The organism is Kribbella qitaiheensis, assembly GCF_042657745.1.
Classification (GTDB): domain Bacteria; phylum Actinomycetota; class Actinomycetes; order Propionibacteriales; family Kribbellaceae; genus Kribbella; species Kribbella qitaiheensis.
In genome coordinates this window covers 163571-219379 of sequence record NZ_JBHSKE010000007.1, presented here as the reverse complement: position 1 = coordinate 219379, position 55809 = coordinate 163571, and the positions used below count along the sequence as shown (strand labels likewise).

At 69.6% G+C, this 55809-nt stretch carries 50 protein-coding genes and 1 pseudogene (2 of these 51 only partly in view); 31 read left to right on the top strand and 20 right to left on the bottom strand.

The annotated features are described in order from the left end of the window. Nucleotides 1-905, bottom strand: the 5' portion of a protein-coding gene (locus ACFPJ1_RS08825; protein WP_380102796.1) for an AIR synthase related protein. 70 nt of this gene lie to the left of the window's left edge; the window shows 905 of its 975 coding nt (coding positions 1-905); it begins with the start codon at nucleotides 903-905; its stop codon lies beyond the left edge, outside the window. Between the two features lie 78 nt (nucleotides 906-983). Here ACFPJ1_RS08825 and ACFPJ1_RS08820 point away from each other — a divergent pair, with 78 nt between their 5' ends. Both ACFPJ1_RS08820 and ACFPJ1_RS08815 read left to right on the top strand, forming a co-directional pair. Then, nucleotides 984-2399 (top strand): YlbE family protein, encoded by a 1416-nt coding sequence (locus ACFPJ1_RS08820; RefSeq protein WP_380102794.1) that lies wholly within the window; start codon nucleotides 984-986, stop codon nucleotides 2397-2399. Between the two features lie 4 nt (nucleotides 2400-2403). Continuing rightward, on the top strand, nucleotides 2404-3210 hold the full coding sequence (locus ACFPJ1_RS08815) for an oxamate carbamoyltransferase subunit AllH family protein (protein WP_380102791.1): 807 nt from the start codon (nucleotides 2404-2406) through the stop codon (nucleotides 3208-3210). Here ACFPJ1_RS08815 and ACFPJ1_RS08810 read toward each other — a convergent pair. After that, nucleotides 3161-6376: an ATP-binding protein gene (locus ACFPJ1_RS08810; protein ID WP_380102789.1), complete on the bottom strand. Its 3216-nt coding sequence runs from the start codon at nucleotides 6374-6376 to the stop codon at nucleotides 3161-3163. The two genes, ACFPJ1_RS08815 and ACFPJ1_RS08810, sit on opposite strands and share 50 nt — an antisense overlap. A gap of 79 nt (nucleotides 6377-6455) precedes the next feature. Between ACFPJ1_RS08810 and ACFPJ1_RS08805 the strand changes: the two genes are divergently transcribed. The 7 genes from ACFPJ1_RS08805 to ACFPJ1_RS08775 all read left to right on the top strand — a co-directional run bounded on the left by ACFPJ1_RS08805 (nucleotide 6456) and on the right by ACFPJ1_RS08775 (nucleotide 13541). Next, nucleotides 6456-7250, top strand: coding sequence for a phosphosulfolactate synthase (locus ACFPJ1_RS08805; protein WP_380102787.1), 795 nt, complete (start codon nucleotides 6456-6458; stop codon nucleotides 7248-7250). Continuing rightward, complete coding sequence (locus ACFPJ1_RS08800; RefSeq protein WP_380102785.1) at nucleotides 7240-8169, top strand: XcbA family protein; 930 nt, start codon at nucleotides 7240-7242, stop codon at nucleotides 8167-8169. Before ACFPJ1_RS08805 ends, ACFPJ1_RS08800 begins: the two co-directional genes overlap by 11 nt. After that, a complete protein-coding gene (locus ACFPJ1_RS08795; protein WP_380102782.1) occupies nucleotides 8154-9503 on the top strand; it encodes a class-II fumarase/aspartase family protein in 1350 nt (449 codons plus the stop codon). The genes ACFPJ1_RS08800 and ACFPJ1_RS08795 overlap by 16 nt, the downstream gene beginning before the upstream one ends. After that, nucleotides 9494-10492, top strand: coding sequence for a 1-aminocyclopropane-1-carboxylate deaminase/D-cysteine desulfhydrase (locus tag ACFPJ1_RS08790; RefSeq protein ID WP_380102780.1), 999 nt, complete (start codon nucleotides 9494-9496; stop codon nucleotides 10490-10492). The genes ACFPJ1_RS08795 and ACFPJ1_RS08790 overlap by 10 nt, the downstream gene beginning before the upstream one ends. Further along, nucleotides 10489-12003, top strand: a complete 1515-nt coding sequence (locus tag ACFPJ1_RS08785; protein ID WP_380102778.1) for a lyase family protein — start codon at nucleotides 10489-10491, stop codon at nucleotides 12001-12003. Before ACFPJ1_RS08790 ends, ACFPJ1_RS08785 begins: the two co-directional genes overlap by 4 nt. Nucleotides 12004-12080: 77 nt before the next feature. Next, nucleotides 12081-12440 (top strand): hypothetical protein, encoded by a 360-nt coding sequence (locus ACFPJ1_RS08780; RefSeq protein WP_380102776.1) that lies wholly within the window; start codon nucleotides 12081-12083, stop codon nucleotides 12438-12440. 15 nt (nucleotides 12441-12455) lie between these two features. After that, on the top strand, nucleotides 12456-13541 hold the full coding sequence (locus ACFPJ1_RS08775; RefSeq protein WP_380102774.1) for a type I glyceraldehyde-3-phosphate dehydrogenase: 1086 nt from the start codon (nucleotides 12456-12458) through the stop codon (nucleotides 13539-13541). Here the strand turns inward: ACFPJ1_RS08775 and ACFPJ1_RS08770 are convergent. Further along, a complete protein-coding gene (locus ACFPJ1_RS08770) occupies nucleotides 13518-14174 on the bottom strand; it encodes a helix-turn-helix domain-containing protein (RefSeq protein ID WP_380102772.1) in 657 nt (218 codons plus the stop codon). The genes ACFPJ1_RS08775 and ACFPJ1_RS08770 overlap by 24 nt on opposite strands. A gap of 139 nt (nucleotides 14175-14313) precedes the next feature. Between ACFPJ1_RS08770 and nthB the strand changes: the two genes are divergently transcribed. From nthB to ACFPJ1_RS08735, 7 genes are all read left to right on the top strand, one after another. Beyond that, nucleotides 14314-14976, top strand: a complete 663-nt coding sequence (gene nthB, locus ACFPJ1_RS08765; protein WP_380102769.1) for a nitrile hydratase subunit beta — start codon at nucleotides 14314-14316, stop codon at nucleotides 14974-14976. Further along, a complete protein-coding gene (nthA, locus tag ACFPJ1_RS08760) occupies nucleotides 14973-15575 on the top strand; it encodes a nitrile hydratase subunit alpha (protein ID WP_380102767.1) in 603 nt (200 codons plus the stop codon). Before nthB ends, nthA begins: the two co-directional genes overlap by 4 nt. After that, a complete protein-coding gene (locus ACFPJ1_RS08755; protein WP_380102765.1) occupies nucleotides 15572-15931 on the top strand; it encodes a nitrile hydratase accessory protein in 360 nt (119 codons plus the stop codon). The genes nthA and ACFPJ1_RS08755 overlap by 4 nt, the downstream gene beginning before the upstream one ends. Next, a complete protein-coding gene (locus ACFPJ1_RS08750; protein WP_380102764.1) occupies nucleotides 15921-16343 on the top strand; it encodes an OsmC family protein in 423 nt (140 codons plus the stop codon). Before ACFPJ1_RS08755 ends, ACFPJ1_RS08750 begins: the two co-directional genes overlap by 11 nt. 75 nt (nucleotides 16344-16418) lie before the next feature. Further along, complete coding sequence (locus ACFPJ1_RS08745; protein ID WP_380102762.1) at nucleotides 16419-17741, top strand: FAD-dependent oxidoreductase; 1323 nt, start codon at nucleotides 16419-16421, stop codon at nucleotides 17739-17741. Nucleotides 17742-17751: 10 nt separating this feature from the next. Then, nucleotides 17752-18009 (top strand): hypothetical protein, encoded by a 258-nt coding sequence (locus ACFPJ1_RS08740; protein ID WP_380102760.1) that lies wholly within the window; start codon nucleotides 17752-17754, stop codon nucleotides 18007-18009. Nucleotides 18010-18082: 73 nt separating this feature from the next. Next, nucleotides 18083-18571 (top strand): MSMEG_0572/Sll0783 family nitrogen starvation response protein, encoded by a 489-nt coding sequence (locus tag ACFPJ1_RS08735; RefSeq protein ID WP_132187467.1) that lies wholly within the window; start codon nucleotides 18083-18085, stop codon nucleotides 18569-18571. A gap of 76 nt (nucleotides 18572-18647) precedes the next feature. Here the strand turns inward: ACFPJ1_RS08735 and ACFPJ1_RS08730 are convergent, their stop codons facing one another. The 3 genes from ACFPJ1_RS08730 to rpe are packed head-to-tail and all read right to left on the bottom strand — an operon-like array spanning nucleotide 18648 to nucleotide 21966. Then, nucleotides 18648-19340 carry an HAD-IA family hydrolase gene (locus ACFPJ1_RS08730; protein ID WP_380102758.1) on the bottom strand — a complete coding sequence of 231 codons (693 nt, stop codon included), beginning with the start codon at nucleotides 19338-19340 and terminating at the stop codon, nucleotides 18648-18650. Continuing rightward, entirely contained in the window at nucleotides 19337-21262 is a 1926-nt protein-coding gene (gene tkt / locus ACFPJ1_RS08725; RefSeq protein WP_380102756.1) for a transketolase, read from the bottom strand. Before tkt ends, ACFPJ1_RS08730 begins: the two co-directional genes overlap by 4 nt. Further along, nucleotides 21262-21966, bottom strand: a complete 705-nt coding sequence (gene rpe / locus ACFPJ1_RS08720; protein ID WP_380102754.1) for a ribulose-phosphate 3-epimerase — start codon at nucleotides 21964-21966, stop codon at nucleotides 21262-21264. The genes tkt and rpe overlap by 1 nt, the downstream gene beginning before the upstream one ends. 137 nt (nucleotides 21967-22103) lie before the next feature. Here rpe and ACFPJ1_RS08715 point away from each other — a divergent pair, with 137 nt between their 5' ends. Both ACFPJ1_RS08715 and ACFPJ1_RS08710 read left to right on the top strand, forming a co-directional pair. Continuing rightward, nucleotides 22104-22772 (top strand): response regulator, encoded by a 669-nt coding sequence (locus ACFPJ1_RS08715; RefSeq protein ID WP_380102752.1) that lies wholly within the window; start codon nucleotides 22104-22106, stop codon nucleotides 22770-22772. Beyond that, nucleotides 22769-23941: a GAF domain-containing sensor histidine kinase gene (locus ACFPJ1_RS08710; RefSeq protein ID WP_380102750.1), complete on the top strand. Its 1173-nt coding sequence runs from the start codon at nucleotides 22769-22771 to the stop codon at nucleotides 23939-23941. The genes ACFPJ1_RS08715 and ACFPJ1_RS08710 overlap by 4 nt, the downstream gene beginning before the upstream one ends. Nucleotides 23942-23947: 6 nt before the next feature. Here the strand turns inward: ACFPJ1_RS08710 and ACFPJ1_RS08705 are convergent, their stop codons facing one another. Together ACFPJ1_RS08705 and ACFPJ1_RS08700 are read right to left on the bottom strand one after the other, a co-directional pair. Continuing rightward, nucleotides 23948-24943, bottom strand: coding sequence for a class I fructose-bisphosphate aldolase (locus tag ACFPJ1_RS08705; protein WP_380102748.1), 996 nt, complete (start codon nucleotides 24941-24943; stop codon nucleotides 23948-23950). Between the two features lie 36 nt (nucleotides 24944-24979). Then, complete coding sequence (locus ACFPJ1_RS08700; protein ID WP_380102746.1) at nucleotides 24980-25897, bottom strand: LysR family transcriptional regulator; 918 nt, start codon at nucleotides 25895-25897, stop codon at nucleotides 24980-24982. Nucleotides 25898-26006: 109 nt separating this feature from the next. Here ACFPJ1_RS08700 and ACFPJ1_RS08695 point away from each other — a divergent pair, with 109 nt between their 5' ends. The 4 genes from ACFPJ1_RS08695 (at nucleotide 26007) to ACFPJ1_RS08680 (ending at nucleotide 30040) form a co-directional block, all read left to right on the top strand. Next, a complete protein-coding gene (locus ACFPJ1_RS08695; protein WP_380102744.1) occupies nucleotides 26007-27467 on the top strand; it encodes a form I ribulose bisphosphate carboxylase large subunit in 1461 nt (486 codons plus the stop codon). 25 nt (nucleotides 27468-27492) lie between these two features. Continuing rightward, nucleotides 27493-27918 (top strand): ribulose bisphosphate carboxylase small subunit, encoded by a 426-nt coding sequence (locus ACFPJ1_RS08690; protein WP_380102743.1) that lies wholly within the window; start codon nucleotides 27493-27495, stop codon nucleotides 27916-27918. After that, nucleotides 27915-28907, top strand: a complete 993-nt coding sequence (locus ACFPJ1_RS08685) for an AAA family ATPase (RefSeq protein ID WP_380102741.1) — start codon at nucleotides 27915-27917, stop codon at nucleotides 28905-28907. Before ACFPJ1_RS08690 ends, ACFPJ1_RS08685 begins: the two co-directional genes overlap by 4 nt. Before the next feature lie 689 nt (nucleotides 28908-29596). Next, nucleotides 29597-30040, top strand: coding sequence for a BlaI/MecI/CopY family transcriptional regulator (locus ACFPJ1_RS08680; protein ID WP_380102739.1), 444 nt, complete (start codon nucleotides 29597-29599; stop codon nucleotides 30038-30040). Nucleotide 30041: 1 nt separating this feature from the next. Here the strand turns inward: ACFPJ1_RS08680 and ACFPJ1_RS08675 are convergent, their stop codons facing one another. Continuing rightward, a complete protein-coding gene (locus tag ACFPJ1_RS08675; RefSeq protein ID WP_380102737.1) occupies nucleotides 30042-30884 on the bottom strand; it encodes a sulfurtransferase in 843 nt (280 codons plus the stop codon). A 129-nt stretch (nucleotides 30885-31013) separates the two neighbouring features. Between ACFPJ1_RS08675 and ACFPJ1_RS08670 the strand changes: the two genes are divergently transcribed. Continuing rightward, entirely contained in the window at nucleotides 31014-31505 is a 492-nt protein-coding gene (locus ACFPJ1_RS08670; protein WP_380102735.1) for a MarR family winged helix-turn-helix transcriptional regulator, read from the top strand. An 8-nt stretch (nucleotides 31506-31513) separates the two neighbouring features. Here ACFPJ1_RS08670 and ACFPJ1_RS08665 read toward each other — a convergent pair whose 3' ends face one another. Then, nucleotides 31514-33190 (bottom strand): nitrite/sulfite reductase, encoded by a 1677-nt coding sequence (locus ACFPJ1_RS08665; RefSeq protein WP_380102733.1) that lies wholly within the window; start codon nucleotides 33188-33190, stop codon nucleotides 31514-31516. Between the two features lie 107 nt (nucleotides 33191-33297). Here ACFPJ1_RS08665 and ACFPJ1_RS08660 point away from each other — a divergent pair, with 107 nt between their 5' ends. From ACFPJ1_RS08660 to ACFPJ1_RS08650, 3 genes are all read left to right on the top strand, one after another. Beyond that, the gene (locus ACFPJ1_RS08660) at nucleotides 33298-33699 is read left to right on the top strand and encodes a globin (RefSeq protein WP_380102934.1); all 402 of its coding nucleotides are present in this window, start codon (nucleotides 33298-33300) and stop codon (nucleotides 33697-33699) included. Nucleotides 33700-33785: 86 nt separating this feature from the next. Further along, entirely contained in the window at nucleotides 33786-36563 is a 2778-nt protein-coding gene (locus ACFPJ1_RS08655) for an ATP-binding protein (RefSeq protein WP_380102731.1), read from the top strand. 192 nt (nucleotides 36564-36755) lie between these two features. After that, the gene (locus ACFPJ1_RS08650) at nucleotides 36756-39515 is read left to right on the top strand and encodes an ATP-binding protein (RefSeq protein WP_380102729.1); all 2760 of its coding nucleotides are present in this window, start codon (nucleotides 36756-36758) and stop codon (nucleotides 39513-39515) included. Here the strand turns inward: ACFPJ1_RS08650 and ACFPJ1_RS08645 are convergent, their stop codons facing one another. Beyond that, entirely contained in the window at nucleotides 39516-40538 is a 1023-nt protein-coding gene (locus ACFPJ1_RS08645; RefSeq protein ID WP_380102725.1) for a DUF4331 family protein, read from the bottom strand. Nucleotides 40539-40804: 266 nt separating this feature from the next. On the opposite strand from ACFPJ1_RS08645, the gene ACFPJ1_RS08640 reads away from it, so the two are divergent. The 3 genes from ACFPJ1_RS08640 (at nucleotide 40805) to ACFPJ1_RS08630 (ending at nucleotide 42928) form a co-directional block, all read left to right on the top strand. Further along, the gene (locus ACFPJ1_RS08640; protein ID WP_380102723.1) at nucleotides 40805-41218 is read left to right on the top strand and encodes a cupin domain-containing protein; all 414 of its coding nucleotides are present in this window, start codon (nucleotides 40805-40807) and stop codon (nucleotides 41216-41218) included. Nucleotides 41219-41334: 116 nt separating this feature from the next. Next, the gene (gene nicT / locus ACFPJ1_RS08635) at nucleotides 41335-42501 is read left to right on the top strand and encodes a Nickel transporter NicT (protein ID WP_380102721.1); all 1167 of its coding nucleotides are present in this window, start codon (nucleotides 41335-41337) and stop codon (nucleotides 42499-42501) included. Between the two features lie 76 nt (nucleotides 42502-42577). Continuing rightward, complete coding sequence (locus ACFPJ1_RS08630) at nucleotides 42578-42928, top strand: cation:proton antiporter domain-containing protein (RefSeq protein ID WP_380102932.1); 351 nt, start codon at nucleotides 42578-42580, stop codon at nucleotides 42926-42928. 681 nt (nucleotides 42929-43609) lie between these two features. Here ACFPJ1_RS08630 and ACFPJ1_RS08625 read toward each other — a convergent pair. From ACFPJ1_RS08625 to ACFPJ1_RS08610, 4 genes and pseudogenes are all read right to left on the bottom strand, one after another. Continuing rightward, on the bottom strand, nucleotides 43610-43771 hold the full coding sequence (locus ACFPJ1_RS08625; protein ID WP_380102719.1) for a hypothetical protein: 162 nt from the start codon (nucleotides 43769-43771) through the stop codon (nucleotides 43610-43612). Between the two features lie 198 nt (nucleotides 43772-43969). Further along, entirely contained in the window at nucleotides 43970-44260 is a 291-nt protein-coding gene (locus tag ACFPJ1_RS08620; protein WP_380102930.1) for a helix-turn-helix domain-containing protein, read from the bottom strand. Nucleotides 44261-46282: 2022 nt separating this feature from the next. Beyond that, nucleotides 46283-46744 (bottom strand): annotated as a pseudogene (locus ACFPJ1_RS08615) (AAA family ATPase); the annotation flags it as partial. Nucleotides 46745-46856: 112 nt separating this feature from the next. Further along, nucleotides 46857-47960, bottom strand: a complete 1104-nt coding sequence (locus tag ACFPJ1_RS08610; RefSeq protein ID WP_380102717.1) for an alpha/beta fold hydrolase — start codon at nucleotides 47958-47960, stop codon at nucleotides 46857-46859. 381 nt (nucleotides 47961-48341) lie between these two features. On the opposite strand from ACFPJ1_RS08610, the gene ACFPJ1_RS08605 reads away from it, so the two are divergent. Continuing rightward, entirely contained in the window at nucleotides 48342-51110 is a 2769-nt protein-coding gene (locus ACFPJ1_RS08605) for a helix-turn-helix transcriptional regulator (protein WP_380102715.1), read from the top strand. 18 nt (nucleotides 51111-51128) lie between these two features. Here the strand turns inward: ACFPJ1_RS08605 and ACFPJ1_RS08600 are convergent, their stop codons facing one another. Both ACFPJ1_RS08600 and ACFPJ1_RS08595 read right to left on the bottom strand, forming a co-directional pair. Next, a complete protein-coding gene (locus ACFPJ1_RS08600; RefSeq protein WP_380102713.1) occupies nucleotides 51129-51365 on the bottom strand; it encodes a hypothetical protein in 237 nt (78 codons plus the stop codon). Nucleotides 51366-51475: 110 nt separating this feature from the next. Further along, the gene (locus ACFPJ1_RS08595; RefSeq protein WP_380102711.1) at nucleotides 51476-51988 is read right to left on the bottom strand and encodes a VOC family protein; all 513 of its coding nucleotides are present in this window, start codon (nucleotides 51986-51988) and stop codon (nucleotides 51476-51478) included. Nucleotides 51989-52253: 265 nt separating this feature from the next. Here ACFPJ1_RS08595 and ACFPJ1_RS08590 point away from each other — a divergent pair, with 265 nt between their 5' ends. Then, a complete protein-coding gene (locus tag ACFPJ1_RS08590; protein ID WP_380102709.1) occupies nucleotides 52254-53183 on the top strand; it encodes an NAD-dependent epimerase/dehydratase family protein in 930 nt (309 codons plus the stop codon). 22 nt (nucleotides 53184-53205) lie between these two features. Here ACFPJ1_RS08590 and ACFPJ1_RS08585 read toward each other — a convergent pair whose 3' ends face one another. The 3 genes in view from ACFPJ1_RS08585 to ACFPJ1_RS08575 are tightly spaced (each overlapping or abutting the next) and all read right to left on the bottom strand, a layout consistent with a single transcriptional unit that may run on beyond the window. Further along, nucleotides 53206-54054, bottom strand: a complete 849-nt coding sequence (locus ACFPJ1_RS08585; protein WP_380102707.1) for an ABC transporter permease — start codon at nucleotides 54052-54054, stop codon at nucleotides 53206-53208. Further along, nucleotides 54051-55076: an ABC transporter ATP-binding protein gene (locus ACFPJ1_RS08580; RefSeq protein ID WP_380102705.1), complete on the bottom strand. Its 1026-nt coding sequence runs from the start codon at nucleotides 55074-55076 to the stop codon at nucleotides 54051-54053. The genes ACFPJ1_RS08585 and ACFPJ1_RS08580 overlap by 4 nt, the downstream gene beginning before the upstream one ends. Next, nucleotides 55073-55809, bottom strand: the 3' portion of a protein-coding gene (locus tag ACFPJ1_RS08575) for a hypothetical protein (protein WP_380102703.1). Its footprint extends 265 nt past the window's final position; the window shows 737 of its 1002 coding nt (coding positions 266-1002); its start codon lies off the right edge, out of view — the gene reads right to left on this strand; it ends in the stop codon at nucleotides 55073-55075. Before ACFPJ1_RS08575 ends, ACFPJ1_RS08580 begins: the two co-directional genes overlap by 4 nt.

Here is a 55809-nt window from a genome sequence, read left to right as displayed (position 1 = left end):
AAGGTCAGTTGGCCGGTCTCGGTCACCTGACCCACCGGCTCGCAGGTCAGGCCGTGCCGATGGAATACCCCCTGGCAATCAGCGACCCGGTCCGCCGTCGTGGTGAGCCAGAATCCGTAGGTAGGAAAGGCGAGCAGCCACCGGAGCGGATCCGTCTCGGCGGGATACGGCATCAGGTCGAGGTCTACCCGCGCGCCATGCCGGGTGAACTCGAGCAGCATGGCCAGCGAGCCGAGAGCCCCGGCCATGGAGACGTCCTTGGCGGCCACCGCGGCCCCGGTCTCGGCGACCTCGGCGAGCAGGCGTACGTCACGGGCGAGGGTCGCGGACTGCTGGTCGATCGAGGTGAAGAACGGGAAGTCCGCGCGCATGGTGCCGTCCAGGCAGGCGGCGAACAGTACGGTCTGACCCGGTCGGACATTTGCCATCGACAACGGGCGCCGTACCTGACCGAGCGCGAAGGCGGACAGCGACGCGTCGGAGTCTGCCTGGGTCAGGTGCCCCCCGACGATGGGCACGTCATACATCGAGGCCGCGTCGCGCATGCCGCGCAGTACCTCCGACACGTCCGCATCGCGACCGACGACGGTGTTGACGATGGCCTTCGGGATGCCACCCATCGCGGCCACGTCGTTGACGTTCGCCAGTACTGCGGCGATGCCCGCGCCGTACGGGTCCTTGCGTACGAACGCGGGGGCGATCGCTTCGCCGCAGACGACCGCGCTGGCTCCGTCGAGCTCCACCACCGCGCCGTCGTCGCCCGGACCGTGTACAGGGTCGCTGGTGTCGACGAAGGTCCGGACTCGGGCGATCGCGGACTTGCCCGAGACGCCGGCGTGCGAACGCACCGCCGCCACCAGGTCGGCCAGCGGAGGTTCGGTGCGAAGCAGGGGTGGACTGGTCATGTCGCGTATCTTATAGTAAATGCCCATATCGGTCGAGAGATGTCAGCCCGGCCGGACCAACCGTCGAAAGGCTTCCTGATGAGTGTGCCCCCTGTCGTCGAACTGCCGAACGTCGTGGACGTGGTCAACATCGGGCTGCCGTTGTTCGAGACAGCGCTGCGCGCCCAGGAACAAGCGGTCATCGGGGTGGACTGGCGGATCCCGGCCGGTGGCGACTCCGAGGCTGTGGCCGCGCTGGCCCGGCTCCTCGGCCCCCGCGCCGACCGGATCGAGCGCGCGAACGCGGAGGTGATCCGCCGGCTCAACGAAGGCGTGCCGATGCTGGTCGGCGTCGATCGCGCCGGCGACGTCATCCCGGGCTTCGGCGCGCGTGACATCCTGCACTGCGGTCCGGCCATCGCCTGGCAGGACATGCCCGACCCGCTGCAGCGTTCGGTGCGTGCCGCCGTGGTCGCGGAGGGCTGGGCCGAGGACGTCGTCGCCGCCGGGGCTCTCGTCGAGTCCGGCAAGGTACGGCTGCAGCCGGCCAACGAGCACAGCACCGTCGTGCCGATGGCCACCTCGATTGGCCCGTCCGCACCGGTGTACGTCGTGCAGAACGAGGCCGGGGGCACCACGGCGTACTCGAGCATCAACCAGGGTTCAGGTGCCGTGCAGTGGTTCGGCGTCGACAACGATCAGGCCATCGAGCGGCTGCGGTTCGTCCGGGACGCGGTCGGACCGGTGCTGGCCGAGGCGCTGGCGTCGCGCGGTCCGGTCGACGTGTTCGCCCTTGCAGCGCAGGGTGTCCCGATGGGCGACGACGTCCACATGCGGGTCCAGGCGACCACCAACCTCTTCCTGCGTGACCTGCTTCCGTACCTGGTCCGCAGTACCCACCTGGCGGCGCCGGAGGTGGCGACCTTCCTCAGCGGCAACCACCTGATGTTCCTCAACGTGGCCATGGCGGCTGCCAAGTCCCTGGTGGAGTGGGCCAAGGATGTGCCGGAGTCCAGCATCGTCACCACGATGTCGCGCAACGGTTCGACGTACGGCGTCCGCCTCGCCGGCGGCGGCGACTGGTTCCTCGCGCCGTCACCGCCGATCCAGGATGCGCTGTACTACCCGGGATACGGGCCGGACACGAGCGCGCCGGACATCGGTGACAGCGCTGTGCTCGAGCTGGTGGGACTCGGTGGTCCCGCCGCGGCCAACTCGCCTGCTGTCGCGGGCTTCCTCGGTGGCCGGATGTCCGACGCGATCGCCGCGACGCGAAGCATGCAGCGGATCTGCGCGGGTGAGAGTCCTCGCTTCCGGCTGCCCATCCTGGACAACATCGGCACGCCCGTCGGCGTGGACGTGCGCAAGGTGGTCGAGCTGGGCATCACCCCTGCGGTCAACACCGGTGTCATCCATGCGTCGGACGGCAGCGGCCAGGTGGGTGCCGGGGTGGCCTGGGCTCCCATCGCGTGCTTCATCGACGCCCTGCTCGACCTCGACCGTCGCCTCGCCTGACACGATGCCCGCGCACCTGCGGCCTCTCGTCGTGGGCTCGGGGGTCGATGCCGCCCACATCGACGGTGCCCGCGGAACGGTGGTCGGTACCTTCCGGCACGGTTGCTACGTCCAGGTCGGCGGCGAGGTCTACGCCATCGCGGGACCAGCCGTCGCGCCCGGGCCGATCCATCTGATCGTGGCCGAGCCGCCAGCTCGCGTCACCGAGGGGTTGGCCGTATGGCGCGACGGCGCCCGGCTGCGCTCGTCGCAATGGCAGGTCGAGCTCGGCGGAGCAACGTTCTTCGCGCCGTGGCGGCCGGGTCGCGGGGACCTGCACGACGCGGCGTCGGCGCTCGGATCGATGCTGGAGTCGCTGGCTGTCCCCGCCGACCTGGAGCCACGATGGCACTCGGTACGAAGCGCCGTGGCCGCCGGCGATCTCGTTGCGTCGCGCGAGCTGCTCCAAGGCCGCGGGGGAGGTCTGACGCCCACCGGCGACGACGTACTCGCCGGCCTCCTGCTCGTGCACGCGTGGCGCGGCGAAGACGAGGACACTCTGCTGCGCGTCGCACGGGATGCCGCCACCACGACCCTCAGCCGATCCTTCCTGGCCTGGGCTGCCCGAGGTCAGAGCGTGGCGCCGGTGCACGACCTGGTCGCCTGTGCGGCCCGTCACGACCGCCCGGCGTTCGACCACGCGGTCGCGACGGTCTCGGCCATCGGCGGCTCGTCGGGCACCGCGCTCCTGTGGGGGATCGGCCTCGCAACCGCCGCGAGCGTCAACCCCGTCCGGCCGGAAGGCGTCCCGCCTGCGAGAAGTTCGGCCTGAGCTGGCGAGGCAACCTCGCCTCGAGGCGGCGGAGGGCATCTCGCGCCTCGTCAGGTGCGCCCACCTCGCCCAGGAGCAGCAGTGAGCCGGTCTGCCGGGCCAGGACGGCGGCGTCCTCGCCGCGGCCCTGCAGGTGGAGAGCCAGAGCCTGGTACTTGACCGAGCCGGCCGCCCGCGCAGCCTCGAGTAGCGCCTCGGGATCCTCGAGCCGCAACCTTGCGCGCACCTCGCGGATCCGCAGGTCGGCGCGCCACTTGAACGGCAGCCAGTGCTCGATCAGCTCGGACGCAACCTCGAGCCGCTCCGCCGCCCGATCGAGCTGGCCGTCGAGACGCTCGGAGTCGGCCAATGAGCAGAGTGCGTGGAGCTCCTGCTCGATCTGCAGACTGCCCGCGTCCACCTCGCGCGACTGCTCGAGCGCCAGTTCGGACAGGTCGTGGGCCCGGGTCGGCTCGCCGAGCTCGCGCCAGACCCACGCGAGCGAGGTGTTCGTCCGCGCTCGGTAGAACGAGACGTCGTAGCGCTCGAGGATCGCGGCCTTCGTCTGGAGTGCCGTCAACGCTCCGGAGAGGTCTCCGGCGTTGGCGCGCGCCAGGCCGGCGAAGAACAGACCACGCAGCAGCGGGTGGAACGCGCCGATCCGGTGCGCCGCCCCGACCGCCTCGTCCAGGACGTCGATCGCCTCGCCGTAGCGGTCGGCGTGGGCGAGCAAGGCGCCGAGGCAGCTGAGTACCGAGACCCGTACCGCTTCCTCCTCGTCGCCGAGCCCGTCGAGGGCTCGTTCGTAGGCCCGGTACGCCGCGTCGAAGTCGCCGGCCCAGTGCTTGGTCCGGCCGAGCAGGTTCCAGGCGCTCGGCCCCGCGCCGGGCATCCGCGATGCCTCCTCGGCGCGGGCGACGGCCTCCTCGACGTCCCGGCGGTAGTACGCCGTCCAGCCGAGGCGCTCGACCGCGGTCGCCCGGAGCGAATGCTGCCCCGTCGCGACGGCCAGGGACTCCGCCTCCTGATGGTCGTCGGTGGCCAGGTCGAACTGGCCGAGCTCCTCGTGAGCCGCACCCCGGCCGATCAGGGCCAGGCCTTCCAGCTCTTGGTCGGCCGCCTTCCGGGCGCAGTCGAGAGCGGAGGAGAACAGCCGAACGGCGTCGGCGTTCGCGAACGAGCGGCGGGCCAGCACAGCCGCCTCGTACCACGACCTGGCCGCGGCCGGCGTCAGCCCGGAGCGTTCCTGGTGGAGTGCCCGCAGCTCCGGCCTCGCCGAGAAGATCTCCGCCAGCTGCCGGTGGCGCAGTACCCGGATCGGTCCGGGCAGGTTGTCATAGAGGGTCCGACCCAGGATCGGCGGCGAAAAGACGAACAGGTCGTTGCGGGACGCCAGCAAGCCGGCCGCCATCGCCTGCTGCACGGCCGGCATGAAGTCGACCGCCGGACGTCCGACCAGGCGCTCCAGCGTCTCGAGCTCGAAGGCGGTGCCGATGACCGAGGCGGACTGGAGCAGGTCCTCGACCTCGCGGCCGCTGCGGCGTACCCGGTTGAGGACCATCGATCTCAGCGTCCCGGGAATGTCCGAGCGGTCCTCCCCCCGGCACAGCGCCGCGAGCACCTCGACCACGAACATGAGCCGGCCCTGGGTCAGCTCCCAGACGAAGGCCGCCTCGTCGGGGACCCGGGCCTGAGCCGCCAGTTGGGCGACCTCCGACTCCGTCAGCGGACCGAGCTCGACCAGCAGGCTGCTGTCGGCCAGGGAGCCCAGTTCCGCGTCCAGGCGGTCGGACGGCACCGTGGCGACCACCAGGAGTGGCACCTCGCCGAAGGAGTGGAGGAGCCACTGGAGCGCCTCGACGGTGGCGGTGCCGGCCAGATGCAGGTCGTCGAAGAAGAGCAGTAGCGGCTGCTCCTCCGCTGCTGTTGCGAAGACGTGGCGCATGGTGTTGAGCACGCGGCGGTGCTCGATCTCCGGGCTAGCCCGCTGGTAGTCGGGCGCACCGACGACATCACGCAGGTCGGGCACCAGCTCGACCGCGGTGTCCGTCCAGGACCCGAGCAGAGCCGTCAGGTCCTCCGGCGCGGTCGACAGCAGGATCCGGCTCAACGCAGTGACGAGGGGCTGGAGCGGGGAGGAGCGCTCGCCCTCGAAGCAGTCGACCCGGATCGCCCGGGCGCCACTGCCATCGGCGTTGTCGGCAAGGGCCTGGGCGAGCGACGAGCGCCCGGAGCCGGGCGTTCCGGTGATCACCACCGAGCCCGCGTGACCAGCGGCGGCGTCGTGCCAGCGGCCGACGATCGAGGTGAACTCCTCGGCCCGGCCGATCAGCTCGGAGGTCCCGGTCGCCGCCGGACCGAGAACTGACACCGGTCCTGGTTCGGCCCCGCTCACGATCGCGCTGAACAGCGCGTCGCTCTGCGGGCTCGGCTCGACGTCGAGCTCGTTGCCGAGCTGCAGCCGGAGCTCTTCGTAAACGCGCAGGGCGGCCACCCGGTCGCCGAGATGCCAGTACGCGTCCATCAGCGCGCAGCCCGCCAGCTCGTCGTGCGGGATGTGCCGGAGAACCGCCTCGGCCTGGCTCGCGATGTCGCTCCACATCCCGAGGCGCGCCTCGGCATCCCACCGCGCGCGGTTCAGGCGACGGGTGAGTGCGTCGACATGACGTTGCTGTTCCTCGGCCCAGCTGTGCTGGGCGAACGCGGGCGGCAGTTGCGGGTTGCCGCCGGCCAGCAGCGCGAAGGCGCGCCGCGCCGCGGTCACCGTCACGGCCGGGCTCAGCGCGGCTCGCGCCTGCGCCGACTTGGTGAGTTCCTCCAGCTGGGCGAGGTCGCTCGTCCAGGCCCGGCCCGCGTTGAAGCGGTAGCCGGTGGACACCGAACCGGCGATGACGTCGGATCCGATGGCTCGTCTCACCCGGCTGACCAGCGAGGCGATCACGCGATCCGCCGTCGCCGGGGCGTCGTCGTCCCACAACGCATCCATCAAGGCGTCCGTCTCCACGAGGGCGCCGCCGCCGGCGACGAGCCTGCGCAGCAGGATGCCCGCCCTGCCCGCGGGAACCGGGCCGAGCGGATGACCCTCCGGGTCGGTGACGCGCAGACCGCCGAGGACGAACACCGTCGAGGGCGGAGGACTGGTGGACATCGTGAGATACCGCTCCTCTCCGGGAAGTACTTCGGCCATCTCCTATAGTGTAGAATCGTCACCTATCGTAGAGGGACTTCGGTCCCGCAGTCGAGCCGAGCGGAAAGGAACGGGTGCGATGGACGCGGCACCTCCCAGCTTCCTCACGGTGCCGGAACGGCCCGCCAAGCCACGATCCGCCGGCATCACCCACGTGTTGGACAAAGGGTATTCCCTCGACCCGGTGCGGTCGGTGCTGAAGGCCTATTCCGGCTGGATCGACGTCTGGAAGCTGGGCTGGGGTACGGCGTACATCGAGCCCGCGCTCGCGCAGAAGATCCGCCTGCTCCGGGACCATCAGGTCAAGCCGTGCACCGGCGGTACGCTGCTCGAGATCGCCTGGCTCCAGGATCGGGTGGCGGAGTTCTTCGACTTCGCGACCTGGGCCGGCTTCGAGTGCGTCGAAGTGTCCAACGGCGCCACGGAGCTGCCGCTGACCGACAAGCGCGAGCTCATCCAGCTGGCGAGGTCGCTCGGGTTCGAGGTCTTCGCGGAGGTCGGCAGCAAGGATCCCCACGAGCTCGTCTCGGCGGTGGACTGGATCGCCGAGCTGCAGGGCGACCTGGACGCCGGCGCGACCTGGATCGTGGCGGAGGGACGAGAGAGCGGCACCGTCGGCCTGTATGACGCGGACGGCTCGGTCCGGGAGTCCCTGCTCGCCGGCCTGGCGTCTTCGGCCGCGGCCGGTCGGATCATCTACGAGGCTCCGCAGCGGTCGCAGCAGGCGCACCTCCTGCGCCGGCTCGGACCCGGGGTGAACCTCGGGAACGTCGCTCTCGAGGACGTGATGGGGCTGGAGACGCTCCGCCTCGGACTGCGCTCCGACACCATCGGGCTGGGGATCGAGATCGGGGAGCCGGCCCGTGCTCGCTGAGCCGGCACGTGCCGCCGACCGGGCTACGGATCCGCTGGCGCCGAACGTGGTGCCCTCGCGCTACCGCCAGGTAGCCGTGGCCTCGGTCCCGAGCCTCGACCCGGACTGGCTGACCGAGCACTTCACCGGCCGCGAGGTGTACTTCCGGACCCGGTTCGTCGTCGCTCGTCAGGGGGGCAGGGCGGCGCTGGTCGAGGTGGACCGGCTGCCGACGTCCGACCTGTTCACCAAAACTCGGTCCGCGCGAGTGCTCGCCGGGCCGGAGGACTGTGCCCTCGTCGTGGACGAGTCCCTCGATACCGCGGTGCCATCGCAGCTCGCCGCCGCGGCCGAGCGCACCGGCGCCCGGTGCGTCATCGTCGAAGGCCTGTACTCCCACGTGAGCTTCATCCTCAACCCCGCCCCGCTGCGGATCCGGCTGGTCGACGTCTATCCACCCGGCCCACCCAAACTGCTCGACCAGGTCCAGCGGGTGCTGAGCGCGGCGGAGGACCTGCCGCCTGTGGTCGTCGTCCCCGACATCGTCGACAGCCGTGACCTGCTCGCCGACCGGTACGACGAACAGCCGGCCGAACTGCTGATCCCGTGTCGGGGCTCCGGGATGGACTTCCCCGGCAGCAAGGTCTCCTTTCTGGACGAACGCCCGCCCGAGCGCGAGTGGACGCTGCTCGGGTGCGAACGGTCCAACCAGATCCATCGCTGGTTCTACGGCAGCACGCCCGACCGGGTCGACATCTGCCCCCGGCAGTGGCTGGCCGCGGAAGGCAATCCCACGCTCACCCGCTGCTGCCTGATCCAGGAGGGCATCGAGGCCGACGGGCCGGCCCGGTTGGTGCCGTGGGGCGCCTCCCTGGCCGAGGTACGGGCCGCGATCGAGCTCCTGGTCGAAACGTCGGAGGTGACGTGGACGCACATCTGATCGACTCCGAGATCTTCGGCCACCAATGGAGCACGCCGGAGAGCCACGCGATCTTCGCCGAGCCGTCCCGGGTCAGGCGCTGGCTCGAGGTGGTCATCGCGCTGGCGGAGGCCCAGGCCGAGGTCGGGATCATTCCGGCCGGCTCCGCCGCCGCCATCGCGGGACTGCGCGACCGTGAGCTGGACGTCGCCGCGATCGGCGAGAGCACGCGCGCCACGTCGCACTCGACCCTGGGGATGATCCAGGTACTGCGCGCCATGCTGCCGGCTGACGCCGCCGAACACGTCTACTACGGCACGACCGTCCAGGACATCTCCGACACCGCTCAGGTGCTGGAGGTCGGCGCTGTGGCGGACCTGCTCTGGCGGGACCTGTGGGCGATCGAGGCGGAGCTGCTCGTCCTGGCCAAGACGCATCGCGAGACGGCGATGGTGGGGCGTACGCACGGTCAGCCGGGCGCGCCGATCACCTTCGGATTCAAGGCGGCGACCTGGGCGGACGAGACCGGACGCAACCTCGAACGCCTCCGCGCGGGCCGCGACCGCTGGCTGGTCGGGCAGCTCGGCGGCGCCGTCGGCGTACTGGGTTTCTTCGGCTCGAGCGCCGTGCCCCTGCGTACGGCGTACTGCCGGCGGCTGGGGCTCGCCGAACCGGCCATCTCCTGGTTGACCACGCGGGACCGGCTGGCCGAGTTCGCGCAGGTGATGGCGAGCCTGACGACGTCGGCGGCGCGCATCGCGAACGAGGTCTACGTGCTGGCGCGGGCAGAGCTCGGCGAGCTCCGCGAGCCAACTTCGGCGGCCACGGTCGGCAGCATCTCCATGCCCCACAAGCGCAATCCCGAGGTGAGTGAGCAGGTCGTCACCCTGGCGCGGCTGGTCCGGTCCCTGTCCGGCGTCCTCAACGACACCATGCTCGGCGAGCATGAGCGCGACGGCCGATCGTGGAAGACGGAATGGGCCGTGCTGCCGGAGCTGTGCCATTACGCCCTGGCCGCGACCGGGATGACGCGTTCGCTGATCAGTTCTCTCGAGGTCGACCCGACGAGGATGCGCGCCAACCTCGAGGCGACCGGATCGGCCACGTCGGAGCGCCTGTTGAGCGCGATGTCCGAACGGCTCGGCAAGCACCATGCGCAGGCGACCCTGCACCAGGCCTACCGCGAGGCAAGCGAGTCCGGCCGAACCCTGAAGGCGGTGCTCGAGGGCCAGGTCGAGGCCGACGAGCTCGCTGAGCTGGACCGTGTGCACACCGGGGCGGCCGCCGCGATGGCTGACGAAGTGATCGCCCGTGCCCGCCGTCGGCGCGAGAAAGAAGGCCCATCATGGCGCTAGACCACCTCCCACGGGTACAGCTCGGGCTGTTCCCCACTCCGATGCAGCACGTCGCCGACCTCGCTCCAGGCCTGCACCACCTGCTCCTCAAACGAGACGACCTCACCGGTTTCGCGTGGGGCGGTAACAAGGTCCGGACCGTTGAGTTCGTGCTCGCGGACGCCCTGGAGCGCGGAGCGGACACGCTCGTAGTCGCCGGTGGACCGGGCTCCAACTTCGCCGCCCTGCTGGCCGTTGCTGCCGCGGCAACGGGACTGGCGGTCAGGCAGGTCTCGTACGGCTCACCGCGTGGCGCCGCGGCACTCGCGGTGTCGAGAAGGGCCGGCGCGGAGGTGTTCTTCACCGGCTCCGACGACCGCCAGAGCATGGAGGTCGGCGCCCGCGAGGTCGCCGAACGTCTGGGCGCCGAGGGAGCTCGCCCGTACTTCGTACCCCGTGGCGGAGCCTCGCCGGTAGGCGCCTGCGGCTTCGCCGCGGCGGCGGCCGAGCTGGTCTCACAACTCGCCGAGCGCGACCTCCCCCGGGCCACGGTCGTCCTCCCCGTCGGGTCAGGCGGCAGCATCGCCGGGCTGCTCGCGGGCCTCGGCGTCAACGGTCACGCCGACCAGGTCGACATCGTCGGAGTCTCGGTCTCCCGTTCGCCGAGTGAGGTCGAGCCCTGCATCGCCGCCTGCGCCGTCGAGACCGCACGGCTGCTCGGCGGCAGCGGACCGTCGACCCGCTGGCGGCTGGTCGACGGCAGGGCCGGCGGTACCGGCCCGGTGGCCGATCGGCTCGTCCGGGAGGCACTCCGGCACAGCGGCCTCGTCGCAGACCCGGTCTACAACGCGAAGGCACTCGTGTGGCTGGCCGACCATCGCGCCGAGTTGCGCGAGCCGACCGTCTACTGGAGCACCGGTGGCGCACTCGCAGCCGCCGACACACTCATCACGACGTTCGCCGAGGCTGGGATTGGATCCGGGGCCGTCGGCGCGGAGGCAAACACATGACAGCGGTCAACACCGGGCGCCGGGTCGAGGGCCCGTCCAAGGATCGCCCGGCCCAGCAGCTCATCGACGCTGGATTCGCCTGGGAGATCGCGGACGCCCCGCTGCTCCACCACGGCCTCAACCTCGCCGACATCGCTCACGTGCTCGATCTGCGCCACCGCCGGATCATCCCGGAGCGTGCGGCTGCCGCTTTGCTCGGCGTACTCCTGGAGGCGTATCGGACCAGGCCCGAGGACTTCCCGTACGACGCGGCGCACGGCGAGCCCTACAACTCGCGCGAGCGGCACTTCGTCGCCACGATCGGTGACGACGCCGGCTGGTTGCACGCCGGCCGGCCGCGGCGCGAGGCGGCGCGGGTCGCGCTGCGCATCCTGCTCCGCGGGCTAACCGCCGAGCTCGCCGCGGGCGCCGCCGAGTTCGCGGCCACCTCTTCTCGGACGGCAGCGCGGTACCGCGAGGTCTTCATGCCGGACCAGACCTATCTCCAGCAGGCGCAGCCGTCGACGTTCGGCCACTACCTGCTCGGTTTCGTGCCCCCGGCGATCCGGGACTGTGAGCGGTTGGTGTCAGCACTCGCACAGCTGAACAGCAGCCCCGGCGGCGCGGGATGCGTCAACGGCAGCCGGTTGCTCGACGACCGCCGGGTGATCGCGGACCTGCTGGGCTTCGACGATGTCATCACCCACACCCGCGACGCGATGTGGCAGACCGACACCTTCATCGATGTGCTGGCCACCGGTGTCAGTCTGCTGTCCAACCAGTCGAAGCTCGCGGAGGATCTCGAGATCTGGTCCAGCCAGGAGTTCGACTACGTCGACCTGGCCGGACCGTACACGCGCGCCTCGGTCCTGATGCCGCAGAAGCGCAACCCCTACGCGCTGTCGATCGTCCGCGGCGCCGGAGGAGTTCTGATCGGACGGCTCACCGGCTTCCTGGCCGTGGTGAAGAGCCCCTCCGCCCGCAGCGACAACCTGATCTTCGCGTACGGCGAGATTCCCCGGGCGGTCGAGTTCGCCACCCGGATCACCGCCCTGATGGAGGGGGTGGTCGACACGCTGACGGTCAACGAGACTCGCATGTGGGAACGGCTGGAAGAGGGCTACACGCAGGCCACGGACCTGGCGGAGTTCGTCATGCTCCGCTGCGGGGTCGACTACCGGGCGGCGTACCTGATCGTCGGGGAGGTGGTGGGCGCCGCGAGCAGGCGGGGGATCCGGGGCGTGGACATCAGCCCGGAGGATCTCGACGTCGCAGCCCAGCGCGTGATCGGGCGATCGCTGGAACTGGAAGCCGAGGAGGTCAAGGCCGTCCTCGACCCCCGCGCCATCGTCGCGACGCGGAGCGCCCTCGGTGGGGCCGCACCCGAGGCGGTCGATGCCATGACCGAGGAGTACCTCGCGAAGGCCGTAGACCTGGGCTACCGGGCGAAGCGCGAGCTCGAGAAGTACGCGGCGGCGGAGGCGCGGCTGATCGCCGAGGCCGAGCAGGTCGCGGGGGACCAGCATCGCTGACAGGTGCCGGACGGCTGTTGTGCGGCCGGCAAACGGCCGTGCAACGGCTGTGCAACGGCGGCGGCCACCATCCGTTCATGGAGACGTTCAGCGTTGAATCCGACCGTTGCGGCTGCCGCTTCGAGCAGCACGCGCCCGCCCACCACCGCCGCCTGGTCTCGCTCGAGCGAGAGCCGATGACCGCCCTGGTCGAGCTGATCGAGATGGCCGCGACCTGGGACGAGATCGAGTACGGCGAGACTGAGCCGGTGATCCCTCCCAACGAGTGGATCGCCTTCGCCGAGGACCACGCTTGGATGGACGGCGATCGTGTCTTCGACGCCCTGGTGGCGTTGGCATCCGTGGCGTTCCCTGCGCGTTCCCGGCGGCTGGCGGCGGTGACTCCGCTGCAGAAGACCGCAGCGGAGGCCGCACCGCGTGCCCTGGCGACGGTCTGACGGGCGGGTGACCCGATGACCGACGCGCCCCGCATCGCGATCAACGGCCTCGGCCGGATCGGACGAGCCTTCCTCCGCGCCATCCTCGCCCGCGATTCGGCGGTCGACGTCGTCGCGGTCCACGACCTGACGCCCGCTTCGACGCTGGCCTACCTGCTGGAGTACGACTCGGTGCACGGCAGGCTGGGCGTGCCCATCGAGGTGGCCGGCGACGAGCTGCGGGTGGGGGAGCGGCGGATCAAGGTACTGCGGTCGAACCATCCGGCGAACCTGCCGTGGTCCGCCCTCGAAGTCGACGTCGTCGCCGAGTGCAGCGGCCAGTACACCACCCGGGAACGCGCCGCGGGTCATCTGCTGGCCGGCGCCAAGCGGGTGATCATCTCGACGCCGACCGACTCGGCCGAGGTCACGATCTGCGTCGGGGTCAACGAGGCGGATCTCGACCCGGCCGTCCACCGGATCATCTCCAACGCCTCCTGCACGACCAACTGCGTGGCGCCGATGTTCGCCATCCTCGACGAGGCCTTCGGGGTCGACGGTGGCTGGGTCGACACCGTGCACGCGTTCACCAACGACCAGCAGCTCCTCGACTTGCCGCACCACGACCTCCGGCGCTCGCGGGCCGCGGGCCAGAACATCGTGCCGACGGGCACCGGCGCGGACCGCGCTCTGGCGCTGGTGCTCCCGCAGCTGAAGGACCGGGTTCACAGCGTCGCCGTGCGCGTTCCGGTTCCCGACGGGTCCCTGAGCAACGTGGTGGCCATGCTCCGTGAGCACGCCACCGCCGAGCAGGTGCGCGAGGCCTTCATCGAGGCCGCCCGCTCGGATCGCTGGTCCGGCATCGTCGGCGTCACCGACGTACCGCTGGTGTCGTCGGACATCCTCGGCGACCCGCGTTCCTGCGTGATCTCACTTCAGGACATCGAATCGCACGGTACCGCCGTGCGCCTGTTCGGCTGGTACGACAACGAGTGGGGTTACGCGAACCGGCTCCTCGACCTGGTCGAGATGGTGTCCGCCCGCAGCAACGTCAGGCCACCGGCGAGCGAGTTGGTTCCGCAGCCGGCTTTGATCGGCTCAGGCGCGGCGTTCGGGAAGTGACACCCAGACCACCTTGGCGGTGCGGCCGGACGGGTTGCGCCACGAGTGGCTCTCCTCCGAGCGGAAGTGGAGCGAGTCACCGGCGGTCAGCCGGAAGACCTGGCGGCCGACGGTGAGCTCCAACGTCCCCGACTGGACGTGCACCAGGGATTCGCCGGCCGGGTGCCGGTTGTCCTCGGCGGACCGGGCGCCGGCACCGATCTCGGTGACGCTCGCCGCGAGGTCGAAGGGGCCTGACTCCGCGGAGATGGATCCCACGACGACGTCGCCGTCGCCCTCCGTGCGGGTTCGGCGTTGCTTGGCCGGGGTGTAGACGACCGGCGAGTCGGGCGCCTCGACCTCGCCGATGAAGTGGGCCACCGGGACCTGGAAGGTGGCCGCGAGTTTCAGCAGCGTGGTGATGGTGGGCACCATCGTGCCCTGCTCCACCTTGTGGATCGCGGCCGGCGAGACGTCCGAGCGGTCCGAGAGCTGCTGCAGCGACAGGCCGTGTCGCGTGCGCAGCGATCGCAGCCGTGGGCCGATGCCGGACACCACCGCTGAGACCTCGGTCTCCGGCAGCGGCGCCGTGGCGAGCCGGTCGGCCGCCGCGTCGTCGCGGACGCCACCGGAGCTGGTGGCTGAGGGGGACATGCTCTCTCCTTCGTCGGGAACGCGCCGTTGAGTAGCCGACAGCCTATCTCTCTGATAGTTGACGCCCCGCTCTGTCTCACATAGTGTTTTGTCGTATCGGATAGGAGATGTTGCGCAGCGCAACCGGAGGAGGCGGCGGATGGACGGGATCCACGACATGGGTGGCACCCACGGCTGGGGCACGGTCGCCATCCAGCCGGACGAGCCGGTGTTCGAGGAGCAGTGGCACGCCCGGACCTTCGCCCTCGGGCTGGCATCGATGGGAGCCTCGGGGACCAACCTCGACGCGTTCCGGCACGCGCTCGAGCGGCTCCATCCGGTGGAGTACCTCGCCGACGGCTACTACGGAAGGTGGCTCGCGGCTGCTGAGCTGTTGCTGGTCGACAGCGGTGTGCTTGCGCCCGGCGCCGTCGAGGCCCGAGCCCGCCGCCTGGGTGGCGAGGATGTCGTCGAGCCCGTCGATGTCGAGGTGCGCAAGCCGTCGTACGAGCGGGGCGGGCCTGGTTCGCTGCGCCAGATCGACGACGAGCCCGGCTTCGAGGTGGGGCAGCAAGTGCGTGCCCGCGATCTCCGAAAGTCCGGCCACACGAGGATGCCGGCCTACGTCCGCGGACGGATCGGTGTGGTCGACGCCCGGCGGCCGGCGGCCGTCCTGCCTGACAGCACGGCTCACTTCACCGGGGAGGACGCGCAGCACGTCTACACCGTCCGCTTCGAGTCGACCGACCTCTGGGGCTCCGACGCCGAGGTCTCGACCGTCTACATCGACCTGTTCGAGAGCTACCTGGAGAAGACACTGTGACCGCCGATTCCCGCACTGCCGACCGGCCTCCCGCCGCGCTGCGCGCCGAGGCACTCGAGGCGCTGCTGACCGAGCGAGGCCTGGTCAAGACCGATGTCCTGGACGGGTTCATCAACCGTTACGTGAACGATGTCGGCCCGCTCAACGGAGCCAAGGTCGTCGCCAAGGCCTGGGTGGACCCGGACTACCGCGCCCGCCTGCTCGCCGACGGCACCGGCGCCATCAAGGAACTCGGTTTCGGCGGACCGCAGGGTGAGCACATCGTCGTGGTCGAGAACACCGACGAGGTTCACAACGTGGTGGTCTGCACGCTGTGTTCCTGCTACCCGTGGCCGGTGCTCGGACTGCCTCCGAACTGGTACAAGGATCCGGCCTACCGAGCCAGGGTCGTTCGGGAGCCGAGGGCGCTGCTCGCGGAGATGGGCCTGGTCGTCGAAGACGACGTCGAGATCAAGGTGTGGGACTCGAGTGCGGAGAACCGGTACTTCGTGCTGCCCCGTCGACCGGCCGGCACCGAGAACCTGTCCGAAGAGGAGCTGACCGCCCTGGTCAGCCGGGACGCCATGGTCGGCGTAGCCGACGTGAAGGTCGCCTCATGACAGGCGCCGAGGCTCTCGACGCCGTCGGCGCCACGGCGCTGCCGCGCGCGAACGGCGAACTGGTCTTCGACGAACCCTGGGAGAGCCGGGCGTTCGGCCTGGCGGCCGCACTCGCCGACCAGGGGCTGTTCTCGTGGCGGGACTTCCAGACCGGGTTGATCGCCGAGGTTGCCGCTGACGAGTCCGGGCCCGGCGAGTATCGCTACTACGACCGCTGGGTCGGCGCCCTCGAGTCACTGCTCTTCCAGCGGGGTGTCGTCTCGCCGGAAGACGTCGACGACCGTGCGGACGTCCTCTGCCATCGGCCGGCGGGCCATGACCACCGTGATGACGAGCATGGCGTCCATGACCACTGACGGTCGCGTCGCGGCCGGGCGGACCGTCACGGGCAAGTGGAGGTCCGGGTACCACTGCTCGGTGCGAGCAGGGTCGTTCACGATCGAGGTCGACGAGCCGGTGGGGGTCGGCGGGACCGATCTGGGGCCGCAACCGACCGATCTGTTCCTGGCGTCGGTCGCCTCCTGCTTCCTGATGGCACTCAGCCATGCGGCTCGCAAGCGGGAGATCGAGCTGTCCGACCTGTCGGTCGACGTGACCGGCGGCTACGACGGTCAGCGGTTCAGCGCGATCCACGTGCGGGCTCGCGTCGGTGTGCCCGAGGCCGAGCTGGACCAGCTGGTCCGCGCCGCCGAGCGCGTCTGCTACGTGACCAACACCTTGCGCGGCGGCGTCGAACTGACCACCGAGGCGATCGCCGTCGAGCATTGACCGGCGCGCCGGCTCTGTTTACTATCGGAAATAATCATTGAACTTACGACGTACTGCGGAGAGTGGGCGCTTCTCGTGAAGATTGTTGTGATTGGCGGCGGGGCCGCCGGACTCGGCGCCGCGGGCGCCGCGAAGGGGCAGGACCCGTCGGCGCAGGTGGTGGTGTACACCGAGTACGAGGACGTCGCCTACAGCCCGTGCGGCATCCCGTTCGTCCACGGCCGGGAGATCGAGTCCTTCGAGAAGCTGTTCCTCGCCACCAAGGAGCAGTACGTTGCCCAGGGCATCGACGTGCACTACGAGACCACCGTCGAGAGCATCGACACCAGGTCGAGGACGATCAAGGTCCGCGGTGAGGGCGAGGTCGGCTACGACAAGCTGGTGCTCGCCACCGGGTGGAACTACGACACCCCCGACATCCCGGGCACCGAGCTCGGCGGCATCTACCACGTCAAGAACATCCGGGCGGCGATGGAGTGGGACCGCCGGCTCGACGACGTTCGCTCGGCGGTCGTCGTCGAGTCCGGTCCGATCGCGATGGAGATGGTCTCCGCGCTGCGGCACCGCGACATCGAGGTGACCCTGGTCGACCCGGGTCCGTGGCCGATGGCCGATGTGATCGACCCCGACATCGTCGAGCCGGTCCGGAAGGACTGGGAGGAGGCCGGCGTGAGCCTGAAGTTCGGCGAACGTGTCACCGCCTTCCACGGCAGGGACACTCTCACGCACGTGAGCACGAGCTTCGGTGACGTGCCGGCGGAGATCGCCGTGATCGGCAGCCACAAGGTGCCGAACAGCGAGCTGGCGCAGTCGGCGGGGATCAAGCTCGGCAGCACGGGTGGCGTCGTCGTCGGCCCGGACCTTCGCAGCTCCGACCCGGACGTCTACGCCGCGGGCGACTGCGCCGAGATCCCGCACGGCGTGTCGAACGTCCCCCTCCAGGGCCTCTCTGGCAGCCACGCCTACGCACAGGGCAAGACCGCGGGCATCAACGCCGCCGGCGGGTCGCGCACGCACAATCCCGTCTACGTCCCGTGGGGGATGCTGGCCGGCTCCTGGATGATCGGTGGCGTCTCCTTCGGCGAGACCCTGGCGACGGCTCTCGGGCTGCCCTTCGTGACCGGCGTGGCCAACGGCATCACCCGGGCGCGCTACTACCCGGGCGTGAAGCCGATCACCGTCAAGCTGCTCGCCGATCCCACCACCCGGCGCCTGATCGGGGCGCAGATGGTCGGTGGCGAAGGGATCAAGGAGCGGGCGGACTTCCTCGGCATCGTGGCCAGGACGGGCATCACCGTCGACACGCTGGCCACGATGGAGAACGTCTACTCGCCGGCCATCGGGGCGTTGAACGAACCCATCGCCATGGCGGCGCAAGCGCTCGTGGCGAAGCTCTGAGGTGGCTGCCGTGACCTTCTCCCGATGGCTGCGGTCGAACTCCGAGCACGCGTTGCTGCGGGACGCGCAGCGCCGCATGGCCGCGAAGTACGACGCGAACCCGCCGGCCCGTCCGCATGACGTCAAGGATCGCTGGTGGCGCCAGGTCTTCGCGCCGGTCTACCGGCTGCTCCCCTGGGGCCTGCGGCGGGTGCTGATGCAACGGATCCCGGGCAGCCACCGCCAGGGGTGGCCGAAGCCGGAGTACATCTCGCCGAAGGACCAGTGAACCACCTGCCTCGCCCGGCCGGGCGAGGCAGGACAGCACCGCCGCATCATCCACACCACCAAGGAGTCAGCACATGCCGAAGACGGTCACCATCGAGCCGCCCAAGGAAGGCGACATCCTCTTCGACGTCGAAGAGAAGATCTTCCCCGACTACAAGGCAAACGAAGGCGACAAGGCGTACGTCTTCATGCACACTGTGCCCTTCGAGGGGTCCGTCGGCCTGGTGAACATGCTCACCGCGACCCGCCTGCAGCGCAAGGGTTTCGAGCTCACCTTCATCCTCTACGGCCCGGGCGTCCTGATGGCGTCCGCAGCCCGGGGGTACCCGGCGGTCGGGAACGAGGGCTTCCCGGGCAACCTCGGGTACAACAAGCAGCTGAGGACGCTCATCGACGAGGGCGCCAAGGTCTACGCCTGTCGCTTCGCGATGGGCGCGCTGTACGGCATGCGCGAGGACGACCTGATCAAGGGCGTCATCCCGTTCAACCCCCTGGACGTGCTCGACGCGAACATCCAGGCCTGGCGTGAGCGGGCCATCGTCTTCGCGACCTGGACGGTCTAGCCGCGACGACTCGGCCACAACGAACTGATGCCCCGCAGGCGACGCTGCGGGGCATCTTCGTGTCCGGTCCTGTCGCTCAGGTTCCGTTGTGCCGGCGGAACCAGGCCACCAGCGCGGGATCGTCGAGTCCGCCGGTGACGAGCGTCGCTCCGGACAGGTCGTCGTCGCGGGTGTAGGGGTTGTACGCCGCGACACAGCGCAGGCCGGCGGCCACGGCCGCCCGGACGCCGTTGGCGGAGTCTTCCACCGCGACGGTCCGGTCAGCCGGGCAGCCGGTCCGGCGGAGCACCTCGAGGTAGACCTCGGGGCTGGGCTTCAGCTCGGGCACTTCGGTGCCTGTGACAACGGTCTGGAACCGGGGCCCGAAGACGCGCTCGAGCAACGGTTCGACCCACGCGCGCGTGCCGGTGGTGGCCACGTGCACAGGGATCCCGGCGGCATCGAGCTCGTCGAGCAGGCGATACACCCCGGGCCGGGCTTGCACCCGTCCGTCGGCGATGAGGTCGCGCATGATCTCCGTCTTACGGGCGTGCAGCCCCTCAGCGAGACGCCGGGCTTCGGCGGGCGTCCGGCCGGTGCTCTCGAACCAGGACGCCAGGCGCCTCGCACCCCCGGCGATCGGGAGCAGCCCGCCGTACGTCGTGACGTCCCAGTGGTCGGGCAGCCCCGCCTCCGCGAACGCGGCGTTGAAGGCGACCCGGTGTCCGTCGCGCTCGCTGTCGACCAGAGTTCCGTCGACGTCGAAGACAACCGCGGCTAGTCGGGTCACGGCCGGTCGAGGTGTTCGTGGATCTTGGCCAGCACGGAGTCGACCGTGAAGCCGTGGTGAGCGAGGACCTCGGTCCCCGGGCCGCAGGTGCCGAACTCGTCGAGACCGATGGCGAGGTCCACGAGGCCGCGCCAGCCTGCCGTACTGCCGGCTTCGATGCTGATCGTGGTCGCCAGAGGGTCGGGCGAGTACTGCGACCTGTCCAGGACGGCCACCGTTCGGACGAAGTGGCCTTCCGCCGTCAGCCGGTCGCCGACTGCCGCGGCAAGCGACGCCTCCGACCCTGTTGCGACGATCTCGATGTTGGCAGGGTGGTTGCCGGTCGACCCGGCCGAGAGCTGAGGCAGCGCCTGGCGGGACAGGATCAGGGCTGTCGGCCCGTCGGTCCGCTCAAGCGCCAGTCGCCACGCCTCGGCGGTCTGGGCGTCGTCGGCCGGCCGCAGCACCTGAAGTCCGGGAATCAGCCGCAGGGACTCGAGGTGCTCGACCGGCTGGTGGGTCGGTCCGTCCTCGCCGACCGCGATGGAGTCGTGGGTGAGCACGTGGACGACGGGTTGCCGCATCAGCGCCGCCAGCCGCAGAGCCGGGCGCAAGTAGTCGGCGAACACCAGGAACGTGCTGCCGTAGACGCGGAACCCACCGTGCAGGCTGATCCCGTTCATGATCGCCGCCATCGCGAACTCCCTGATGCCAAAGGCAATGCTGGAGCCCTGGTAGTCGGCCCGGGTGACGATGGCGCCGCCGATCGCAGTACCTGTCGAACCGGACAGATCCGCCGACCCGCCTACGAGTTCTGGCATCAGGCGGGTCAGCTCGGTCAAGCAAGCCTGGGACGACTGACGGGTGGCGCGGGGCGCATCGCCGACCACCTGTGCGAGCGCATCACCCAGGCCGTCCGGCAGTGTCCGGTCACCCGCACGGCGGATCTCCGCCGCGCGCTCCGGTGCACCGGCCTCCAACGCGAAGTACGCCGCCCGCCAGTCGGCGTGCTCCTGGGCGCTGGCCGCGGCCAGCGCAGTACAGGTCGCGCGGACCTCCTCCGGTACTGCGAACGGGGGATACTCCCAGCCCGCTTGCTGCATGGCCTGGGCCAGCACGGTTTCCCCGAGCGGCGACCCGTGGGCCTTCGGGGTACCTTCCACGCCGGGGGCGCCGTGGCCGATGACGGTCGTCACCGCGATGAAGCTGGGCCGCGGGTCCGCTTTCGCCCGGGAGATGGCGGCGTCGATCGCCTCGACGTCGGTGCCGTCCTCGATGGTCTGCGTGTGCCAGCCGTACGCCGCGAAACGGGCCGGCTGGTCGTCGCTGCAGGACCGGTCGACCGCGCCGTCGATGGTGATCGAATTGTCGTCCCACAAGACGATCAGCCGGCCCAGCCCCAGATGCCCGGCGAACGACGCGGCCTCGTGGCTGATGCCCTCCATCAGGCAGCCGTCGCCGACGATCGCGTACGTGTGGTGGTCGGTGATCTCCGGATGGCGCGCGTGGGTCATGCGCTCGGCGAGAGCCATGCCCACCGCCATGCCGAGGCCCTGACCGAGCGGTCCGGTCGTGCACTCGACGCCGGGAGTGTGCCCGAACTCGGGGTGGCCGGGGGTGCACGAGCCCAGCTGACGGAACCTGCGCAGCTCCTCCGCGGGGAGGTCGTAGCCGAAGATGTGCAGCAGCCCGTACAGAAGGGCCGAGCCGTGGCCGGCCGAGAGCACGAAACGGTCGCGATCGGCCCAGTCCGGGGCGGAGGGATCGTGCCGCAGATGGCGGCTCCACAGGGCCCAGGCCATCGGTGCGGCACCCATCGGCATGCCTGGGTGTCCCGAGTTCGCCGCCTGCACCATGTCCGCGGCCAGGAAGCGCAACGTGTTCACGGCCAGCAGGTCGACCTCGACGGATGAGGTGGACTCGCGCTGCAGAACGTCGGTCATCAGGCTGCCTCTCCCTGGCACCGGCCGGCCGCGGCGGCGCGGAGCTGCCTGACAGCGGCCGGTTTGCCGTCCGGATGCGCGTAAAGCCATGAGCCGGAGATGAAGACGTCCGCGCCCGAGGCTGCCGCGCCGGAGATGGTCTCGGTGGTGATGCCACCGTCCACCTCGAGCTCGACCGGCAGGCCAGAGTCGTCGATCAGCCTGCGCAGCCGCGCGACCTTGCGTTCCACAGCAGGGATGTAGGCCTGTCCGCCGAACCCTGGGTTGACGGTCATTGCGAGTACCAGATCGGTCTCGCTCAGGACGTTCTCGACCACATCGGCAGGGGTGTGCGGATTCAGCGCGACACCGCTGCGCGCGCCGAGATCGCGGATCCGGCCGAGGGTGCGATGGAGGTGGGTGCACGTCTCCGCGTGCACGATGATCAGCTCACAGCCCGCCTCGACGTACCGCGGCAGCAGCTCGTCCGGGTTGATCACCATCAGATGTGCCTCGAACGGGACTTCGCTGTGCGGGCGGGCCGCCGCGATCACGTCCGGCCCGAAGGTGAGGTTGGGCACGAAGGCGCCGTCCATCACGTCCCACTGGATCCGATCCACGCCGGCGTCGCAGAGCTCGCGAACCTCCTCGCCGAGGCGGGCGAAGTCCGCGGGCAACACCGAGGGCACGATGAGGGGCCGCCGGGGACGGGGGGACCTGGTCATGGGCAGAGGCCTTCCTGTCGGGTCCTCCAGCACACCTCGCCGCGCCGATCGCGCACTCACCCGAGTGGGTGGAGCAGTGGGTGAGATCCCCTGTGGACAAGGGGCGCACAGGGGTGGATGGCCCTACCCTTGCCTGTATGCCGGAACCCTCAGCGACGCCTCTGCGCCTTGTCCTGGTCGACGACCACGAGATGGTGCTGCACGGACTCGTCGCGATGCTCGGTCACTTCCCCGAGCAGGTCGCGATCGTGGGCCAGGCGACCACCGCGTCGGCGGCACTCACGATCGTGGCCGAGGAGCGACCCGAAGTGGTGCTGTGCGACGTGCGGATCGGGAAGGAGAGCGGCCTCGACCTCTGCCGCCAGATCACCACGCAGTACCCCGGAACCAAGGTAGTCCTGCTGACCGTCTACGACGACGAGCACTACCTCTACCAGGCGCTCCGGGTCGGTGCCTCCGGCTACATCCTCAAGCGGATCGACGGGCAGGAGCTGGTCGGCCATCTGCGCAGGGTCCGCGAGGGCGAGACCGTCATCGACCATGCGCTGGCGGGGCGGGTGGCTCTGTCGGCCGCGCGACTCAGCGCCGGGGAGTTCTGGCCGGGCGCGCACCTCGGGCTCACCCAGCGCGAGTCGGAGGTGCTGGAGTTGCTGGTCTCCGGCCACTCGAACAAGGGGGTCGCGAGCAAGCTGGTCGTCAGCGAGGACACCGTGAAGACGCACATCCGGGGTCTCTACCGCAAGCTCGGAGTCTCCGACCGCAGCGGAGCGATCGCCGTCGCATTGCGCGAGGGGTTGTTCCGGTGAATGCTGACGCGGGGTCGGTTCCGGGCGCGGAGGATCTCGCGCGGCTGCTCGACGCCGACGGGGTGCTGCTGTTCGCCAGCGACGGGCAGGACCTCACCGTCGCGGATATCTGGCCGGCGCATCCCGCGGCCGGCGCGCTGAGCCTGCCGGTCGGGTTCGGCGTCACCGGGCTCGTCGCCCGCAACGGCAAGCCTGTGCTGCTCGACACCGACTCCCCGCGCAACGTCCTGCACCGTCAACTGCTCGGGCTGGAGCCGCAGCGGACTGTCGCCCGTATGTGCCTGCCGCTGCCGGGCCTCGAGGATCGCATCGTCGGTGTCCTGGCCGCGCATCGCAGTCCTCGCAAGCCTTTCGGGTCCGCCGACCTCGCCGCGGCGGCGGAGTACACCGCTGTGCTCGGCCTCAGGCTGCACGCCGAGCAGCTGTGGCGGGCGGTCAACCGTCATCGCACGGAGCGGGACCGCCTGATCAAGCAGGCGATCTCGGCCCAGGAAGCCGAACGCAGGCGCATCGCCTTCGACCTGCACGACGGCGTCACCACAGCGCTGGCGTCCATGTCGTTCCATCTGTCCGCCGCCGATCTGACCGTTTCCGAGCTCGCGGCACGGGATCTTCTGGCTGGACCGCCGTCGCAAAAGGAGTTCGAGCGGGCGCGGGCGGAGCTGAAGAGCGCCGCGAAGCTGGCCGACCTGGCCTACGACCAGACGCGAGCCGCGATCTCCGGACTGCACAGCCTGGTCCTCGACGACCTCGGTCTCGTGGCGGCGATGGAGTCCCTGGTGCAGACGGCAGCGGGCGGCGACGACGGTCCGTCGATCGACCTGCTGGTGGATCCCGACGCGGACCTGGACGACATCGCCGACCACGCGGCCGCGGCGCTGTACCGGATCGCCCAGGAGGCCCTGGCCAACGCCGTCAAGCACGCCGAGGCCGACCGCGTCGTGCTCTCGCTGCGACGGGTCGGCGACTCGATCGTGCTCGGGTGTGCCGACGACGGCCTGGGCTTCGATCCCGCGGAACGCCGTACCGCCCGGGCCGGTGACGCCGACGGCGCGCAGCACTTCGGGCTCAGCTCCATCGCCGAGCGCTGCGCACTGATCGAGGCGTCCCTTCGGATCGAGTCCGTCCCCGGTCGCGGTACGACGCTGCTGGTCGAGCTCCCGCTCTGACCACGGTCACCGGGTCGTTCGCGCGGCCCGGCGGCAGTTGCCGAGCAGAACCTTCTGGGCAGCCTTCGCCTGGCCCGGGTCGCCGCCCCAGACACTGAGTGCTTCGCTGACCAGCGCGCGACCGAAGGAGAAAGTCACCGGCCACGGGCGTTCCGGCACGGCCTTCGTCTCATCGAGGAACGCGCACGCGTCTTTCGTCGGGTGCCCTCCCGACAGGAAGGCGATCCCCGCCACGTCGGCCGGAACCTCGTCGCGGAGGACGTCGAAGGTCGCCGCGGCGACCGTGGGCGCGGTCGCGCCCGGCGCCGTGAGGCCTGGTGTCACGAAGTTCGGCTTGAGCACGATGCCGGACAGCTCGACGCCGGCCTGCGCGAGCTCGTCGAACAGCGCGTTCAGGGCCAGGCGCGACGCCCGGGCAGACTCGCCGAGGGAATGGCCGCCGGTGCAGAGCACCTCGGGTTCGACGATCGGGACGATGCCGTGTGCCTGGCACGAGGCCGCATAGCGGGCGAGTGCGTGACCGTTGACCCGAGCGGTGTACGGCGTGATCGTGGCGACGTCGAAGACCGCCCGCCACTTCGCGAAGGCCGCGCCGCGTTCGGCGTATGACGCGAGCCGGTCGTCGAGACCGTCGAGTCCCTCGGTGACGAGGGCGCCGTCGCGGCCGGGCAGTTCCCTGGTACCGGTATCGACCTTGATGCCGGGAAGGATGTCCAGCTCTCGCGCGGCCAGCGGGAAGGGCCGGTCGTCACTGAGCGACTGCCCGAACGTCTCGTCGCACCAGATGACCCCACTGACCGTTTCCGACAGGCCTTCGGCGGTGACGAGGAGCTCGCGGTAGTCCCGACGCGCGGTCACGCTCGGCGGGATGCCTTCGTTGTCGAGGCGGGCCGACATGGTCCTGATGGATTCGTCGGCCGCGAGGATGCCACGGCCGGCCTGAGTCAACCGGCGGGCGGTGTCGGAAAGTGTCGCGAGGTCAGCTGGCAGCGTTGTGGTCATGGTGAGCAGCATCCGACCGTACTGCGTGCCGCCGCCTCACCCCGTCGGGCGATGCCGGGTGTGAAACGCAGCCGCCCCCACCAGCTCCGGGTCGCACACGTGCCGCAGGAACAGCCGGGTCGCCGCTGTCGGTTCGGCAGTCGTGCACAGATGCCAAGGACGATCCACGGGAGTGCCCTGTACGGCGTACTGCGCGAGCTGGCCGGCGTCCAGCTGCTCCCGGACGGCCTCCTCGTGCACCAGCGTGACGCCGAGTCCCTGGCGCGCGGAGGCGACCGCGGCTCCCGACGTACCCAGCGTGAGGAGCGGAGGTGAGGCCTGCAGGCGGGTCAGCAGCGACAGCGTCGTGTCCCGGGTGCCCGACCCCTGTCCGGTGAGCAGCCACGTCTTCGTGAGTGGATCCGCACGAAGGCCGGGGCGACCTACGAGCACGAGCTGGTTCGCCCGCCGCGCCCTGGTCAGCAGCCCCGAACCACGGGGTGGACGCCCGGCCAGCACCACGTCCACGGCGTGGTCGACAGCGAGCGAGAACAGCTCGTCCCGGGGCAGGACGGACAGCGACAGCTCGACGTGGGGATGCTCCTCGGCGAACGAGGCGATGAGCGGTGGCAGCACGTACTCGCTCGCCGTCGCCACCGTGCCGACCCTCAGCCGCCCCCGCCCGGCCTCGCGCACGGCGCCGGCCGCCTCGGTGAGCAGACCGAGGAGCTTGCGGACGTACGACGCGAACGTCTCGCCCGAGTCGGTCGGGACGATGCCGCGGCCGGCCTTGCTGAACAGGGTCGTCCCCAGCGCGGACTCCAACGCCGCGATCGCCGCGGACACCGCGGGTGGCGTCACATGCAGCGTTTCCGCGGCCGCTCGCACGCTGCCTGCGTCGTAGACCGCCAGGAAGGTCTGGAGACGTCCCCAGGTGGCCGCGGCCGGCAGGTCCGTGCTTCCGGCGAGCTTCATAGTTCACCGATACCTTATCTATAGCAAGTAAAGATTCAATTGTAGGTGATGCGTCAGGCCACCCAGACTGGACCCACGGCAGGTTGACGAGACCGAGAGGGAAGAGCCGATGACGATCATCGAGGACGGCGCGAAGACCAAGGAACGCTGGGATCCGGGCGTGCAGAGCTATGCCGGGATGGGTTACTGGAATCCCGACTACATTCCGAAGGACACCGACGTACTCGCGGTCTTCCGGGTGGCGCCCCAGGACGGCGTGGAGCCGATCGAGGCGGCGGCCGCGGTCGCCGGCGAGTCGTCGACCGCGACGTGGACCGTCGTCTGGACCGACCGGCTCACCGCGAACTCCCACTACCAGGCCAAGGCGTACCGCGTCGAGGAGGTGCCGGGACGGCCGGGTGAGTACTTCGCCTACGTCGCCTACGACATCGACCTGTTCGAGGAGGGGTCGATCGCGAACCTCACCTCGTCGATCATCGGCAACGTCTTCGGGTTCAAGCCGCTGAAGGCGCTGCGGCTGGAGGACCTGCGGATCCCGGTCGCGTACGCCAAGACGTTCCAGGGTCCCGCGCACGGGATCGTGATGGAGCGCGAACTGCTGAACAAGTACGGCCGCCCGTTGCTGGGCGCAACGATCAAGCCCAAGCTCGGCCTGTCCGCCCGCAACTACGGACGCGTCGTGTACGAGGCCTGCCGGGGCGGCCTGGACTTCACCAAGGACGACGAGAACATCAACTCCCAGCCGTTCATGCGCTGGCGCGACCGCTTCCTCTACTGCATGGAGGGGGTGAACAAGGCGATGGCGGAGACCGGCGAGATCAAGGGCCACTACCTCAACGTCACCGCCGGCACGATGGAGGAGATGTACCGTCGCGCCGAGTTCGCCAAGGAACTGGGCAGCGTCGTCGTGATGATCGACCTGACGATCGGCTACACCGCGATCCAGTCGATGGCGCACTGGGCCCGGGAGAACAGCATGCTGCTGCACCTGCACCGAGCCGGCCACTCGACGTACACGCGGCAGAAGTCGCATGGCGTCAGCTTCCGGGTGATCGCGAAGTGGTGCCGCCTGATGGGGGTCGACCACATCCATGCCGGCACGGTGGTGGGCAAGCTCGAGGGGGACCCGGCGACGACCCGGGGCTACTACGACACGCTGCGCGAGAACCACGTGCCGGCGAACCCGGAGAACGGGATCTTCTTCGACCAGGACTGGATCTCGATGCCCGGTGTGATGCCGGTGGCGTCGGGTGGCATCCACGCGGGTCAGATGCACCAGTTGCTCGACCTCTTCTCCGACGACGTCATCCTGCAGTTCGGCGGCGGCACGATCGGCCACCCGTACGGCATCGCGGCCGGGGCGGAGGCGAACCGCGTCGCGCTCGAGGCGATGGTCAAGGCGCGCAACGAGGGACGCGATCTGCTGCGCGAGGGACCAGACGTACTGCGGAACGCGGCGAAGACCTGCGCACCCCTGGAGGCGGCCCTGTCCACCTGGGGCAACGTCACCTTCGACTACACCAGCACCGACGCGCCCGACGTCGTACCGACCGCACTGCCCTCCGCCTGACCCGAGCCACCGACAGGAGCACGCCATGAAACTCCGCCACGGAACCTTCTCCTACCTGCCGGACCTCACCGACGAGGAGATCGCCGCGCAGGTTCGCTACGCCCTGCAGCGCGGCTGGCCCGTCTCGGTCGAGCACACCGACGACCCGCATCCACGCAACGTCTACTGGGAGATGTGGGGTCTGCCGATGTTCGACCTCGTCGAACCGGACGGGGTGCTTGCCCAGATCAACGAGTGCCGGGCCACCTTCCCGAACCACTACGTGCGCGTGCTCGCGTACGACGCGAGCCTCGGCCGGCAGACCACCGCCATGCAGTTCCTGGTCCAGAGCCCGGCCGAGGAGCCGGGCTTCCTCCTCACCCGGATCGAGGGCGTGGACCGGACCCAGCAGTACGCCGTCACGTCGTACGCCACGAGCCGTCCCGCCGGGGCGCGGTATGTGAGCGGATGACCGTCATGGACACGCCCAAGGGGTTCGGCTATCCCCGTCCGTCCGCCACCGGCCCGGCTGTAGCTGAGCCCGAGGAGGAGTCGGCGGAATCGGTCACCCTCGCCGACGACGCGGAGCTCGACCTGTCCGCGGACGAGGCCGCCGCCCGCGTCGAGCAGACCCTGGCCTCGCTCGACGCGGAGCTGGTCGGCCTCGCGCCGGTCAAGCGCCGGGTCCGCGAGATCGCCTCGCTGCTGCAGGTGGACCGCGCACGTCGCCAGTTCGGGCTGACCTCGTCGCGGCCCACTCTGCACATGAGCTTCACGGGTGGGCCGGGTACCGGCAAGACCACGGTCGCGCTGCGGATGGCGGCGATCCTCCATGCGCTGGGCTACATCCGTGCGCCGCGCGTGCACACTGTCACCCGCGACGACCTGGTCGGCCAGTTCATCGGCCACACGGCACCGAAGACCAAGGAGGCGATCGCCCGCGCCGCCGGGGGAGTGCTGTTCATCGACGAGGCCTACTACCTCTTCCGTCCCGAGAACGAGCGGGACTACGGGCAGGAGGTCATCGAGATCCTGCTCACCGAGATGGAGAACGAGCGGGGTGACCTGGTGGTGATCTTCGCGGGCTATCCCGACCGGATGGCGACGTTCTTCTCGGCGAACCCGGGGCTCAGCTCCCGGGTGCCTCATCACATCGCGTTCGACGACTACAGCTACCCGGAGCTCCTGCAGATCGCCGGCCTGATGGTGGCGTCGGAGAACTTCCGCTTCGACGAGGCGGCCCACCAGGCCTTCTCCGAGTACCTGAGCCGGCGGATGGAGCAGCCTCGGTTCTCCAACGCCCGGAGCGTGCGCAACGCGATCGAGCGGTCACGCCTGCGGCAGGCTCGCCGGCTGGTCGAGCTGCGGCGGCCGCTGCGCAAGGAGGATCTTGTGACGCTGACGGCCGACGACATCTACGGGAGCAGCGTGTTCCAGGACTCGGCCGACAAGAGCGGGTGAGGTCACCCGTCCCTCCAGTTCGTCCCAGACGGCGTCGAAGCGGGCGCAGATCAGCCTGGTCAGGTGCCCCGCAGGACCCGTCCGCGGGAGACACGGATGCGGACGGGTCGGCGCTGCCGCGACGGCCAGCGTGAAGTGGGTGCGCAGCCGCCTCTGGTCTGGGTGGCCGAGGTGCTGACTGAGCATCCCCACTAGGCGTCGCTCGGCGGCGAGGGTCTGGGTGAGCCTGCCGCGCACACCGCTCCAGACCGAGCTCCATGAATGGTGGACGGTCTGAGCGCCGCCGTACTGCTTCGCCTTCGCCCGGACCAGCACCCGCTCGAGCCGGCGGGACAGCCGGACGAAGTCGCGGACCTCGGCCCGCCCCAGGTGTCGCTTGACCGCAGGGAGCAGGACCCGCGTCGTCGCGGCCCCGTGACGGCTGGCCGCGGCGAGGAACCTGTCGGTGTTGTCGCGGATCTCGCCGGGTGTCGCCGCGGAGTGCCGGCGGCACTCCGCCCGCTGCAGCAGCCCCACCAGGGCCGCGTGTCGTTCCTCGACTTCACTCATCAGGATCTGCATCGGAGCACCTCCGGGTCGGGACGTGCTCTGAGTGTCCAGAGTGTTTTCACAATCGCACAAGGTTGAACTTGTCCTCACCCACCACCTCACCCCTCCGGTCGATCCCAGAACGGAGCAGGTGCCGTGGAATGACCGCGAACAAGGTGATCCCCGGACTTTCGGGGATGACGGCGGGTCCGGCAGGTCGACGCGAGGAGGGTGGCGTGCGCGGATTCGGCGATCTGGAGGCCGCTGTCATGGACCGGCTCTGGTCGCGTGACGATCCCGCCACCGTGCGGGAGGTTCTCGACGACCTGCGCCGTGTCCGCGAGCTCGCCTACACGACCGTCATGACGGTGATGGACAACCTGCATCGGAAGGGCTGGCTGAGCCGGCAGCTCGACGGCCGCGCGTATCGCTACCGGCCGGAGTCGACCAGGCCGGAGTACTGCGCCCGGCTGATGCGGCAGGCCCTCGACGGCAGTGGGGACAACACCAGAACCCTGCTGCGGTTCGTCGAACAGATGTCGCCGGCCGATGCCGAGGCGCTCCTGCGTGCGCTCCAGGAACACCCCAGCAGCCGGTTGAGGTGACTTAGGCGGCCGACCCGCGCTCGACGGGGACGCCGACCAGGGAGCCGTACTCGACCCAGGAGCCGTCGTAGTTCTTGACGCCCGGGCGGTCGAGCAGCTCGCTGAGCACGAACCAGGTGTGAGCGCTGCGCTCGCCGATACGGCAGTAGACGATGGTCTCGGGCGCGTCCGGATCGACAGACGCCTCGCCGTACAGGCTGCGTAGCTGCTCGTCCGACTTGAACGTGCCGTCGTCGTTGGCGGCCGTGGACCAGGGGACGTTCCTGGCCGTGGGTACGTGACCGGGCACCTGAGGCTGCTCCTGGGGGAAGTGGGCCGGGGCGAGGATCTTGCCGGAGAACTCATCGGGCGACCGGACGTCGACGATGGGCTTGGTGCCGATGGAGGCGATCACCTCGTCGCGGTACGCGCGGACCGAGGCGTCAGGCTCCTGGGCGCGGTACTGCGTGGCGGGGCGCTGCACCGCCTCGGTCGACAGCTCGCGACCGTCGAGCTCCCACTTCTTGCGTCCGCCGTCGAGCAGGCGGACGTCACGGTGGCCGTAGACCTTGAAATACCAGTAGGCGTAGGCGGCGAACCAGTTGTTGTTGCCGCCGTAGAGGATGACGGTGTCATCGTTCGCGATGCCCTTGCGCGACAGCAGGGCCTCGAAGCCGGCCTTGTCGATGAAGTCGCGGCGGAGCGGATCCTGCAGGTCCTCCCTCCAGTCGAGCTTCACGGCTCCGCGGAGGTGGTTCTCGTCGTACGCGCCGGCGTCTTCGTCGACCTCGACCAGAACGACGCCTGAGTCGTCGAGGTGCTCCAGAATCCAGTCGGCGTCGACAAGTACGTTCGAGCGGCTCATAGGTTCTCCTTGGCGATGGTGGGCGGCGTGGGGATTCATGCCTGCCCCGCACTGCCAGATGATTAGTACACTAATGATTAGTATGCCAGCTGTTGTACGGTGGGCTTCTGACGTCTCATGGAGGTCCCCTTGACTGACTTCGGCGAGAATGCCGACCCGCTGGACCTGGAAAATCAGGTCTGCTTCGCCCTGGCGGTCGCCTCGCGGGGCGTGATCGCGGTCTACCGTCCGCTGCTGGAGCCGATGGGGCTGACGCATCCGCAGTACCTGGTGATGCTGGCGCTGTGGCAGCACGCGCCGTTGTCGGTCAAGGACCTCAGCCGGCTACTGCAACTCGAGCCGGCCACGTTGTCGCCACTGCTCAAACGCCTCGAGGCCAGTGGGTTCGTCCATCGCCCGCGCGCCAGTGAGGACGAGCGCGCTCTTGCGGTCACCCTCACCCCGGCGGGATGGCGGCTGCGCAATGAGGCCGAGAAGATCCCGGCGGCGATCGTGGGTCGCCTGGGCATGGAGGTGAGCGAACTCCAGCACCTGCATCAGGTGCTCACCCGGGTGATCGCCGCCGCCAACGAGGCCAACACCTCGCACCGGGCCGCACGCGGACAGGCATCTGCTCCGTAGGACCCTTCTCAGGCGAGATCCGCGTCGCTGGCGCGCGCCACCCACTGCGCGAAGGATTCCCCGGTTGCACGTTGATCGGCATAGCGGCGTACAACCTGCTCGATGTAGTCGGCTGCTTCGGCCGACCGGACCCTGTTGCCGCGGACCTTGCGGCCGAAGGTGCCGTCGAATCCGAGCGCCCCGCCGAGGTGTACCTGGAAGCCGTCTTCCTGGCTGCCGTCGGAGGCCGGGAGGGCCATACCCTTCAGGCCGATGTCGGCGACCTGGATCCGCGCGCAGGAGTTCGGGCAGCCGTTGAGATGGATGCTGATCGGCGACTCGAGCGTGTCCTGGACGTCGGCGAGCCGTTCCTCCAGTTCGTCGATGAGCCGGGCGGCGCGTGCCTTCGTCTCGACGATCCCGAACTTGCAGAACTCGTCTCCGGTGCACGCCATGGTGGCGCGTCGCCACGGTGACGGGCGCGCGGGCAGGCCGATCGCGCCGAGCTCGGCGATGAGCTCCTCGACCTTGTCGTCGGGCACGTCGAGCACGACGAGCTTCTGCAGGGGAGTGATGCGGACCCGTCGCGAACCTGCTCGTTCGGCCGCAGCGGCCGCCGCGACCAGCCGGCTCCCACCGACCCGGCCGGCGACCGGGGCGACACCGACGGCGTTGAGCCCGTTCTTCTGCCGCTGCACCCCGACGTGATCGCGGGGCCGCGACAACTGCGGCGGGGGCGGTCCGTCGATCAGTCTGCGCTGCAGGTACTCCTCCTCGAGAACCGCCCGGAACCTCTCCACGCCCCAGTCCGCCACCAGGAACTTCAGCCGCGCCTTGTTCCGCAACCGCCGATAGCCGTGGTCGCGGAACAGTGCCACCACCGCTTCCCACACTTCGCCGACCTCGGCCAACGGCACCCACGCACCGAGCCGCTGGGCGATCTTCGGATTGGTCGACAGCCCGCCGCCGACCCAGACGTCCAGGCCCGGCCCGTGCTCGGGATGGTTCACGCCGACGAAGGCGACGTCGTTGATCTCATGGGCCACGTCCTGCAACCCGGAGATGGCTGTCTTGAACTTGCGGGGCAGATTGGAGTACTCGGGGTTGCTGAGCAGCCGTCCGGTGATGTCGGCAACGGCGGGCGTGATGTCGAGGACCTCGTCCTCGGCGATACCGGCCAGCGGCGAGCCGAGCACGACCCGTGGGGTGTCGCCCGCGGACTCGACGGTGGTCAGGCCGACCTCCTCGATCCGCCGCCAGATCTCCGGGACATTCTCGACGTACACCCAGTGCAGCTGGACGTTCTGCCGGTCGGTCAGGTCGGCGGTGTCCCGGGCGAAATCGCGGGAGACCTCGCCCAGTACGCGGAGTTGCTCGGTGGTCAGCGCACCACCGTCGATCCGAACCCGCATCATGAAGCAGTCGTCCTCGAGGTCCTCCGGCGCGATCGACCCGATGCTGCTGCCGGGGATCCCGGGCTTGCGCTGGGTGTACATGCCCCACCAGCGGAAGCGGCTGCGCCGATCGGTGAGGTCGACGCCGGCGATGCCGGTCCTGCTGTACACCTCCTCGATGCGGCGCCGGACGTTCAGCCCGTCGTCGTCCTGCTTGATCCGCTCGTTGTCGTTGAGCGGCTGGCGGTCGCCAGCCGCCCACTGCCCCTCCGAACGCACCTTCCGTTGACCAGACCCGATGCTCTCCGTCACAGCTTCTCCCTATAGTTAGGGCACGAATCATTCGTGTACGATCAAACCATGAGTCGAGCGGCACCGCCGAGCACGGACGAATGCTGAGACTGAGGCGGTGACACGAAATCGACATCACCAACAACCCGGGGACCGTCTTCGAAGCAGTCGGTGGTGAGGAGCCGATCCGCCGTCTTGTTCACCTCTTCTACGAAGGGGTGGCAGAGGACCCGGTACTGCGTGCCATGTACCCGGAGGAAGACCTCGGACCGGCAGAGGAGCGCATGGCCCTCTTCCTCATCCAGTTCTGGGGCGGCCCGCGCGTCTACAGCGAACGCCGTGGCCATCCCCGCCTGCGCCTGCGCCACGCACCATTCCGCGTCGACCGCGCCGCCCACGACGCCTGGCTCCACCACATGCGCACCGCCCTCGACACGCTGCATCTGCCCCCGACCATCGACCAGCAACTGTGGAACTCCCTCACCCCCGCCGCCGCGGCGATGATCAACACCCCCGAAGACCCCGCCTGACAACCGGAGCTTCTCCCGTGACCGCAGCGGAGCGTGGACGCTGGGGCGCCTTGCCGATCGAGTGGACGTGATCCCTACCATCGAACATGGGCGCGTCCCGGGATCACCCGCGTTCCGTCTTACAGGGTCGGCGCGGCGAGTGCGAGGCATTGGCCGGGCTGCTGGACCAGGTCCAGGCGGGCCGGAGTTCCGTACTGGTTCTGCGCGGCGAGGCCGGCTGCGGCAAGTCGGCGTTGCTCGACTTCGTGGTCGAGCGCGCGTCGGGTTTCCGCGTCGCACGAGTCGTCGGCGTCGAGTCGGAGATGGAACTCGCGTTTGCCGGCCTGCACCAGCTCTGTTCGCCGATGCTCGATCGCGTCGGGGAGCTACCGGTGCCGCAACAGGATGCGCTGCGCGTCGCCTTCGGGCTACAGCGGGGGGATGCTCCGGATCGCTTCCTCGTCGGGCTTGCCGTCCTGAGTCTGCTGGCCGGTGTGGCGGAAGAACAGCCACTGGCTTGTCTGATCGATGACGTGCAGTGGCTCGACAGGGCGTCCGTACAGTCTCTTGCGTTCGTTGCGCGACGCGTGGAGGCCGATCCCCTGGCCTTGGCGTTCGCCGTCCGTGAGCCCGGCAATGAACCCGAGCTGGCGGGTCTGCCAGAGCTGAAGGTCCACGGGCTCGGCGAACGCGACGCCCGCGTGGTCCTGGCATCAGCGATTCGCGGACGCCTCGACCACCAGGTGCGGGACCGGATCGTGGCCGAGACCCGCGGTAACCCGTTGGCTTTGCTGCAGTTGCCCCGCGGGCTGACGCCGGCGGAGCTGGCGGGCGGCTTCGGTCTGCCGGGCACGGAGCCTGTGGAGAGCCGGATCGAACAGAGTTTCCACCGGCAGTTCCAATCACTTCCGCGCGACACGCAGCGGCTTCTGCTCACCGCGGCCGCTGAGCCGGTCGGCGATGCGACGCTGTTGTGGCGCGCGGCCGAACTGCAGGGGATCGGAGCCGGCGCGGCCGCCCCGGCCGTGGCCGTGGGGTTGGTCGAACTCGGGGCCCGGGTCAGGTTCCGTCATCCGCTGGTCCGCTCGGCGGTCTACCGGCCGGCGTCCTTGGCGGACCGGCAAGCGGTGCATCGGGTCCTGGCCGAGGCGACCGATCCGGAGGCCGATCCCGATCGTCGCGCGTGGCATCGTGCCCGTGCGGCGTCGGGTCCTGACGAGGCGGTGGCCGACGAACTGGAGCGCTCTGCCGACCGGGCGCGGGCCCGCGGCGGCGCGGCCGCGGCGGCCGCGTTCCTGGAGCGAGCGACCGAGCTCACGCCGGACCCTGGGCGCCGGGGAGCGCGTGCGCTCGCCGCCGCCCAGGCCAAGTTCGATGCGGGCGCGCCGAATGCGACCGAGGCGTTGCTGACGACGGCCGAGCTGGGACCGCTCGACGACCTCCGGCGCGCTGGGCTGGAGCGGCTGCGCGCGGAGGTGGCGTTCTCACTGAGACGCGGCAACGACGCTCCGCCGCTGCTCCTCAGCGCCGCCCGGCGACTCGAGGCGCTGGACCCGGAGCTGGCGCGTGAGACGTATCTCGAGGCGATCGGAGCAGTGATCTTCGCCGGCCGCCTCAGCAGCGGCCGCGGAGTGGTCGAGGCGGCCGAGGCCGCGCGCACCGCGCCGCGCGCACCGCAGCCGCCACGGGCGATCGATCTGCTCCTTGATGGTCTGGTGTCACGCTTCACCGAGGGCTACGCGGCAGGCGTGCAACCGCTCAAGGAAGGGCTGCACGCTCTTCGCCGGGAGGAGGGCCACAGTCAGGACCACCTCCGGTGGCTCTGGCTCGGGTGCCGCATTGCGGCGGATCTGTGGGACGACGAGTCCTGGCATGAGCTGGCCACCCGCCAGGTGCGGCTCGCCCGCGATGCCGGCGCGCTGGCGGTCCTGCCGATCGCGCTCACCTACCGTGCCGGCGTGCACGTGCACGCCGGTGAGTTCTCTGCCGCGGCGGAGCTGATCGACGAGGCCGATGCGATCACCGAGGCGACCGCCGGCGTCCCCCTGATGTACACCTCCCTGGTGCTCTCCGCCTGGCGTGGTCAGGAGGCCCAGGCATTGGCGCTGGTACGGGCCAGTGTCGAGGATGCGACCGGCAGAGGTGAGGGAAGGGCGATCGCCTTGGCGGAATACGCGACCGCGGTGCTGTACAACGGTCTCGGCCGCTACGAGGATTCCTTCGCTGCCGCCCAACGGGCCTGCGAGCAGGACGATCTGGGTCTCTTCGGCTGGGGCCTGGTCGAATTGATCGAGGCGGCCGCGCGCAGCGGCAATCCGGAGATCGGTAGTGGCGCCCTGCGACGACTCGAGGAACGAGCACGCGCCGTGGGCACGGACTGGGCGCTCGGGATGGAGGCCCGCTCACGGGCGTTGCTGAGCGACGGCCACGCTGCCGACGCGCTCTACCGGGAGGCGATCGAGCGCCTCACCCGGAGCCGTATCGCCGTGCACCTCGCCCGAGCCCACCTCTTGTACGGCGAATGGTTGCGTCGCGAGAACCGGCGTCTGGACGCTCGCCGGCAGCTCCGCCTGGCCGATGACATGTTCAGCCGAGCCGGGGCCGGAGGTTTCGCCGAGCGTGCCCGCCGCGAGCTGCTGGCCACTGGCGAGTCCCTGCGCAAGCGGATGGCCGAGACGTCCGAAGCGCTGACCGCACAGGAAGCGCAGATCGCCCGGCTGGCTCGCGACGATCTGACCAATTCCGAGATCGGCGCCCACCTGTTCATCAGTCCTCGCACCGTCGAGTGGCACCTTGGCCACGTGTTCGCCAAGCTCGACATCACCTCCCGCAGACAGCTGCGCCGCGCCCTTCCGGATCCGAGCCCTCCCACCTCGTCGGCGTAGACCAGGGGTCGATCCCGGGGCCCCCCGGGGGCGATGCGGACCGCTCAAAGGTGACAGTGAGGTCGTCACACAGCCACACCCATAAAACCTTGCGAGGTCCGCATGCATACCGGCAGACAGGCGACGGTCACCCTCGTAGATCGAGCCTCGGTCCCTGTCGCTGCGATCGGTACCGGCGGTACCGGACCCGTCGTGGCCGAACGTCATGTCAGTCAGCTGTTCGGTCGCGAGCGCGAGCTCGCGGTGCTGAGCGAGCTCTTCGAAAACCTCGGCGGTCATGGCGGAGCGCTCTTGATCACGGGCGAGGCCGGTATCGGCAAGTCCGCTCTGGTCGCCGAGGCGAGGAGACGCGCGGAGCAGCTCGGTATGTCGGTGCTCAGCACTTCCGGAGCGCCCCTCGAGGCGCAGATGCCGTTCGCCGGCCTGCAACGACTGCTGCGACCTCGCATGCAGGAGGTCAGCGCACTCCCGGAGCCTCAGCGTGAGGCCCTGTCGGTCGCCTTTGGTGTGAGTGGCGGGCCGACGCCGGACACCTTCCTGGTCGCGCTGGCAGCACTGAACCTGGTCGCGGACCGAGCGGGCGAAGCCCCGCTTCTTCTCGTCATCGAGAACGTGCGCTGGCTCGATGCCGCCACCCGGGATGTCCTCGCCTTCATGGCACGACGGGTGGAGATGGCGCCGATCGTCTTCCTCCTCGCGGTCCGGGACGGGTACGCCACCTTTCTCGACGACGCAGGGCTGCGAGAGCTCCGACTCGAAACGCTGGACGACGCAAGTGCGAAGGCCCTGCTCGACGCCGGCGCTCCCGGACTTCGTTCCGACCTTCGACGGCGTGTGCTCAACGAAGCCCGTGGCAACCCGCTCGCGCTCGTCGAGCTTCCGCGAGCCCTCGACACGAGGGAACGCGGTGAGTTGTCGGCCACGGCACCGTTGCCGTTGACAGAGCGGCTGGAGCGAGCCTTCGCCGGTCGGGTGGCCGAGCTTCCGACGGCGACGCGCTCGCTCCTCCTGGTCGCGGCACTGGACGAAGGCGCAGGTCTCAGCGAGATCCTCGCGGCTGCGTCGCTCGTCGAGAACCGCCCTGTCACGGTCGACGACCTCGCCCCGGCCGAAGCGGCCGGACTGGTGTCGGTGAACCGTGAGGCTGCGCGGTTCAGGCACCCTCTCGTGCGGGCGGCGATCTCCTCTACCGCCGCGCTCTCGGTGCGGCAGGCAGCCCACCAGGCACTGGCGCAGACGTGCGCTGCGGATCCGGAGCGGAGCGTTTGGCACCGGGCAGCGGAGTTGACAGGCCCCGATGAGGAAGTCGCTGCCGACCTGACCGCCGCCGCCGAACGGGCGCTACGCCAAGGGGCACCTGCGTGGGCGGCAGCGGCGCTCGAACGGGCGGCGCAGCTCACTGAGTTCGCATCCAGTCGCGGCCACCTGCTGGTCCGTGCTGCCGAGATCGAGTTCGAGCTCGGGCGCTCGGATCTCGCCCGCAGGCACGTTGCGGAGGCGAAGTCGTTGGAGCTCGGGCAGGAGGAGCGGACACAGCTGACGTTCATGCTCGACGCGTCCGATCAGGACAGCTGGTCGAGCGCCGACAGACTGGCGGCCCTTGCCGAGCTGGCAAGCAAGATGACAACCGCGAACGGGCCGGCGACGGCGTTGAAGTGTCTCCTGACGGTCGCTCTGGGCTGTTGGTTGGGGAAGCCCACGCAAGAAACCCGCGATCTGGTCGTCGCCGCGGTGGAACGCCTCCCGGTCGCGGAGGATGACCCTGCCCGGCTTGCGGTTCTCGCCTGGGCCGATCCGGTGAAGCAGGGTGCGTTCGTCATCGACCGGATCTCACAGCTGGCGCCGGATGCGACCGGCGACCCGGTAGCTCTGCATCTCGTCGGCGCGGCCGCGTCCGCGGTGTGGGCGTTCGACCTCGCCCTGGGCTTCCTCACCAGCGCTGTCGACGGTCTGCGAGCGCAAGGCCGCTTCGGGTTGCTTGCCCAGGCGCTGGTTGCGCAATCCTGGGCGGCGATCCATCTCGCCCAGGAGACACTCGCACTGCCGGCGGCCGACGAAGCCGCCCGGCTTGCCCGCGAGACCAGCCAAGCTCGGTGGGCGCTGGCCGCTGACCTTGCCATCTCGGTCCTGGCCGGCGAGCGCGGTGACTCCGAGATCGCAGCCGCCCTGGCCGATCGAGCGGAGAAGGAGCTGCTGCCGATCGGCCCGCACGCGATGCTCTCGCTGGTCCAGTTCGCGCGTGGCCGCGACGCCATCGCCCAGCAGCGGTACTCGATCGGCTTCGATCATCTGAGGCGGATATTGGACCCCAGGGACATCGCCTACCATCCCTTCGTCGGCGCCTGGGCGCTCGCCGACCTCGTCGAAGCCGCGGCCTGCTCCGGGAACATCGACAAGGCACGGCTGTACCTCGAACAGCTCGAGTCGCTGGCGGCCGCGACCTCAGGACCGTTCCTGCGGGCCACACTCAGCTACGCGAGGCCGCTTCTATCGCCCGACTACAAGGCCGAGGAGCTCTACCAAGCGGCCTTGAGCGCCGACTTGTCCGACTGGCCCGGCTACCGAGGACGTCTGCTGCTCAACTACGGCCGGTGGCTCCGCCACCAGCGACGAGTCGCCGACTCCCGCGCGCCGCTTCGAGCCGCCTGGGAGAACCTCGATGCCCTCGCGTTCGGCGGACTGGCTGAGGCGGCGCGTCAGGAGCTCCGTGCGTCGGGGGAGACGAGCATGCCCCGAACACCCGATGCGAGAGATCGCCTGACGTCTCAGGAGCTCCAAATCGCGCAACTCGCCGCGAAAGGATTGAGCAACCGCGAGATCGGCCGGCGTCTATACCTCTCGCACCGAACGATCGGCTCCCACCTCTATCGGCTCTTCCCGAAACTCGGCATCAGCTCGCGCTCGGAGCTCGCCGGCGTCTTGTCCACCGCCGTACCCGACGAGCTGGGCTGATCAGCGCGCCGCTGGGACGACGAAGGGGAAGACGTCCTGGCTGCGCCCCGGATCGGCGGTCAGGCCGCTGGTCACGGCCGAGTTCGTCGCAAGCGAGAACATCACCTCCGCTGTGTTGTCGGCGAGCCGGCGGCCGTTGAAGCCGGAGAACCCGAACAGTGCCGGCGTACCCACCACATACCGGACCAGGTCGGGGACGATCCGCTTCACCACGTCGTTGGCGTAGCTCTCGGGACGATCAGAGGTTCCTCGACGACGAACCACCGAAGCCACCAGGTCAGCGATGACCGGACCGTACTGCGCGACGTCGTCGGCGGGATGCGTCTCGTTGGAGTGACTCGCCTCGTCGGAGTCGGCGTCCCGGAAGATCGGCCAGATCATCGGCAGTGCGGTCCGTCCCACCTGTCGCCAGCCGCCGGCATCGGTCGCCAGTTTGCTGGTGCACCAGGTGGCGATGCGACGCCCCGCGGAGAACGCACCAGCGCCCGTCGGAACCGTGAGCACGATCGATCGGACCGTCGCACCCGCGAAGGTGTCTTCCGCCACGCCCGCGACCCACCGGGTCAAGTCACCATCCTGGCCGTGCAGGACCGTCTGATCGACGACGTCGAGCTGCTTGAGGTCGAGGAAGAACGGCTCGACCGCCTCTCCGGCCCATACCTGACCACCCTCGGTCGTCTGCAGTATGTCGCCGGTGACTCCGTGGGCGATCACCGGTCCGCTGCCGGCGTCGTCCAGAGCTGCCGGGCCCGCGAGCAGCTCTACGGTGAACGGCTGGCCAGAGCCCTCCGTCGGGTCGAAGGCGAAGCGGTAGGTCAGAGCTTCCCGCTCGTCGCCGTCCAAGTGGACCTTGAACTCGTAGCGGGCTTCGGGGTGGAACGGGTCCGCATCCGGGTCGCCGGCGAGCGACGTCCGGATGTTCATGATCAGGACCGTGCCGGCACCCGAGTCGAAGACGTAGTGATCGGTGATGTTCAGCCGCGGGTCCTTGCGAGCCAGCGGCGAGTCGAGGTGGTGGGACATGTCGGTTCCCTTTCCAGGTAACGGATGTGGCGACGGCGATCTCATCGAACCGCCCCCGCCACAGTGACGCGTTCGCGCCGCGCGAGGCTTGGGTCATTCGACTGCTTCGACGTCGCCGATCTCGGCTCCGCGCGGCGCAACGGGCCAGGTGCAGTCGGATGACTCAAGCCCTGGCCCTCGCTCGCGACCTACGTTCGATTCATCTCGGCGCGGTCTGGACACACCGATGATCCGGCCGCCCACCCATCGAGGACAGAGGAAGAATCATGGATGCATTCGGCAACACCACAGGGCAGTCAGGCGATCCGGTCCCGGACCAGCTTCGCTCGCTCTTCAACAACCCAGACGACGTACGAGTGCAGGGCCTGCCCTGCGCGCTGCCTGGTCTGGACTCACTGGCAGTTCACTTCGGTGCCGGTGCCAGGACGGTGCCGCACCAGCATGTCGGCGGTCAGCACCTGGTCATCGTCGAAGGCGTCGGCGTGGTTGCCGACGACGACGGCGTACACGTAGTACGCACTGGCGACGTCATCAGCAACCCGCCAGGCGCATGGCACTGGCACGGAGCCGTCCCGGGCGAAGGGATGACCCACGTGACGTTCGAGGCGGCCGGCGACTTCGATCTCGATGTCGAGCAGCGCGACTGGGACGACACCTACCCATCCGGCCTCGGCGCGTAGACCGATCCGCGGACCTTCATTCCGCCCTGGCCGGCTGCTGTTCGACAAGAGTCGGCGGCCGGCCCGGGCGGGCCTCCAGCACTGCTCGTCAACGCACCAGACAAGGAGAACTTCCGATGCCACACCCCAGCACCGAGGCCGCCGGACTCGCCCGGTTCCGCCGCTCCCTCGGCCGAACCGACTGGCGCAGCCTGGCCGGCATGTCCGCGTTCATCGTGGTCCTGCACGTACTGGGCTTCGGCATCCTGTTCGGCCTCGTCGTCCCGCGGCACTACCAGATCGGCGGCGACCACCCTGTCTTCACCGTCGGAGTCGGCGTCCTCGCCTACACCTTCGGACTGCGACACGCGTTCGACGCCGATCACATCGCCGCTGTCGACAACACGACACGCAAGCTCCTCGCGGACTCCGCCGACGTCCCCCCGGGCACCCCCAAGCCACTGTCGGTCGGTTTCTGGTTCTCACTCGGCCACTCGACCATCGTCTTCGGTCTGGCACTCCTGCTGTCGGCGGGGGTGAAAGCCCTGGCGGGGCCGGTCGAGGACGGTGACTCCGGCCTCCACTCGATCACCGGTGTTGTCGGCGCATCGGTCTCGGGAGCCTTCCTCTGGTTACTCGGCATCCTCAATGCCGTTGTGCTGCTGGGCATCCTCCGCGTCTTCCGCGATATGCGCCGCGGCCGGTACGACGACCAGGAGCTCGAGGCTCACCTCGACAAGCGAGGGTTCATGAACCGGATCCTCGGCGGCCTGACCCGCTCCGTGCGCAAGCCGTGGCACATCTACCCGGTCGGGGTGCTGTTCGGACTCGGCTTCGACACCGCCACCGAGGTCGGTCTCCTGGTGCTCGCAGGCGGCGCCGCCGTCTTCAGCCTGCCCTTCTACTCGATCCTCGTGCTACCGATCCTCTTCGCCGCCGGCATGTGCCTGATGGACACTGTCGACGGGGTGTTCATGAACGCCGCTTACAGCTGGGCTTTCGCCCGCCCGGTCCGCAAGGTCTTCTACAACCTCACCATCACCACCATCTCGGTGACGGTTGCCCTCGTCATCGGCACGATCGAGCTGATCGGAGTCGTGGCCGACCAGGGCAACATCACCACCGGTCCCGTCGCCGCGGTCGCAGCCATCCCCCTGGACTACGCCGGCTACGGCATCGTGGGCCTCTTCGTGGCCGCGTGGATCCTCGCGCTCGCGATCTGGCACTTCGGCAACATCGAGGAGCGCTGGTCCCGAGAGCCGGCGACCACCAGCCCGATCAATCGAGACCACCTCGCAGGCTGAGCGGCGGGGTCGGTGGCAATGAACTGGTTGAGGTCGCTGCGTAGGTAGGCTCGTCGAGGGGCGGTAGCCGGCCGCGATCGGCTACGGATTCCTGATCCCGGTCTTCTTCGTCACCAGTGGACTGCGGCTCGATCTCGGCGGGCTGCTGGACGATCCCGCCGCGCTCCTGCGCGTGCCGTTGTTCCTGCTGGCGTTGCTCGCTGCCCGCGGCGTACCGGCGCTGCTCTGGATCCGGCGGCTTGGCGCGCGGCCGACCGCGGCGATGGCGTTGCTGCAGGCAACGTCCTTGCCGTTCATCGTCGCGGCGACTCAGATCGGCGTGGCGACCGGGCTGATGTCCTCGGTCACCTCCGCCGCTTTGATGTGCGCCGGACTGCTGTCCGTCCTGCTGTTCCCGGCGTTTGCTCCAGCGGTGCTTGGCCGCTAGGAGTGTGGCGTTGTCGTGAGTTTCAGGCGGGCTTTGCGAGGTGTTCGTGGTCGATGCGGCTGCGGGCGTGGCGGTCGGTGGTGGCCGGTGCTTGTCGTGTCTCGGTGGGGGCGGGGGGTGGTCGGCGGCGAGGAGGGGGCTGAGGAGGCGGTCGTGGACTTTGGTGTAGAAGGTCGCGACTCGTTGTCCGTCGGGTGTGAGGTCGTAGGTGTTGGTTCCTTGCCGTCGCTGGATGAGCCGGTTGAGGTCGGAGGCGGGCTCGTTGACCGTGACCGTCGCCGTCGCCGTCGCCGTCGCCATCGCCATCGCCATCGCTGTCCCGCGCCGTGACACCCACGCCAGCCCCACACTCGGCGGTCAGAGGCGAAGCCTCACTGGCGCTCTGGGAGGTTCGCTGCCTCCTGTTGGGGTTCGCCCACTGTTCTGACAGTGGGCGAACCCCCACAGCACGGGCGGAGCACACTCTGCGGCTGCGGCGGGCGAGGTTTCGCGCCCTCCGGAGTCCGCTAGTGCTGTGGGGGTTCGCTGCCTCCTGTGGGGGTTACCCCATTGTTCTGACAGTGGGCGAACCCCCACGGCACGGGCGGAGCACACGCTGCGGCTGCGTGGGCGAGAGTTCGCGCCCTCCGGGGGTCCACTAGCGGTGCTCGGCCGCTAGGAGTGTGGCGTTGGTCGTGAGTTTCAGGCGGCCTTTGCGAGGTGTTCGTGGTCGATGCGGCTGCGGGCGTGGCGGTCGATGGTGGCCAGTGTTGGTCGTATCTCGGTGGGGGCGGGGGGGGGGTGGTCGGCGGCGAGGAGGGGGCTGAGGAGGCGGTCGTGGACTTTGGTGTAGAAGATCGCCATTCGTTGTCCGTCGGGTGAGGTCGTAGGTGTTGGTTCCTTGCCGTCGTTGGGTGAGCCGGTTGAAGCGGAGGCGGGCGAGGTCGTCGCCGTCGCCATAGCCCAGACTGCTCCGCGCCGTGACACCCACGCCAGCCCCACACTCGGCGGTCAGAGGCGAAGCCTCACTGGTGTCCCGTAAGCGATGTAGCTTGCGGGACACTAGTTCTGCTGAAGCGTTCGGACGGAGGCCGGCAGTGACTGCCGGAGTTGGCGTCGGGTGGTGACGCCGAGCTTGGAGAACACCTTGCGCAGGTGCCATTCGACGGTGCGCGGGCTGATGAACAGGGCGGCGCCGATCTCGGGGTTCGTGAGCCCTTCCGCGGCGAGCCGGGCGATGTGGGCCTCTTGGCTGGTGAGGTCTCCGGAGGTCTCCACGGTGCGATGGTGGACGGTCTCTCCGGTCGCCGAGAGCTCCTTGCGGGCGCGTTCGGCGAACCCGTCGACGCCCATGGCACTCAGGGCTTCGTAGGCGGTGCGGAGCTGTGTGCGGGCATCGGTACGGCGGTCTTCGCGGCGCAGCCATTCGCCGTAGCGGAGTCGTGCTCTGGCGTGTTCGACGCGGAGTGTGGTGTGCCCGAGTCTCTCGACTTCTTCGCGATAGCAGTCCTCCGCGGCGTTCCCGGTCCGCAGCAGAGCGTTGCGCCCGGCAAGCACGCCCAGTGCCGCTTCGGTGCCGCTGGCCTGCGCGAAGGAGGTGAGCTGCTCTAGCGCGCCGGCAGCCTCGTCCGTGTTCCCGCTGCGCACGCCTGCCTCGACCAGTTCGGCCAGGGCCCATTTGGGCGGTCCGAGTTCCAGGGGTGACGCCGCCCCGGTCCGCGCGGCCGCCAGCGCCTCGTCGTACCGGCCGAGGCTGTTGCACATGATCGCCTGGAACCAGCTGATCATGTTCAAACCGACACCTTCGCCCCGTGCGGTGACGTCGTCCAGCAGCCTCTTGAACTGACCCTCGGCGAGTGAGGTGCGGCCGCGCAGGGCGTTGAGGCTCACCTCGCCGTAGGGGATCATCGCGTTCTGGCCGCCGGTGGCCTCGGCGATCCATTGGCACTCCGCGACCAGGGCCTCGGCCTCGGCCAGGTCGCCGCTGTACAGGTCGTAGATGATCCGGCTGTTGAGGGCCACTGGCAGTACGCCGAGGGCGCCGATGTCCCGGATCGCGTTCAGATGTCGCCCGGTGAGGACGCCCCAGTTGCCGTCGTCCCAGAGGTCTGTCGCCGCGCACGCCGCCAGCCACGCGAAGCGGACGGCCTCGTCCATCGTCAGGTCGTCGTGACCGAAGGCCCGGACGGTGTCGAGCAGGCCGGGCGCGCCCGCGGCGTACCCGTCGGTGTACAGCATGGCGACCCCTCGGAGCAGCAGGTCGGACTTGCTCGGTGTTGTGGGCAGCTGCACCTGGCGCATCGCCTCGGCAACCTGGTGCATGCCGATGTCGGTCCCGGACGCGAGTCGGCCGGCGAACATGGCCGCCGCGAGAGCGTCGAGGTAGGTCTCCCGAGCGAGCTTCGGGTCGGTCGACTCCAGTCGGCGGGCGGCGGCCAGGAGGAGCGGCAGCGCCTTGTTGCCATGCTGGGAGTACTGGGAGATCTGCGCATGCTGGAGCTGGACGCGCGCGCCTTCGGCCTCGTCGAGCGGTCCCGCCTGAGCGACTGCGAGGAGCGCCATGGCGTCGTCGAACGCGCCGGCGGTCGCCTTCGTCTGGGCGGCCGCCAGGGAGCGCTGTGCCCGCCGGGCCGGATCTGGGGTCAGGGTCGCGGCCGCCTCCAGGAACGCGGCCGCCGCCGCGACTCCGCCGCGCCGTTGAGCGCGGTCAGCCGATTGCTCGAGCTCGGCGGCGACGGTCTCGTCAGGGCCGGCCGCCGCGCGGGCGCGATGCCATGCTCGGCGGTCCGGGGCCTTGTCCGGGTTCATGACGTCCGCGAGGGCCTGGTGTGCGGTACGGCGCTGCTCCGGCGTGGCCGCGCGGTACACGACCGATCGGACGAGAGGATGCCGGAACTCGACCCGGTGGCCCAACTGGACCAGACCGGCCGTGTCGGCCGCCCCTGTCGCGTCGTACCCGAGGCCGATCCGCTGGGCGGCGCGCCGCAGGAGGTCGACATCACCGACCGGTTCGACGGCCGCGAGCAGGAGCAGTTGGCGGGTCTGCTCAGGGAGGTCCTGCAGCTGGCGCAGGAACCCTTCCTCCAGGCGGCTGATGAGGGTGGTGTCGCTCGCTGGTCCATGGCCGGGCTCGAACGCCAGCTCGGTCGACGACAGTTGGCGAGGCAGCTCGAGCAGAGCCAGCGGATTGCCGTGGGCCTCCGCCAGGACGCGGCCCCGGACCCGGTCATCCAGTGCGCCTACGGCCGATTCCAGCAGCGCGGCCGCGTCACGGCCGGCTAGACCTTGTAGCTCCAGCTCGGGGAGTCCGGTCAGTCTTGGCTGATCCGAGGTGCGGACCGCGAAGGCCATCGCCATCCGTTCGGCGCTGAGTCGGCGGGCGACGAACTCGAGCGTCTGCGCGGAGGCCTGGTCGAGCCACTGGGCGTCGTCGATGACACAGATCAGTGGCTGCTGCTCGGCCACGTCGGACAGGAGGGTCAGCACGGCCAGGCCGACCACGAAGCGGTCTGGTGGATTTCCCGGCTGGAGTCCGAACGTGGTGGCGAGCGCGTCACGCTGTGGGGCCGGTAGCTCGTCCAGCCGGTTGAGGAACGGCGCGCAGAGCTGGTGCAGGCCCGCGAAGGCGAGCTCCATCTCCGATTGCACGCCGGCCGCACGGCTCACCCGGCAGTCCGCGGCATGCTGGAGCAGGAAATGGAGCAACGCGGTTTTCCCGATCCCCGCTTCGCCTCGCAGTACCAGCACTTGGCTCCGGCCGGCCTGAGCATTCGTCACGAGGTCGCTCAGCACTTCGCACTCGCTGGCACGCCCTCGCAGACCTGGCCTATTCGCCATGGCACACCGTCCCGGACAGACCCGGCCCCGGGCAGGGGGATGGTGGGGCCGTTCCGTTCACCATTCCACTGGCACCGAGGTCCGGCAAGGCACCGTCCGTCAGACGCGGGCGCTATCCGGCCTTGCGGTATGGGGCCAGGAAGGTGCCTAGCGCCTTGAGCATTTCTGTGGGGGCTTGTTCGGCGACCCAGTGGCCGACGCTGGGGATTACCAGGGTCTGTACGTCGGTCGCCGCGGGTTTGATTCCGCCGGCGGCGGCGGGACCCCAGCTGTTCTCCCCGCCGATCCCGAGGACGGGGATGGTCAGCTTTGTGTCCTGACGCTTCCCGTTCTGTTCCACGATGGCGTCCCAGGCGCGGTAGAGGCCGAAGCTTGCGCGCAGGGTGTTGCGGTCGCGGGTGTACAGGGCGACGTAGTAGTCGATGGCGGAGTCCGGCAGCGTCGGACCGCCGGCCTGGATGGAGTACTCGTAGCGGTAGTAGGCGTCGGCGTTGCTCTTGACCATGTCCACGATCAGTTCGTCGTTGACCCGGTTGAACGGGATGTGCCAGAGCTTGTTGTTGAGGAACTCGGGGAGGAAAAGGGGCGGGGGCGGGACCATGGGGTCCACCACTCCTGGTGGTCCGGGGATCTCGGCGACAACCAGGCGGGCGACCCGGTCACGGTGATCGGCTGCCAGCGCGTAACTGATGATGTACCCGGTGTCGTGGCCGACCAGGGCGAACCGCTGGTGGCCGAGTTCGGTCATCAGTGCGGCCAGGTCGTCGCCGAGGGTGCCGGCGTCGTACCCGTCGCGGGTCTTCTCGGTCAGTCCGATACCGCGCTGGTCGACGGCGATGACGGTGAAGTCGCGGGCCAGGGCGGGCATCATGAGGCGCCAGGCGTACCAGTTCTCGGGCCAGCCGTGCACCAGCAACAGCGGCGGACCGTCACCGCCGATCACCGCGTGCTGACGGATGCCGTTGGCCTGGACGAACCGGCTCCTGAAGGTCCTGGTGAACCCGGCCGGGAGCCTCGGAGCGGTGGACACCGAGCCGAAACCGTCCGGCACCGACCTCGATGGAGACGCGGCAGCCGCGGCAGGCGCCATCCACCCACCGAGCAGCGAGCCACCGGCAACAGCGGCGCCGGTGCCGACGAAGCCGCGACGGGAGAACTGGCGCGAAGGCCCCTCGGTGTCTGCCTGGGTGGTCGACGCTTTGGGAGAGATGCTCATGGCGAACTCCTTCGAAACGGACAGAACCGCGGTGTTCTGTCGATGTCACCGAGCCTGGCCATCGCCGGGATCCCTTGCACCAGTGGACTTCCCTGGTCGCCGCCCTGGTCACCGGTACGGCGTTCGCCTCGTTCCCGTCAGCTCGAATGGACAGGTGGGGCCATTGCGTGGCGGTAATCGGGATGGGAACGTTGGGAGCTAGTGCCCTGCGTCGGATGTTCTTTGGCGCTTGCGACGCCCAGGCACGCACCTCGCGGCACTGGCCGAGCATCCACGATGCTCCGCATCGAGGACGCTCGTCCAGCACCACGATGCACGCACCTGACCACCGCAATCACTCACAGAACATCCGACGCAGGGCACTAGTGCTTGGAGGAGGACGTGTCGCCGCGACCGAACAGTCAATGGCCGGGGCTACGTGGCCGGCGCAGTGAGTGCGAGACGCTGTCCGGTCTGATCCAGGCCGCCCGATCAGGCCGCAGCGCAGTACTGGCCGTCCGGGGCGAACCGGGCATCGGAAAGACAGCCCTGCTCGAGTACCTGGCGGGCACTGCATCCGGAAGCCGGATCCTGCGTGTGGCCGGTGTCGAGTCGCAAATGGAGCTCGCGTTTGCCGGTCTGCAGCAATTGTGCGAACCCTTGCTGGATGGGCTCGAGAGGCTGCCCACCCCCCAGGCGGACGCCCTCGGCACCGCGTTCGGGCTGCGGACCGGAAACCCACCGGACCGTTTCTTGATCGGGCTCGCTGCGCTGAGCCTGCTCGCCGAGGGTGCCCGTAAGCAACCGCTTCTCTGCCTGGTCGACGATGCGCAGTGGCTGGACCAGTCCTCCGCACTGGTCCTCGCCTTCGTGGCCCGCCGGCTGGCTGCCGAATCCGTCGTCCTGGTGATCGCGGCCAGGACGAGCGTGGACCAGCAGAGATGGGCCGGCCTGCCGCAGTTGACGGTCCGTGGCTTGCCGGATACAGACGCCGAGACCCTGCTCGAGTCGGCCATGACAGGTCCGCTGGACGATCGGATCCGGCACCGGATCCTGGCCGAGGCCCACGGGAACCCGCTGGCGCTCCTGGAGTTGCCGCGGTGGCTGACGGCGACCGAACTGACCTTCGGTCCTCACACTGCTCAGCCGCGGACGCTGCTCAGCCGCATGGAGGAGGGCTTCCGGCGTCAGCTGGAGCCGCTGCCGGAGCAGTCGCGCCGTCTGCTGCTCACCGCGGCGGCAGAGCCCCTCGGTGACGTCGGTCTGCTGTGGCGCGCGGCCGAGCGAGCCGGAATCGGGGTGGAGGCCGCCGGCCCGGCGGAGAAGGCCGGACTGATCGAGTTGCGTGAGACGGTCCAGTTCCGGCACCCGTTGGTACGGTCTGTGGCTTACCGGTCCGCGGCAGCGCCGGAACGGCAGGCAGCGCACCGCGTGCTCGCGGAGGTCACGAATCCTGACCTGGACCCGGACCGACGTGCCTGGCATCGCGCTCATGCGGCCACAGGTCCTGACGAAGCCGTCGCCGCAGAGCTCGAGCATTCAGCCGGCCGTGCGCTGGCCCATGGCGGACTGGCCGCGGCGGCCGCGTTCCTGGAGCGCGCGGCCATGCTGACCCCGGACGCCGCCGACCGCGCCGAGCGCCAGCTCAACGCGGCCCAGGCGATGCTGCACGGGGGGACTTTCGACGCCGCGCTGAACCTGCTGGCCGTAGCCGAACACGGACCGCTCACTGCCCTGCAACGTGCTCGCATCGACGTGCTCCGCGCCCAGATCGGCTTCGCGTCCCAACGGGGGAACGAAGCGCTGCCGTTGCTCCTGGTCGCCGCTCGCCGGCTGGAACCTCTCGACGCCGAGCTCGCTCTCGACAGCTACGTGGACGCGCTGACTGCCGCCCTGTTCGCCGGGCGCCTGGCGTCCGGACCGGGGCCGGTGGAGGTGGCCCAGGCGGCACGCAACGCGCTGACGTCGGCGGCGCACCCGCGCCGAGGAGACGTCCTGCTGCGGGGCGTAGCCATGCTGTTCGCCGACGGCTATCCCGTCGCGGCGCCGTTGCTCAGGCGAGCGACGCAGGCCTTCGACAGCGACGACCTGTCCCTGGAGGAGGGCGTGCGGTTCATGTGGCTGGCGGCCGTCGTGACCTCCGATCTGTGGGACGACCGCGCCTGGGACCGGTTGACCCGCCGGCACCTGAAGATCGTCCGCAACGCCGGTGCGCTCAGCGCGCTGCCGCTGGCCTTGAACACGCGCGTCTTCGTTGACCTGTTCGCCGGCGACCTGGCCGCCGCTTCCGCTCTGGTCGAGGAGATCAATGCGGTCACCGAAGCGGCCGAGACCAAGCTGACGCCGTACGCCGCCATCGGGCTGGCCGCCTTCCGAGGTCATGAGGAGCAGGCGATGCCGCTGATCACGGCCTCGAAGCACGACGTCGTTGCCCGCGGCGAGGGGATTGGTGTGTCTCTCACGAACTGGGCCCAAGCGGTGCTCTACAACGGACTCGGCCGCTACCCGGAGGCCTGCGCCGCCGCCCGCGAGGCCGCCGCCTTCCCGGCGGAGATCGGGGTGTCGAACTGGGGACTGGTCGAGCTGATCGAGGCGGCGTTGCGTGCTGGTGATCGTCCCACCGCGGCCGCCGCGTTCGAGCAGGTCTCCGAGCTGACGCAGGCCAGCGGTACCGCGTGGGCGCTCGGAGTGGCGGCGCGCTCCGAAGCGCAGCTGCACGAAGGTACCAAGGCCGAGGACCTCTACCGGGTGGCGATCGACCGCCTCGGCCGCGCCGACGTGCGTACCGAGCTGGCCCGGGCGCGGCTGCTGTACGGCGAGTGGTTGCGGCGCGAAGGCCGACGCGTCGAGGCGCGGGAGCAGTTGCGGGCCGCCCACGGTGCGTTCACGGCGATGGAGATGGACGCGTTCGCCGAGCGGAGCCGTCGGGAGCTCGCAGCCACCGGCGAGACAGTGCGCAAGCGGACGGTGGACACCCGTCAGGACCTCACGGCGCAGGAGTTGCACATCGCCCGCTTGGCGACCCAGGGCCTCACCAACCCCGAGATCGGTGCCGAGCTCTTCATCAGCCCCCGCACCGTGGAGTGGCACATGCGCAAGGTGTTCGCGAAACTCGGGATCACCGCACGCAAACACCTGCGCGAGGCACTCGAAGGAACAAACGCCGTCTGAGCCGATTGCCCACAATCGCTAGCCTGCGTCGGCCGGCGTGTCCGGAGCGGCGACGACGACGTGCTTGACCTCCGCCATGTACCGGTCGGCAGCCGAGGACGCCTCGTCCGCAGTACTCCCGTTCTCGCGTGCACGCATGTACGCCGCGTACCAGTCCCACCAGTCGTGTGGTGGGGCGGCCTCCTCGAACGCGCCGTGGCGCAGGGCGGTTTCATGCAGCAGCTCTGCCAGGGACGCCACATCGGTGTCACTCATCAGGGACCTCCAAGGGGTTCGGCTAGTAGATTAGCGCCGGTCCCGGCGGGTCGCCGAGCAGTTGCTCAACCTTGAGGCAAAGGCACAGCGAGCGCCGGGATGAGGGCGGGTCAGACTCGGCCGGGAAGCCGCTCGGTGATCTCCTGCAGCAGCCAGCGGTTGCCCTCGGAGTCGTGGAACGAGGCATAGGTGGCGTAGGACCGGCCCTGCGGATCGTGGCCTGGAGCGCGTCCCTCGTCGCCGATCTGGAAGCCGCCGATCGGGCCGCCACGGGCATCGTGGAACGCCTCGCTCACCTCGACGCCTTGCGCGAGGAGGGCGTTGCGGGCCTCGTCGATGTTGTCGACCACCAGGAGCAGCCCATCGAAGGACCCAGGCTGCGCGGCCGTGACTTGGGTGCCGAAGATGATCGAGGCGTTCGAGCCGGGCGGCGTGAGCTGCATCAACCGGTAGCCGTCGCCGAGGTCGGCTTCGGCGTCGACCCGCCACCCCAGCCCGGTGTAGAACGCCTTGGCGCGGTCGAAGTCGGCGACCGGGATGACGACGACCTCGAGCCGGAACGGGACAGCCGTGCTGCCGGATACCGTTGCCGCGTTGCCTTCGGCAACTTGCGAACTGGTCATGAGTGAACTCCTAGGTCCGTTGTTGGGGTTGTCTGCAGTCTTCGTCCGTGGCGCCCTGGTCGCCCCTGGGTGATGCCCTGGTACAGACCCTGGGCACGCGTCGGCCCGTCGGTTCGAGGGCATGCAGGCCGGGCGGGACTGAGGCCCGCCGTACCGAAGTCATCGGTGGCACGTGGCCGGACCAGGGACTCCCCAGGGTGCGAGCGTCACTCCAGGGAGCGACGGTGGACGAGTCACACCCAGCCATGACAGCAAGGAGATGACCATGCGAGTCTTCGTCGCAGGGGGAACAGGGGTCGTGGGCCGGCCGCTCGTCGATGCGCTTGTGGACCGGGGCCACGAGGTCACGGCCAGCACCAGCCAGGCTGACAACCTCCCCGTCGTGGAGGCACTCGGGGCACGGCCGGTGGTGATGAACGGCTTCGACAATGCCGCGGTACGTCTGGTGATCCTCGAGGCGGGACCGGACGTGATCGTCAACCTGATGACTGCGCTCTCCGTGCCGTCCCGTGACTACGGCACGTGGCTGGCAGCGACCAACCGGCTGCGGAGCGAGGGGACGAAGACAGTGATGAGCGCGGCTCGCGAAGCCGGCAGCCGTCGGGTCGTCGCACAGAGCGCGAGCTTCATGACCCAGCCCGGATCCGGTCCCACGGACGAGTCGTCACCCCTGTACCTCGAAGGTCCGGGGGCGATCGGAAGCCACATCCAGGCGAACCTCGCGGCCGAAGAAATGGTACTCGGCACACCGGGAATCGAAGGCATCGTCCTTCGCTACGGGTTCCTGTACGGCGCGGGCACCGCGATCGGGCCGGGTGGAGAACAAGCGGCGCAGGTCCAGACGGGCGACATGCCGATCGTCGGCGCCGGTGCCGGCCGGTACCCGTTCGTGCACGTGAGCGATGCAGTGTCGGCCACCGTGCAAGCGGTCGACCACGGCCGCCCCGGCGTCTACAACATCCTGGACGATGATCCCGCCGCCCAAGCCGAGTGGCTGCCGTACCTGGCCGGAATCCTGGACGCACCTCTGCCGTGGGGCGTCTCCGCGGAGAAGGCCGAGAAAACGCTCGGCGTCCAAGCCGTGTACTACGGCAACCAACTTCCCGCGGCCACCAACGCCAAGGCCAAGTCGGAGCTGGAATGGACCCTGCAGTACCCGTCCTGGCGAGAAGGATTCCGAAAGGTGTTCCGCTGACAGAGCACGCTGAACCCCGCGCCTACAGATCCTTTCGTAGGAAGGAGATTGCTGTCAGGGACCAGATCATTGCCACCCAAGCACCAGCCCAGGCGAGGTAGGCGCCGGCCAGAGGGGCGTCGCTGAGGAAGGGGAAGCCTTGCATCTGTGAGCCGAACTGGGCCAGGGCCACCGGGTCCTGCAAGGCGTGCATCGCCCCGCGCCACAAGCCGTCGGTGGGGAGGAGGATGCGTGAGACGGTGCCGACCCGCGCGATGCCGTCGTTGCCGAGGGCCGCGCCGACTCCGCCCACCACACCGGCCACCCAGGTCGCACCGAACAGGCCGACGGTGACCACGCCAGACGCCATTGGTGAGACCACCGTCGACAGCAGTACTGCGAGCGTGAGCAGCACGATCGTCTCGCCGGCGAGTAGGGCGAGCGCGGCCACGGGCTGCGGCGGCCAGTAGTCCACCGTCCATCGGACGATCAGGCACTGGGCCAGCCCGGCGAGTACGACGAAACCGCTGCCGAAGGCAACCAATCCCAGCCACTTGCCGAGTAGGAAGGCGGAACGGCGGATCGGCCTGGCCAGCACGGCCAGCGCGATGCCCGACTCCGTCTCGCCGGACAGCGTCGGCCCGGCCAGGAACGCAGTACCGAGGGCAGCGATCAGGCTGAAGCCGAACATCACAAGGTTGAGCACCTGGGAAGCAGCCAGCCGAGCCTCGCCGCTGGTGAGCGAGCCCTGGGTGGACTCGGCGGCCAGGCGCGAGAATCCCCAAGCGCTCAGCCCGAGCAGCAGGAAGGTCAGCACGGCGAGGGCCAGCAGCACCCGCCGGCGGGACGCCTCGCGCAGGGTGAGCCCGGCGACGATCACCACGGTCCTCATCGGTCGTCTCCTTGATCTGCGCGGAGGATGCCGAGGAGGCGTTCCTCCAGACTGATGCGGGCGGGCTCGACGGCGTGCACTTCGGTGCCCTGGGCAACGAGGTCGCGCACTAGCGCAGGAATGACCATTCCGTCGTCCTCGGCCGGCAGCAGGACGGTGAACACGTCGCCGGCCCGCTCGAGCTCGCCGGTGGCGGCCAGCCGAGCCTCGGCCGTCGGTGTGACGCCGGTCAGGTGGAGCTTGACCTCGCGTTGACCGAGCAGCTCGGCGAGGCTGCCCGATGCCGCGACCCGTCCCCGGTCGAGGATGACCACTCGATCGCAGACCCGTTCGACCTCGCCGATCAGGTGCGAGTTGAGCAGTACGGCGACGCCGCGGGACTTCAGGTCCAGCACGATGTCGCGGACATCTGCCCGGCCGAGCGGATCCAGCGCGCTGGTCGGCTCGTCCAGAATCACGAGCTCGGGCTTGGCCACCAGGGCGACCGCCAGTCCGAGACGCTGCTGCATGCCCTTCGAGAATCCACCCACACGATCACGGGCCCGCTCGGCCAGGCCGACGAGCGCCAGGCAGTCGCGCTGCTGCCTCGTGGATACGCCATTGCCCGCCAGCCGGGCGTGCAAGGTGAGTACTTCGGATGCCCTCAGCCAGGGCTGGTACCGGAAGAGCTCGGGAAGATAGCCGACACGGGCTCGGGCGGCTGGATCGGTCGCGGGGCGGCCGAGGAGCATGACCTCTCCCGCATCGGGGTGGGTCAGGCCGAGGAGCATCTTGATCACCGTGGTCTTGCCAGCGCCGTTCGGGCCGAGCAGGCCGACCACTTCGCCGCGGCGGACCTCCAGTGACACATCCTGAACGGCCGTCCGCCGGCCGTAGCGCTTGCGCAAGCCGGAGCACCAGACGGCGGCCGACGGCGGCAGACCCGCTACCAACTCTGCAGCCGCCCGTCGCGCGGCGTTGTCACCAACGGACGGGGTTCCGCTAGTGGTCTCGGTGTCGACGGGGTTGGGATCGAGCGTCACCGCAGCTCCCGGGCGATGGGCAGGAGTTCGTCGGAGTCCAGCCACCCGGCCACGGCAGTCACGATGCCGTCCTTCACCCAGACGACTGCGGCCATCGTCTGGTCGCGCGCTGTCAGCACGGTCGCCGTGCTCCCATTCACCGTGGCCGACGACGTGGTCACCTGGTCGGCTGGAACGGGCAACGGCAGGGTCGAGCCGCCCCCCGGGAAAGTCCGCAACTGAGCCGCGACCTTCTCAGGTACGCCGGGAAGCGACAGAAGGTAATCGCGCGCGGTGGAGAACGACACCCTGGACGAGGATGCCGAAGGAGCGACGGCACGACCGACGATGAGGGCCGGTGCGCCGGCGTCGGACGACCAGACCTGCACGACTCCCGGACCGGCGGAGAGTCGCAGTTGACCACCGTCCAGCCCCGGCGGCGGAGGCGGCAACGTCTTCCCTGCCTTCTCGGCAACCTGCGTGGCCCGATCGGCCGAGAAGGTTAAGGTCACGCTCAGTTTGCCCGCCACCTGATACTCGGACTCGCCGCTGACGCCACGCGGCAGGGTGTTCACCTTCGGCACATCGAGACCGGTCTGTATTGCGGCCGCTGCCGCATCGGGGACTCGCCTCAGTCCGCTGTCACCGGTCACCTTGACGTCGCCGTACGCGTGCAGGTCCGGCAGGCCGACCAAGTCGCCGGCGCTGAGGCTCACCGGGGCGATCGTCTTGGTCTGGAAGATCGGCAACCAGT

Excerpts from the sequence above, each read along its gene's own strand:
- ACFPJ1_RS08715 (WP_380102752.1), top strand. The coding sequence starts at position 22,104 with ATGCCGGAACCCTCAGCGACGCCTCTGCGCCTTGTCCTGGTCGACGAC.
- ACFPJ1_RS08620 (WP_380102930.1), bottom strand. The coding sequence starts at position 44,260 with ATGGGCGTCGACGGGTTCGCCGAACGCGCCCGCAAGGAGCTCTCGGCG.
- ACFPJ1_RS08735 (WP_132187467.1), top strand. The coding sequence starts at position 18,083 with ATGCCGAAGACGGTCACCATCGAGCCGCCCAAGGAAGGCGACATCCTC.
- ACFPJ1_RS08815 (WP_380102791.1), top strand. The coding sequence starts at position 2,404 with ATGCCCGCGCACCTGCGGCCTCTCGTCGTGGGCTCGGGGGTCGATGCC.
- ACFPJ1_RS08770 (WP_380102772.1), bottom strand. The coding sequence starts at position 14,174 with ATGTCCCCCTCAGCCACCAGCTCCGGTGGCGTCCGCGACGACGCGGCG.
- ACFPJ1_RS08590 (WP_380102709.1), top strand. The coding sequence starts at position 52,254 with ATGCGAGTCTTCGTCGCAGGGGGAACAGGGGTCGTGGGCCGGCCGCTC.
- ACFPJ1_RS08690 (WP_380102743.1), top strand. The coding sequence starts at position 27,493 with ATGAAACTCCGCCACGGAACCTTCTCCTACCTGCCGGACCTCACCGAC.
- ACFPJ1_RS08810 (WP_380102789.1), bottom strand. The coding sequence starts at position 6,376 with ATGGCCGAAGTACTTCCCGGAGAGGAGCGGTATCTCACGATGTCCACC.
- ACFPJ1_RS08755 (WP_380102765.1), top strand. The coding sequence starts at position 15,572 with ATGACAGGCGCCGAGGCTCTCGACGCCGTCGGCGCCACGGCGCTGCCG.
- tkt (WP_380102756.1), bottom strand. The coding sequence starts at position 21,262 with ATGACCGACGTTCTGCAGCGCGAGTCCACCTCATCCGTCGAGGTCGAC.
- ACFPJ1_RS08640 (WP_380102723.1), top strand. The coding sequence starts at position 40,805 with ATGGATGCATTCGGCAACACCACAGGGCAGTCAGGCGATCCGGTCCCG.
- ACFPJ1_RS08655 (WP_380102731.1), top strand. The coding sequence starts at position 33,786 with ATGGGCGCGTCCCGGGATCACCCGCGTTCCGTCTTACAGGGTCGGCGC.
- ACFPJ1_RS08585 (WP_380102707.1), bottom strand. The coding sequence starts at position 54,054 with ATGAGGACCGTGGTGATCGTCGCCGGGCTCACCCTGCGCGAGGCGTCC.
- ACFPJ1_RS08645 (WP_380102725.1), bottom strand. The coding sequence starts at position 40,538 with ATGTCCCACCACCTCGACTCGCCGCTGGCTCGCAAGGACCCGCGGCTG.
- ACFPJ1_RS08695 (WP_380102744.1), top strand. The coding sequence starts at position 26,007 with ATGACGATCATCGAGGACGGCGCGAAGACCAAGGAACGCTGGGATCCG.
- rpe (WP_380102754.1), bottom strand. The coding sequence starts at position 21,966 with ATGACCAGGTCCCCCCGTCCCCGGCGGCCCCTCATCGTGCCCTCGGTG.
- ACFPJ1_RS08820 (WP_380102794.1), top strand. The coding sequence starts at position 984 with ATGAGTGTGCCCCCTGTCGTCGAACTGCCGAACGTCGTGGACGTGGTC.
- ACFPJ1_RS08790 (WP_380102780.1), top strand. The coding sequence starts at position 9,494 with ATGGCGCTAGACCACCTCCCACGGGTACAGCTCGGGCTGTTCCCCACT.
- ACFPJ1_RS08685 (WP_380102741.1), top strand. The coding sequence starts at position 27,915 with ATGACCGTCATGGACACGCCCAAGGGGTTCGGCTATCCCCGTCCGTCC.
- nthB (WP_380102769.1), top strand. The coding sequence starts at position 14,314 with ATGGACGGGATCCACGACATGGGTGGCACCCACGGCTGGGGCACGGTC.
- ACFPJ1_RS08610 (WP_380102717.1), bottom strand. The coding sequence starts at position 47,960 with ATGAGCATCTCTCCCAAAGCGTCGACCACCCAGGCAGACACCGAGGGG.
- nicT (WP_380102721.1), top strand. The coding sequence starts at position 41,335 with ATGCCACACCCCAGCACCGAGGCCGCCGGACTCGCCCGGTTCCGCCGC.
- ACFPJ1_RS08805 (WP_380102787.1), top strand. The coding sequence starts at position 6,456 with ATGGACGCGGCACCTCCCAGCTTCCTCACGGTGCCGGAACGGCCCGCC.
- ACFPJ1_RS08780 (WP_380102776.1), top strand. The coding sequence starts at position 12,081 with ATGGAGACGTTCAGCGTTGAATCCGACCGTTGCGGCTGCCGCTTCGAG.
- ACFPJ1_RS08680 (WP_380102739.1), top strand. The coding sequence starts at position 29,597 with ATGACCGCGAACAAGGTGATCCCCGGACTTTCGGGGATGACGGCGGGT.
- ACFPJ1_RS08625 (WP_380102719.1), bottom strand. The coding sequence starts at position 43,771 with ATGGCGATCTTCTACACCAAAGTCCACGACCGCCTCCTCAGCCCCCTC.
- ACFPJ1_RS08775 (WP_380102774.1), top strand. The coding sequence starts at position 12,456 with ATGACCGACGCGCCCCGCATCGCGATCAACGGCCTCGGCCGGATCGGA.
- ACFPJ1_RS08675 (WP_380102737.1), bottom strand. The coding sequence starts at position 30,884 with ATGAGCCGCTCGAACGTACTTGTCGACGCCGACTGGATTCTGGAGCAC.
- ACFPJ1_RS08595 (WP_380102711.1), bottom strand. The coding sequence starts at position 51,988 with ATGACCAGTTCGCAAGTTGCCGAAGGCAACGCGGCAACGGTATCCGGC.
- ACFPJ1_RS08600 (WP_380102713.1), bottom strand. The coding sequence starts at position 51,365 with ATGAGTGACACCGATGTGGCGTCCCTGGCAGAGCTGCTGCATGAAACC.
- ACFPJ1_RS08750 (WP_380102764.1), top strand. The coding sequence starts at position 15,921 with ATGACCACTGACGGTCGCGTCGCGGCCGGGCGGACCGTCACGGGCAAG.
- ACFPJ1_RS08700 (WP_380102746.1), bottom strand. The coding sequence starts at position 25,897 with ATGAAGCTCGCCGGAAGCACGGACCTGCCGGCCGCGGCCACCTGGGGA.
- ACFPJ1_RS08705 (WP_380102748.1), bottom strand. The coding sequence starts at position 24,943 with ATGACCACAACGCTGCCAGCTGACCTCGCGACACTTTCCGACACCGCC.
- ACFPJ1_RS08785 (WP_380102778.1), top strand. The coding sequence starts at position 10,489 with ATGACAGCGGTCAACACCGGGCGCCGGGTCGAGGGCCCGTCCAAGGAT.